Origin of the sequence: Campylobacter sp. W0014, from assembly GCF_020135975.1 — a bacterium.
GTDB lineage: Bacteria > Campylobacterota > Campylobacteria > Campylobacterales > Campylobacteraceae > Campylobacter_D.
Window position 1 is genome coordinate 57,672 of the sequence record NZ_JACHTR010000001.1, and the last position, 57,671, is coordinate 115,342.

The following is a 57,671-nucleotide window of genomic DNA, read 5'->3' on the forward strand; positions in this document are numbered from 1 at the left end:
CAGCAAAGATAAGGAAATTTGATGAAAACACTCACTTTGATATTTTTATGCTTTTTTAGCGCATTTGCTCTTGAATCTTACACACCAAATAAAGATTTTTCATCCTATTTTAATTCTTTTAATTGCTCTCAAGTTTTAAATAAATTTTTTTATATCAATTGCTATGATTATTCTTTAAAAGGCACTAAAGCAGTTGCTTACAAAGTTGAAGCTTCCGATTTAAAAATGAAACAAATTAAAAAACGACCGCGTTTTGAAGATGATACCAATATTCCTAAAAAATACCGCACCACTTGGAGTGATTACAAACACAGCGGATATACTCGCGGGCATACGGCATCAAACGCTTCATTTCGCTTTAGTAAAGCCGCTCAAAATTCCGTTTTTTTAATGAGCAATATGACTCCACAAAATGAGCAAATCAATGCTAAAGTTTGGAACGAAATCGAGCAAAGAGAAAGAAAATTATCCTTAAAATTTCAAAGCGTGGAAGTTTTAAATCTTGTTCTTTATGATAAAAATCCAAAACGCATAAAAAACAATATTGCAATACCTAGTTTTTATGTTAAAATCATCCAAACTCCAAAATTTAAAGAATGCTATCAAGTGCCAAATCATGAAGTCGATGATGAAAAAATCAATCATTATAAAATCCCTTGTGAGCAATTTTAAAGGATAAAAATGGATCTGAATGAATTAACCATAACCGTGCTTTATATTGTAGGAATTTCGGCAGAAGGAATGACTGGAGCCCTAGCAGCAGGAAGACATAAAATGGATCTTTTTGGGGTTATGTTTATAGCCTTAGTTACTGCTATAGGTGGTGGGAGCATACGTGATGTTCTTTTAGGGCATTACCCACTCACTTGGGTAAAACATCCAGAATATATACTCTTAGTTTGCTTTTTTGCCCTTGCTGCAACTAAGATTCCTAGCATAGTAACGAGATTGGAAGCTTTATTTTTAACACTCGATGCCATAGGACTTGTTGTTTTTAGTATTCTTGGAGCACAAATTGCTATGAAATTAAATTATGGCTTTATTATTGCTATTGTAGCGGCTACAATTACAGGTGTTTTTGGTGGAATTTTAAGAGATATTTTTTGCATGAGAATTCCACTTGTGTTTCAAAAAGAAATTTATGCTGGCATCGCTATTATAACAGGCGCACTTTATTATCTTTTGACAATGTGGCTACAAATTCACACTCTTCTTTGCACTTTAGTTACTCTTTTTATAGGAGTTGTTTTAAGACTTTTAGCCATTAAATATCGATGGGCTTTGCCTGTATTTTCTTATAATGAAAAATAAAACCGGTTTTTAAAAATAGTTAAAATTTTACTACTATAATTATCAAAAGGATAATATATGAATTTTTTTACTCAAATGCTGTTTTTATTAGCTACAGGTATGATATTTATTGCTTGTGAGCAAACAAAAAGTGTGGAATATTACAAAACTCACCCACAAGAAGCCAAAGAAAGAAGTGATGAATGCAGACTTAAATCCATCATCAGTCAAGATTGTGTTAATGCTTTTAGCGTGGCTATCCCAAAAGAAGATTGGGATGATAATGAAAGCTTAAAAAATTAAATTTTATTTAAAAGCTATAAAGCTTTCAAAATTTGCCCATTTAAAAATACTTTCTATTTTTTTAAATCCGGCATTTTCAAGCATAGAAATATTTTCTTTTTCACTATAAGGGATTAAAACATTCTCTAAAGCCTCTCTTTTGGCAGCTATCTCAAATTTAGAATATCCTTGACTTTGCTTATAATCAGCATAAATTTCAATCACATTTTTAGACAAAAATGCATCCTCAAAAAGTATTTTTTCACTCATGATAAAAATACCATTTTCATTTAGGTTTTTATAAATTTGATTTACAAGCTCTTGTCTCTTTGGAGGTCTTATAAATTGTAAAGTATAATTTGCAATAAAAACATCGCTATTAAAAAAATCAAATTCGCACAAATTACCTTCGATCAATTCTATATTTAAGCCATATGCACTGGCTTTTGATTTTGCTATTTCAAGCATAGGTAAAGAATTATCTACTCCAAAAAAGCTAAAATCCTTTCTTAAACTAGCCAAAAAAATCAAAAAATTAGCACTAGAGCAACCCAAATCGCAAATTTTAGCACCATCATTTGCAATCTTAGCGATCAATTTAGCACAAAGTTCTAAATTTTCTTTATAAAAAGGCACAGAACGATTAATCATATCATCAAAAACACTGGCTACATTTTTATCAAATTCAAACTGTTTTTTTGGGCTTTCTTTAAAAATTTCATCTTTCATTTCAAATCCTTTAAACGATCTTTGGCTAATTGTATATCTTGAAAAATTTGCTGTTTCAATTGTGTCAAATCTTCAAATTTGTGATTTTCTCTTAAAAAAGATATAAATTGAATTTCTATCATATCTTTACAATTTATATCTTGATCAAATTTTTCTAAAATATGACTTTCTATGGCAAATTGTCCATCACTAGAACGCAATCCTAAAAAACTCACACTTTTATAAATTTCATCTTTTATTTGAGTTAAAGTGACATAAACACCCTCTTTGGGTAAAACATAATCATCGCATTGTAAATTTAAAGTTGCATAAAGCTCTTTTGATCCAAGCCCCTGCCCTTTAACATGTTTGCCTTTTATAGAATAATTTCTTCCTAAAAGAAGATTTGCTTTTTCAATTTTACCTTTGGCTAAAAATTCTTTAATCAAACTTGTATGCACACTCATTCCATTGATGCAAAACTCGTCCACTATGATCGTTTTTATACCACTTAGATTTTCTATATCTTTGGCTTTATAAGCTTTATTTTTACCAAAACAAAAATCATAACCAACAATAATACATTCTAAAGAAACAAATTCTTTTTTTAAAAAATCTAAAAATTCTTTTCCGTCTAAATTTTTAATACTTTTAAAATCAAGTTCTATGATTTGTTTATTTGATAAAATTTGCTTTTCTTTATGGGTGCAAAGCTTTCTACCTTGAAATTTATCCACGATTAAAATCGCACCAAAACTATCCAATAAATCAATAAGCTTTTGATGTCCTAAGTGCAAGCCATCAAAAGAACCAATAGCTAAAGAATTAATTTTATTTTTTGCTATAGTGGTAAAAATATTCAACATTGCCCTCTTTTCCTTTTATCTTAGACTCTTCGCAAATTTTTAAAATCCACTCCAAACGAATACAAGCTTTTTCAAATTCTTTTCTTGCTTTTTGAATTTCTTTTTCATCTTTAACAACACCTTTTTTATTTCTTTTTGCATTTTTTCCAACCTCAAATTGAGGCTTAAAAAGCAAGATTATATCTTTTAAGGCTAGCTGATCAATATAAAATATCAAGTGATGCAAAGAAATAAAACTCACATCGCAAGTGATAATTTCAAATTTTTCTTCACTTTTAAATACTCTTAGATCCGTATTTTCAACGATTTTTATTTTAGCATTATCTCGCAAACTTGGATGAAGTTGATTATCTCCCACATCCAAAGCAACGATTTTTAAAGCTTGTTTTTCTAATAAAATTTGCACAAATCCACCCGTGCTAGAACCTACATCTAAACAAATTTTATTTGATATATTTATATCTTTATCCTCTAAAAAACTCTTTAATTTAAAAGCAGCCCTTGAAACATAAGTTTTATTTAAAAGTTCCAAATTTAATTCTTTAGAAAATAAAATTTCTTCTTGAGATAATTCTTGATTGAGCAAATTTTTAACATCAAAAGAGGGTTTAAATTTTTTAAAATTGAGCAAAATTTCTTCATTTTCTATAAGCTCTAAAGCTTTATTTCTACTGATATTCAATCGCTTTGCTACAAAAAGATCGTATCTCATTTTAAGCTTTCATTGAAAGATTTTTGCAAATCTTCTTTTTCTTTAGAAAACCACCATATACCAATTTCAAAAGCATTTTTATTTAAAATTTCCCTGATTTGTTTTAAATTTTTATCCCATTTGATTTTATCTTCTTTTAAAGTACTTAAATTTTGTTCCTTTAATAAAGAAAAATTATCCATCATTGTTAAAATTTCTTTATGATAAGGTTTTATGTTTTGGTTTTTACTTTCTTTGGAAAGAAATAAAGCAATTAAAATTATAAAAGAACTGGCAAAAATATAAATTTTATTTCTTTTAAAAGCAAAATTATAAAGATAAGCAACAAAAAAAGAAAATACAAAAAAATTAAAAAAATCAAAAACAAAGTTAAAAATTCTAAACCAAAAAATTCCAAAATAGGATAAAAAGTATTCTTTCAAAGCATTTATAATTGCTAAAAATTGAGAAATTAAGTCAAAAAATAAAAAACTTGAATTTTTATAATAAACTATATTTTGATGAAAATCATATAAATTAAATATAGTTTTGTCACTAAAAAAAAGATCAAAAATGCTATAAAAAAGTGCCGTAAAAAAACTCGATATAAGGATGATAATAAAATCAGTATAAGCATTATTGACTAGTTGAAAATAAAGTTTTTTTTTGAAAAAAACCAACAATAAAGGTAAGATTATAAATAAAAAAATATAATCTTGCCTTTGAGAGGCTAATAAATTTAAAGATAAAGAAAAAATAGCAAATAAAGCTACAAAAAAACTCGCAATATAAATGTATAAATTTTTAGAAGTGATTTTATAGACTAAACTATTTTTAACCAATACTGCCTCTTTTATGATGCTTTTTCTAAAATTTAAAAAACCAAAAAATTCCTTTAAAAAGGCATAAAAAATAAAAATTAAAAAAATAAAAGCATAATCAAAAAACTGCCATGTTAAAATAAAAGCAAATAAAGCCAATAAAGCGATCATTTTATCAACTCTTGAAAATCACTTTCATTAATACATTTAACACCAAGTTCCTCTGCTTTGCTTAGTTTAGAGCCTGCTTCTTCCCCAAAGAGCACAAAATCTGTTTTTTTAGAAACTGAGCCACTAACTTTTCCGCCTAATTTTTCTATTAAGGCTTTAAAATGATCTCTTGGCTTAGAAAGTGTTCCAGTAATTACAAAAGTTTTTCCTAAAATAGAGCTGTCATCTTTAATCTCTAAGCGCTCCACTTTTAATTTTAAAATATGATAAAACTCACAAATTCGGCTTTCATTAACACGAGTAAATTCGCATAAACTAGCTGCCATTTGCTCACCAAAACCCTCTAAATTCGCATAAGATTCAAAATTTTGCTTATACCAATCTAGACCAAAACTCAAACTTAGCTTTTTAGCTGCTACTTCTCCAATATGCTCAATTCCTAAAGCTGTTATAAAGCGAAATAATTCACACTCTCTTGCATTTTCTATAGCATTTAAAATATTATTGATTTTCTTTTCCTTGAAGCCTTCTAAACCTTCAAAATCTTCATATTTTAAAGAAAAAATACTCTCAATTGTATTAATTTTTTTATTTTTATATAAAACCTCAACTATATTTTCACCAAGCCCATCTATATTTAAACACTTTTTGGAAACAAAATGTATGATCGAATTTAAAAGCCTATCGGTGCAATCTATATTTTGACATTTTATAAGCGTTCCTTCATCTAAAAGCTCACCTTGACAAGTAGGACAAAACTTAGGACGCAAAATATCAAATTCTAAGCCATCACGTCTTTCCTTAAACACTTTAGTGATTTTAGGTATCACATCCCCACTTCTTATAACGCTAATAAAATCATTGATTTTTACATCCAATCTTTCAATTTCATCAAAATTATGCAAAGTAGCAGATTTTACCACAACCCCATCTAAATTTACAGGTTCTAAAACAGCAACAGGAGTGATCACTCCACTTCTTCCTACTTGTAAATTCACCCCAATTAAACGTGTCGTTTTCTCAAGCGCTGGAAATTTAAAAGCCGCCATGAATTTTGGAAATTTAACCGTATAACCAAGCTCTTTACAAAGCGTTAGATCATCAACTCTAACTACCATACCATCCATCATCATAGGTTTTTGATCTCTTAAAGATAAAAGCTCCTTATACGATAATAAAACCTCATCTAAATCTTTACAAAGTTTTACAAAATTATCTTTTAAAAAACCAAGTTCTCTGATAAAATTCATTACCTCACTATGTTTTTTAAAATTTAAAGAATTTTCTCCAACTCCCCAAGGATAAAATTTTAAATTTCTTTCTTTAGTAATTCTTGTGTCAAGTTGTCTTAGGCTTCCGCTGGCCGCATTTCTTGGATTAGCAAATAAACTTTGATTTAACTGTGCTCTTTTTTCATTGATTTTTTCAAAATCATCTTTTAAAATCACAACTTCGCCACGGATCTCAATTTTTTCTTTATAAGAAATGGTTTTTGGAATATTATCGATCTCAAAAACATTTAATGTAATATCCTCACCTACCTCGCCATCACCTCTTGTGGCGCCACTGATTAATTTACCATTTTCATAAAGCAAATTTAAACTTGCTCCATCAAATTTTGGCTCTATAAAAAAATCATTTTCACATCTTGCACGTTTTGCCCAAGCTCTTAATTCCTCCTCATCAAAAACATCTTCCATAGACCACATGTGACTTAGGTGAGTGATTTTTTTAAACTCACTCTGTATAGTAGGAGCTATTTTTTGCGTTGGCGAATGGGGTGAAATGTCATTTTCATTTTGACTTTCAAAAGCTCTTAATTCTCTAATCAAAGCATCATATTCCTCATCACTTGCCAAAGGCTCATCTTTTTCATAATAAGCTCTCATCCACTCATTGGCCAAGGCTACTTTGCTTAAATATTCTTCTTTAGTCATCTTAAACCCCTATATTTTTCATAGCATTTGCCAAGGCAAAAAGTTGTTGATGCTCATACAGATCATGCATTCTTATAATACTTGCCCCATTTTCAAAAGCTTTTAAATGTAAATACAAAGTTCCAGCTAAACGATCCTTAATCTCACTTGGAAAATAAGCATTTATCACACTTTTTCGACTTGCTCCTATAAGCAAAGGCTTTTTAAATTGCAAAAAATGCTCCAAATGCTTGATCAAAATCATATTATGCTCTGCACTTTTTCCAAAACCAATACCCACATCTAAAATACTTTCTTTTACTCCGTATTTATCCAAAATTTCAAGCTTTTTCTCAAAAAACAAACTAATTTCATCAAGCACATCTTCATAATAAGGATTATCCTGCATAGTACTTGGATCTTTTTGTATATGCATCAAACAATATTTTGCCTTATATTCACTTGCAAGTTTGGCTAAATTTTCATTTTTTAAGCCTGTGATATCATTGATCAATTTAAAACCTCTATCTAAAGCATATTTTAAACAATATTCATCAAAACTATCCAAACTAAAAATACTTTTTTCATAATATTTTTTTGCATAAATTAAATCAAGAATATTTTTAAGCCTTTTAAATTCTTCCTCTTTACCACAATAATAACTTCCTGGTCTTGAACTTACTGCACCAATATCTATATAATCAGGATTTAAAGCTAAAATTTCATTGAGTTTTTTTTCAAATTCATCTTCGCCAACACGACTATTAGTGTGAAAACTATCTTTATTGATATTCATAACTGCCATGAGTTCTACTTTTTTAGGCTTTAAAAAGTCTTTTTCTAAAAAAAGAGCTAATTTTTTAAGTCCGAAATCTTGCAGTTTTTCTTTTGATATTAATTTTTGAATTTGTTCTTTTGTAGCCATTAAAAGGGCATTAGAATGAGTTATATTGGCTGTAATAACCTCTTTATGAGTTATTAACTCAGCTCCTACTCTTAAGGCGTCTTGTTTTAAAATATTTGCAGCCGTTGTGCTTAAATTTTTAATCAAAACAAAATGAATTTGTGTCTTTTGGCTCATGATTTTTTGTCCAAATTGATGAGGATTAATAAAAGAGCAAATTATCTTAAAATCTGTATCGGGATTGATTTTATAAAATTTCATTTTATTTCTTTGTATAAAAATTAAGCAAAAGAGTGGTTAAAATCAAAGAACTTTTAGCATTAAGCTTTGCTAGCTCATAAGCTTCATAAAAAAATTCAAGCTCTTGTGCATTAAAATCTTTTATTTTAACCATTTGTTCTGTTAAAAGAATGATCTTTTCCATAAGTTCATTTTTATCTAAATTTTCATTTTCTTGCAAAAATTCAAACATTATTTTCAAATCCATTTTATCCAAATCTAAATTTAAATGATTTTTTGTTTTTTTTACATCACGCTTTTCGCATATAAGACGCGATTTTATCGTAGGTAAAAGTAAATTTTTAGAAGGGATAACTATAAGAAATTTAATATTTTTAGGAGGCTCCTCAAGGAGCTTTAATAAAAAATTTTGCGCTTCTATTCTAAAATTATACGCCATTAAAACAATAATTTTTTCATCAATTTCTGCTATATAACTTTCTTTTTCAACCAATCTTGCATCATCAAGCAAAAAATCGTTTGCAGGAGCTTTGGGAATAAATCTTAAACGATTGTATCCGTATTTTTCAATCATTTCTTCTTTGATACGCTCAAAATCTTCACTGATTAAAATCTTACTTATAAACACAAAAAATTATCCTAAAATAACCTTAGAAAACAAAATCGCATCTAAACTTAAATCTAAAAGCTTATAAAGACTGATAAGCTTAACATCAAGATCTTTATCTTTAGAATTAAGAAAAAAGCTATTTTGTAATTGTTCATCAAAAAGCCATAATAAACTATCATTTTTGGATTTAGCAATCAAAGCTTTTTCATCCATAGTAGAACCTATATAAAAATACACATAACCATTAGGAAAAGTGATATCAAGCAAATCATTAAGTAAAGCAATTTCTTCTACTTTTTGTATCCTTTTTTTGCATAAAGAATTTAAAGAAACAAAAGGCAGCATAGGACGATTTGCTTTTGCATTGATATTTTTTAAAAAATATTCCTCATACCAAGATCTTTGCTCATCACACATCAATACAAAAGTACGCCCTTCAAGCAAATATTTAAGCTTAACTTGCATCAGAGGCGCCCACTCTAAACGACGAGACTCCATCCACGCCATAAAGGTTCCACCATTGCGTATATTTTCAAGCGTGAAACTTAAAAAATCACTCATTTATCAAGCTCATAACATTCATGAAGTGCCCTTACGGCAAGTTCTCCATATTTTTCATGCACTATCATAGAAATTTTTATTTCACTAGTAGAAATCATACCTATATTGATATTTTCATCCGCTAAAGCCTTAAAAGCTCGACTTGCTACACCAGAGTGAGACTTCATCCCAACACCCACTATAGACACTTTCACCACAGCACTATCACTTTCTACTATAGTATCTGCATGTAAAATTTTCTTCATAGCATTTTTGGCTAATTCTAATTCATTTTGAGGCACAGTAAAGCCTAAATTAGTCGCTCCATCCACTCCCACATTTTGAATAATCATATCCACATTGATATTTTCATCCGCTAAAACAGAAAAAATTTCAGCCGCAATTCCTGGCTTATCTTCTACATTTCTTAAAGTTACTCTTGCTTGATTTTTATCCAAAGCAATACCACTAACTAAAGCTTTTTCCATTTCATCCTCTTTTGTTATATTTGTTCCTTGATTATTATTAAAACTACTTCTTGTGACTAAATTTACATTTAATTTTTTAGCAAGCTCAACTGAACGATTTTGCAACACTTTAGCTCCTAAACTTGCAAGCTCTAGCATTTCTTCATAAGAAATTTTATCAAGCTTTTTAGCCTTAGGTTCTATACGTGGATCGGTTGTATATACTCCATCAACATCGGTATAAATTTCACACAAATCCGCATTCAAAGCTCCCGCCACAGCAACAGCACTCAAATCACTTCCACCACGTCCTAAAGTCGTGACATTGCCTTCTTCATCCACGCCTTGAAATCCAGCAATAACAACAATTTTTCCTTCATTTAAGGCTTCTTTTATAGCCCTAGAATCAATATAAGAAATCCTAGCCTTATTAAAAACACTATCTGTGATAATACCTGCTTTTCTTCCTGAAAAAGAAATAGCGCTAAATCCTTTTTCATTTAAAGCGATAGAAAGCAAAGCACTCGTAACACGCTCTCCGCTACTTAAAAGCATATCCATATCTTTACCATTGGGATTTGGACTAAAATATTGTGCTTGCTCTATGAGAGTATTAGTAACTCCGCTCATGGCAGAAACCACAACGACTAATTGATGTCCTTGTTTTACACTCTCTATAACACGATTTGCAACCGCTTCAATACGTTCTAAGCTACCAACACTCGTTCCGCCATATTTTTGAACTATAAGCATCAGATATAACCTTTCTCTTCAAAATACTTTAACACTTTAACATAAATATTTTTTTTAAAATGATGAATCATTTCAAAAACTTGTTTCACCTCAACAAATTGATAAGCGCTAAATTCGGGATGTTTTGTTTGTATATTGATCTTAGAATTATCCTTTAAGCGCACTAAAAAATATTTTTGAATTTGTCCATCATAAGGATACATTTTTTGGGCAACTCTTTCAGGAAAATCATAGCTTAACCATTCTGGATATTCAGCAATGATTTCAACCTCATCAGTGCCAATTTCCTCTTTAAGCTCTCTTAATAAAGCATTTTTTACTTCTTCGCCCTCATCAATACCACCCTGTGGAAATTGCCAAACATTATCCATATCGCTTCTTTTAGCTATAAAAACTTTACATTCCAAAGGATAGGAGCTTGATAAAATAATAGCCGCAACATTTGGTCTATATTTTTTTTCTTTTTCCACTTTTCTTCCTTAACCATCTTAAGGAGTTATTTTAACTTAAATCAAATCAAAATTTGATTAAAATTAGCAAATTTGATTAAAAATTATTTGGGTTATTTATGCATTTTTATATTCATATTCCTTTTTGCGAGAGCAAATGTCATTATTGTGCCTTTACAAGCTTAAAAAAAGAAAATTACGAAAAATCTTATTTTAAAGCCCTAAGCGATGACATTAATTTTCATCTTAAAAAATTTAACATCCATCACAATCAAATAAAAACGCTTTTTATAGGTGGTGGAACGCCAAGTTGTATCGATGCAAAAAATTATGAATATATCTTTGAAATTTTACATCCTTATTTAACTAAAAATGCTGAAATTTCATGCGAAGCCAATCCAAATTCAGCGACTTTAAATTGGCTTAAAGCTATGAAAAATATAGGGATTAATCGCATTTCTTTTGGAGCACAAAGTTTTCATTCTGAAAAATTAAAATTTCTTGGAAGAATTCACGATCAAGATATGATTTTTAAAGCTTTAGAAAACTCCCATAAAGCAGGATTTGCTAATATTAATTTAGATTTAATCTATGATACTAAAATGGATAATAAAAAAATGCTTGAATTTGAACTTTTAAATTTAGAAAAAATCAAACCCTTAATCACTCATTTAAGCGCTTATAATCTAACCATAGAACCAAGAACTGCTTTTGCTAAAAAAGAAAATTTTAAAAAAAATGCTCCTAATCTAATGAAATTTTTTATCCAAGAAATAACAAAACTTGGCTTTTTTCAATACGAAATCAGCAATTTTTCCAAAAATAAAAACTCAATGTGCAAACATAATCTTGGGTATTGGAAAGGTAAAGATTATATAGGATGTGGCTTAAGTGCGGTAGGATTTCATAAAAAGCAACGTTTTTACACAGCTAAAAATTTAAAATCCTATATACAAAATCCTACTTTTAGAAATATAGAAAAACTAAGCTTAAAAGATTTAAATTTAGAACATCTATTTTTAGGACTTAGAAGCACAGTAGGTATCCAAGAAAAAAAATTAAATTTAAAACAAAGAGAAAAAGCTCATTTACTTACAAAAGAAAAAAAACTTGAATTTAAAAAAGGGGTTTATTACAATCCTAATTTTTTAATCAGCGACGAGCTTGCGTTATATCTCTCATCTTAAATTTAAGTTTTTTAAGTAAAATAATTTCTTGAAAAATATTTTAAGTGTAAAGTTTTAAATATGAGTTTTGGTGAAATTATAATTATTTTAGTGGTAGCAATTTTAGTTTTAGGACCTGATAAACTTCCTGAAGCTATTGTACAAATAGCTAAAATTTTAAAAGCTTTAAAGAAAAATATAGATGATGCAAAATCAAGCATAGAAAAAGAAATTCGTATTAATGACCTTAAAGAAGAGGCTAAAAAATATAAAGATGAATTTTCTTCAACCAATCAAAATATAAGAAAAAAACTTAGTTTTGAAGAATTTGATGATCTTAAAAAAGATATTTTAGAAAAAACCAAAGTGGATTTAACTTTTGATAGTAGAGAAAATAGCTCCTCAAATAATCTTAGTGGGCAAAATTTAACTCCAAATGAAAAACCCAAACTTACTTCATTGGATGAAAAAATGGAAAAACAAGATGTTTGAAGAATTAAGACCTCATTTAATCGAACTTAGAAAGCGCCTTTTTATCAGTGTTGTTGCTGTTATTGTATTATTTTTGATATGCTTTGGCTTTCGCAATTATATTTTAGAAATTTTAAAAGCTCCTCTTATAGAAGTTTTACCTGAATTTTCAAAACATATTAATGTTATTGAAATGCAAGAAGGACTATTTACCACTATTAAAGTAAGTTTTTTTGCTGCCTTTGTTTTTGGTATCCCTATTATTTTTTGGCAATTTTGGAAATTTGTCTCTCCAGGACTTTATGACAACGAGAAACGTCTTGTAATCCCTTTTGTAAGTTTTGCAAGCATTATGTTTGCTTTGGGAGCTTGTTTTTGTTATTTTATTGTCGTGCCTTTGGCTTTTAAATTTTTAATCAATTTTAGTGTTAATGAAGGCTTTAATCCAGTCATTACTTTAGGGACTTATGTTGATTTTTTCATCAAAGTTATTATAGCTTTTGGTTTGGCTTTTGAGATGCCTGTTGTTGCATTTTTCTTTGCAAAAATAGGTTTGATTGATGATTCTTTTTTAAAGCGTCATTTTCGCATCGCTGTTTTAGTTATTTTTATTTTTTCTGCTTTTATGACGCCACCTGATTTCTTATCTCAATTTTTAATGGCAGGGCCTCTTTGCGGACTTTATGGACTCTCTATTTTAATTGTTCAAAAAGTCAATCCAGCCTCTAAAGAAGATGCAGAGTGATCGAGCAAGATTTCTTTCTATTATCTTATGATTATCATTTACCACAAGAGCTTATAGCAAATTATCCAATAATCCCTAAAGAAAATGCTAAACTTTTGGTTTATGAAAGAAAAAATCAAAAAATTTTCCATACCACTTTTGCTAATCTAAAGGATATTTTACCCGATTGTGTGATATTTTTTAATGATACAAAGGTTATTAAAGCAAGAATTTATGGAAAAAAATCAAGCGGTGGCAAGATAGAACTTTTTTTACATCAACCTTTTTTAAATTCAAAAAAACCAAGTTTTATAGTTCAAATTAAAGGACGTGTAAAAATCAATGAAATTTTGCATTTTGAGAAAAACTTAACAGCAGAAGTTATTGAAATTTTAGAAGATGGAATGCGTAAAGTTTGTTTTTATCAAAATGATAAAATCTTAAACACAAATGAACTTTATGAACTTCTTGATAAAATAGGACATATTCCCTTGCCTCCTTATATCAAAAGGGCAGATAATACTGATGATATTAAGGATTATCAAAGCATATTTGCTAAAAATTTAGGTGCGGTGGCTGCGCCTACGGCAAGTTTACATTTTAGTGAAGAAATGATTAATGATCTAAATAAAAAGCATGAAATTTATCATCTGACTTTGCATGTAGGCGCAGGCACTTTTAAAAATGTCGAATGCGAAAACATACAAGAGCATAAAATGCATAGCGAATTTTTTAACATTCCAAAAAAGGCTTGTGAAATTATTGATTCAAAAAAACCTATTTTAGGTATTGGAACCACGGTAACAAGAAGTATAGAATACTACGCAAGAACGCATAAAGAAAATGGATTTTGTGATTTATTTTTGCACCCAAATAATCCACCTATAAGACAAAATTATCTTTTAACCAATTTTCACTTGCCTAAATCAACTCTTATTATGCTTGTTTCATCTTTTATAGGTAGAGAGCAATGTTTAAAACTCTATGCATTAGCCATAAAAGAAAAATATCGATTTTACTCTTATGGCGATGCCATGCTTATTTTATAATCATTCTTTAAATTTTATAGCAATTTTGGCTTGAAGCTTAAGCCAATCTTTTTGAAGCATGATAGGGAAACCTCCATAAACTTTACCTCCTTCAAGGTTTTTGCTTACTCCACCTCGTGCAGCTATTGTACTAAAATCTCCTATTTTTAAATGCCCACTTGTAGCACTTTGACCACCCATAACCACATTTCTTCCTAATTGACTTGAACCTGAAATACCTGTTTGTGCCACAATGATACAATTTTCTCCAATATCACAATTGTGTCCTATTTGAACAAGATTATCTACTTTAGTTCCTGCTTTAATAATTGTACTATCAAATACAGCTCTATCAATTGTTGTACAAGCCCCAATTTCTACAAAATCTTCCAAAATAACATTACCATTGTGATAAATTTTACAATGCTCTCCATTTTTATTGTGTGCATAACCAAAACCATCACTTCCTATAACGCAATTTGCCAAAAGATGGCACTTTTTACCAATCTTAGTGTCATTATAAATTACCACATTAGGATGAATAATACTCTCATCTCCTATACTAACATTATCGCCAATATAAGCACCAGCCATAATAACTACATTTTCTCCAATATCAACATTATTGCCTATATAAACATTAGGCATAATTTTAGCACTCTTGACAATATTTTGCTTTTTTTCTTTAACTTGTTCAAACAAAGGTTTTGCAAAAAGCTTACTTAAAAAAGCGAAACTTAAATGTGGATTTTGAGTAATTAATACTTTCGTATCTTTTGGAACCAAATTTTCATATTCTTTGGTTACTAATATCGCAGCGGCTCCAGTATTAGGAATATCTTTAGCATTTTTTTCTCCATCGCAATACGTTAGCTCTGTAAAATTTGCCCTTAATAGAGAATTTAAAGCAGTGATTTCAATATCTTCATCATAATATTCCAAGCTTAAAAATTCCGCTATTTCTTTTAATTTCATTTTATTCCTCTAAAAAAATATTTCTTGCAATCATAGCACGATAATCTTTCTAAATGCTAACTTTTTGCACAATCTTAAAAAATTAATTTAATATTTCTCTTAAAATTGTATTTAATCTTTTTCCATCAACTCTTGCTCCAAATTCTTCCTTAGCTTCTTTCATAACAAGCCCTTGCTCTTTTAAAGAACTTACTCCTAATTTTTCTATTATTTTTTTTAATGCTGATTTTAATTCCTCATCACTTAATTGTTTTGGTAGATAAATTTCAAGAATGGCAATTTCATCATTTTCTTTTTGAGCCAAATCTTCTCTTCCACCTTTAGTATAAAGTTCTACCGCATCCTTTCTCTTTTTTATTTCGCCAATTATGATCTTAAATATTTTTTCATCATCAAGAGTGATTCTTTGATCGATCTCAACCTGCTTTAAAGCCGCGTTTAAAATCCTTAAAACGTCGCGTTTGAAATCATTTTTTTGCTTCATCGCTTCTTTAATATCATCTAAAATTTGCTCTTTAAGTGTCATTTTTATCCTTTCTAGTTAAAATTACAGACTTTAAGATTTAATCCAAAACCCTCTAAGCCTATATAATCTTTATCGCAACTTTGAGATAAAAGCTTAATCTCTTCTATTTTAAAATATCTTAAAATTTGCGCCCCTATGCCATAATTTTTAAATTGAGTTGCACTTGATTTTTCTCCTTGCATGAAAACAATCACTCCACTATTTTCATGTAAAAATTTAATCTGTCCTAAAAGTTTTGAAAATTTATCCGACGTTAAAAGCTCAAAATCGCTTCCGCTGATATGAAATTTCACATTAGTACATTTTTGAATTTCCCCAAAAGAAAATACAATATGTTGCATATGATTATGATCAGTAAAAACAAATTTTTTAGCTTTAAAACCTGCTAAAAAACTATCACTTTTTTCTTTTAAGGTGATAAGACTTTCATGTTTTAATCTATATTCTATAATATCAGAAACTGCAATCATATTAAGATTATGTTTTTCGCAAAATTTTTCTAAATCTTCTCTGCGAGCCATATCTCCATCATCTTTAACAATTTCACAAATCACACAAGCTTCTTTTAATCCCGCTAAACGACAAAGATCCACAGTCCCTTCTGTATGCCCTGTCCTTTCTAGCACTCCTCCGCTTTTAGCGATTAAAGGATTAATATGGCCAGGTCGAACAAAATCTTCTGCTTTTGCCTCATCATCTGCAAAAATTTTTATAGTCATATCACGTTCATAAGCACTTACACCCGTTTTAGCCTCTTTAGCATCCACTGTAATTGTAAAAGCAGTTTCATGATTAGAAGTATTTTGTGGCACCATTAAAGGAAGGTTAAATTTTTTAGCAATTTTCTCTCCAAGTGCTACACAAACAACACCCCTAGCCTCTTTAATCATAAAATTTACCTTTTCTTTTGTGCTAAATTGGGCAGGAAAAATCAAATCTCCTTCGTTTTCTCTATCTTCTGCATCAACCATTACAAGCATTTTACCTTGTTTTAAATCCTCAATAGCTTGCTCAATGCGTACAAATTTCATTTATTATTCCTCATTTTTTTTAATTTTATAAAAATTATAGCTTTATTTGCTTGACAAATAAATTAAATTTTAATATAATTTCCTCTCTTAAAAATATTACAAAGCAATACTTATTTAAATTGGGGTATCGCCAAGCGGTAAGGCAACAGGTTTTGGTCCTGTCATTCAGGGGTTCGAATCCCTTTACCCCATCCAAAAATATCTTATCGCGAAGTAGAGCAGTGGTTAGCTCGTCGGGCTCATAACCCGAAGGTCGGGAGTTCAAATCTCCCCTTCGCAACCAATCATACCTAATTAAAACTTCTACTGAAAATTTGATTAAAAGCTAAAGAAAGAAAATAATGATTTATTTAAAATGGTGTCCACGGCGAGATTCGAACTCACGGCCTCAAAATTAGGAATTTTGCGCTCTATCCAGCTGAGCTACGAGGACAAAAAAAAGCGGAAGAAAAACTTCCGCTTTAATTTTTAACCATTTCTCTTTTTGATAATTTCTTCAGAAACATTTTTTGGAACTTCATCATAATGATCAAATTCCATAGAATAAGTTGCACGACCTTGAGTCTGACTTCTAAGATCTGTTGAGTAGCCAAACATTTCAGCTAAAGGACAAAATGCCGTGATGATTTTATTTCCGCCTCTTTCATCCATAGAATTTACTTGACCACGACGCTTATTTAAATCGCCTATTACATCACCCATATATTCTTCTGGGGTTTCAACTTCAACCTTCATCATAGGTTCTAAAATAACAGCTCCTGCTTTTCTAGCTCCTTCTTTAAAGCCCATAGAAGCAGCAAGCTTAAATGCCATTTCAGATGAATCCACTTCGTGATAACTTCCATCATAAACAGTCACTTTTACATCCTCAACAGGATATCCCGCTAAAACACCATTTTGTAAAGCTTCTTGGATACCTTTATCTACAGCTGGAATATATTCTTTAGGAATCACTCCACCTTTGATATCATTAACAAATTCATATCCACTTCCTGGCTCAAGTGGTTCAAGGCGTAAAAATACATGACCATATTGACCACGACCACCTGATTGTTTAGCGTATTTGTATTCTTGTTCAACTGTTTTTCTAATTGTCTCTCTATAAGCAACTTGAGGTTGGCCTACTTCAGCTTCAACTTTAAATTCACGAAGCATACGATCAACGATAATTTCTAAGTGAAGCTCACCCATACCTGAAATAATAGTTTGACCACTTTCTTCGTCAGTAGAAACTCTAAAGCTTGGATCTTCTTGTGCAAGTTTATTTAAAGCTATAGACATTTTTTCTTGATCTGCTTTGGTTTTTGGCTCAACGGCAACAGAAATAACAGGATCTGGAAAATCCATTCTCTCTAGAATAACTTTATCTTTTTCGCTAGCCAAAGTATCACCTGTTAAAGTGTCTTTAAGCCCTACAACAGCGCCAATCTCTCCTGCGTAAAGAACTTTAATTTCTTCTCTTTTATTTGAGTGCATCTTTAATAGACGACCGATTCTTTCTTTTTTATCTTTTGTAGAGTTATAAGCATAAGAACCACTTTCTAAGCTGCCACGATAAACACGCACGAAAGTAAGTTGTCCCACGAATGGATCGGTCATAATTTTAAAAGCAAGTCCCGCAAATTCACCATCATCAGTTGATTTTACAGAAACTTCTGTACCATCTTCATATTCACCTCTGATATTTGCTACCTCATCAGGAGCTGGTAAATAAGCTACAACAGCATCCAATAAAGGCTGAACACCTTTGTTTTTAAAAGCCGTTCCGCAAAGCATAGGAACGATGGCAAGACTTAAACATCCAGCTTTAATTCCTGACTTGATTTCTTCAAGAGTTAATTCTTCTCCACCGAGATATTTTTCCATCAATTCATCAGAAGTTTCAGAAACTGCCTCTATCATCTTAGTACGATATTCTTCAGCTTTTTCTTTCAATTCTGCTGGAATTTCTTTCTCAACATAATCTGTTGGTTTTGTGTCATCTTCCCAAACTAAAGCTTTCATTGTTACAAGGTCGATAACACCTTTAAAATTATCTTCAGCGCCAATTGGAATTTGAAGTGGAACTGGATTTGCTTTTAGACGGTTGCGAATTTGATCTTCTACATTATAAAAATTAGCACCAATTCTATCCATTTTATTAACAAAAACGATTCTTGGAACCCCATACTTATTTGCTTGTCTCCAAACAGTTTCTGATTGAGGTTGAACTCCACCAACTGAACAGAAAACAGCTACAGCGCCATCTAAAACACGCATTGATCTTTCAACTTCAATGGTAAAATCCACGTGGCCTGGAGTGTCAATAAGATTGATTTGATGATCTTTCCAAAAACAAGTTGTTGCAGCAGAAGTAATCGTAATACCTCTTTCTTTTTCTTGTTCCATCCAGTCCATAGTCGCAGCACCATCATGCACTTCGCCGATTTTATGACTCATTCCAGTGAAGAAAAGAATTCTTTCACTTGTTGTTGTTTTTCCAGCATCGATATGTGCTGCAATCCCTATATTTCTAACTTTTTTTAAAGGAGTAGTTCTTGACATCTTATCCCTCTCTTACCAACGATAGTGAGCAAATGCTTTATTTGCTTCAGCCATTTTATAAGTATCTTCTTTTTTCTTAAAGGAAGCGCCTTTGCTGTTAGCAGCATCTAAAAGCTCTCCTGCAAGTTTTTCTATCATTGTTCTTTCGCTTCTTTTTCTTGCAAAAGAAATAATCCAACGAATAGCCAAAGCTTGCTGTCTAGCAGGTCTTACTTCAACTGGAACTTGATAAGTAGCACCACCTACACGACGAGATTTAACTTCTAAAAGAGGTTTGATATTTTCAATAGCTTCATTAAAAATATCGATTCCTTTCTTTTCGCCACCTTTTTTATCAATAGCTTCTAAAGCACCATACATTATAGTTGTTGCAACACTCTTTTTTCCATCATACATTAAAGAATTAATAAATTTTGTGATTACTTTATTACCATAAATCGGATCAGGTAAAACTTCTCTTACCGGAGCTTTTCTTCTTCTCATTATTATTCCTTCAAATTTTTAATTTTACTCAAACAAAATCAAATCAAACGGATTTGTCTGTCTTTAATTTTACTTAGCAGCACCTGCCTTAGGACGCTTAGCACCATATTTAGAACGAGAAACTGTTCTTTTTGCAACACCTGCTGTATCAAGCGCACCACGCACAATGTGATATTTCACACCTGGCAAGTCTTTAACCCTACCACCACGTACTAAAACAATACTATGTTCTTGAAGATTATGACCTTCACCACCGATATAGCTAATTACTTCAAAGCCACTAGTAAGTCTTACTTTGGCAACTTTTCTTAACGCTGAGTTTGGCTTTTTAGGAGTTGTTGTATAAACCCTAGTGCAAACTCCCCTTCTTTGTGGACAATTTTTAAGCGCTGGAGATTTAGATTTTTCTAAAACTTTTTTACGCTCTTTTCTAACCAATTGATTTATGGTTGGCACAATAATTCCTTTCTTTAAATAATGTAATAAACCTTGAATAATATCTAAAATTTGCTTAGTTTTTATTAAAATTATCTTTTATTTATATTTGCTAAGGCATTTTCTCTATTTTAGTGTCAAATAAAATAAAATTGTAGCTATAAATCAAAATTTTTCAATTTCAAAAAAACCTTAATCTAAAAACATACGAATTAGATTAAGGTAAAAAAATAAATTATTGTTTTTCTGTATTATATTGTAAATAAACTACGTGAGTAGCTAAATACTCTTCAAGACCATGTTTGCCATCAGCTCCCCCTATTCCACTTTTTCTAAATCCTGCATGAAAACCCTGCATTGCTTCAAAATTTTCACGATTAATATAAGTTTCTCCAAATTTAATTTCTCTGCTTGCTCTCATTGCTATATCTAAATTTTGGGTATAAATAGAACTTGTAAGCCCATATTCACAATCATTTGCCATATCAATCGCTTCATCTAATGTATCAAATTTTGCAATAGGTATAATAGGAGCAAAAATTTCTTTTTGCATAATCTCATCCTCATGCTTAACATTTGTAAGTACAGTAGCTGGAAAATAATATCCACTTGTATCAGTTATTTTTCCACCACATTCTACAGTAGCACCTTTAGCTTTCGCACGTTCAAGCATTCCCAATGCATTATCCACACCTGCTTGATTGACAAGTGGACCCATATCAAAATTTCCTTTGAGTGTATTTCCTACGCTCACCTTGCTCATAGCTTTTACAAATTTATCTACAAATTCATCATATACATCTTTATGGATATAAGCTCTTTCAGCACAATTGCAAACTTGACCATTGTTACAAATTCTACTTGCTTTTATTGCCTCTACAGCCAAATCAATATCTGCATCCTTGCATACTATAGCAGGTGCTTTTCCTCCAAGCTCTAAAGAAACTTTTATGATATTTTTTGCCGCCGCTTCCATAACCCTAACTCCAGCCTCAACGCTTCCTGTAAGACTTACCATGCCTATATCTTTATTGCTTGATAATTCATGTCCTACTATACTGCCCTTTCCAGCCACCAAATTAAACACTCCTTTAGGCAAAGAACTTTGCGAAACAAGCTTTGCAAATTCAAAAGCATTATTTGGAGTTTCACTGCTTGGTTTTATAACAATAGTATTTCCCGTTAATAAGGCTGGAGCCATTTTTCTCGCTATTAGAAAAAATGGGAAATTCCAAGGCAAAATTCCACCAACAACTCCAATAGCGCTCTTGTACAGATATATATGTTCATTAGCCCTATCGCTTTGTATGATTTCACCTTCATATCTTCTAGCCCATTCAGCTGTATAATCTATATAATCTGCCGTAAAATGAATTTCTACGCTAGCCAAATCTTTAGTTTTTCCTTGTTCTTGCATCAAAACATGAGTTAAAAAATCAGCATTTTTTCGTATCAAATTTGCTAATTCTTTTAAATGATTTGCTCTTTGTATAGCTGGTTTTGCCTCCCAAGATTTTTGAGCTTTTTTAGCTACCTCAATAGCTCTTTGAGTATCTTCTAAACTTGCACTAGCAACTTTTGAAATTACTTCTTTAGTTGCTGGATTTAAAACTTCAAAAAATTCACCCTTATGAGGAATAAATTCCCCATTAATAAAATTATAATAAGTTGTCATTATCTCTCCTTCTTAATCTAAATGAAACACTTCTTCCATATTGAGCCATTTTTGTCCCGCATAACCTAAAGATATTTGACAAGGATCTGTTACTTTCCACCATTTTTGTGTATTTTTATCCCTCGTCATTTTAGCCATATCTGCTTCAAAATCAGCTCCTATATACTCAAAATATGCAAACAAATACTCTCCAAAAAGATAAATGGAATAATTTTGTATATTGCACTCCTTAATCATTTCACAAACTCCTTTGTAAGGATTTTTATGAAGATCTTTATATTCTTGAATTTTCTCTTTTTTGATTTTTATGATTTGACCATACCTTTGCATTTAACCTCCTTTATAAAGTTTTAAAGCATTTTGATAAAAAATTGCATCTAAATTTTCAAAAACTTCACTTTTTAAAATCAAATTTGCCCATTTATTTGGACTTAATTTTGATACTGGGTAATTGCTACCAAATAAAAATCTATCTTCGCTAAAATTTTCTTTCAAAAATGAGAAAAGCTCAAAAATAAATTCTTGAGAAGTTTGCATCGAAAAATGATCTGGCGATGAAAGTTTGATATAGAAATTTGAAAATTTTTTTAATCTTTGCAAATCTTTTTTATAATCACAAAAGCAATTAATATCAGGATTGCCCATATGATCTAAAACAACCTTTAAATTTGTATTTTCTCTTAAAAATTGCTCTAAAAATACTAATTCTTTATTTTTTAAACAAGCTTCAAAAACTATCTGTGCTTTTTCTAGAATTTTCATAAACTCTTTAAAATCAGCTTCAAACAATCTTTTAGCACCTTTAAAACTCGTGTGCATAACCTCTCTAAAAGCACAAATTTCTTCTTTATGTTTCAAATCTGCTAAGCAAAGTTTTAACCCATAAAGCTTTTTTAATTTTAAAGCAAATAAAGCTTCTTTATCCTTATCATCGCTATTTGTTTCAACATACATAGCACCGAGAAACTCAAAGTTTTTATATTCTTTTATTGCTTGATTAAAATCAAAATTTTGATTTAATTCTTTGTATGAATTAACCCAAGAAATAGAACATTCTTGCAAATTCCAAAGATGTAAATGAGTATCAAAAATCCTTTGCATTTTAAACCTCTATTTTTGAACCAAAAAATCCATACCAAGCAATATATAAAAATAAAGGCGCCATTACTAAATACCCCGTACTTGTATTATAATGATCATTAATCAAACCTACAATGCTAGGCATAATAGCTCCTCCAACCACACTCATTACTAGCAAAGATCCACCTAATTTTACTTGATTAAAAGGTAAATTTTTTGTCGCTATAGCAAAAATCGTTGGAAAAGAAATGGACATAAAGAAAAATACAGCTATGAGTACAACTATACTTAAAAAGCCATGAACAAAATAAAGTGCTATACATAAAATGGTATTTATAAAAGAATATATACCTAAGATATTTTCTCCTTTAATTTTTTTCATTAAAGGTGTCGAAACAATACGCCCTATCATAAATGCCACCAAAGCTATAGAAAAATAATAAGCACCTTGTTCATCCTTTAAATTTTCATTATGCTCAACTACATAATTGATAAAAAATGCCCCAGCAGCAACTTGATTTGCTATATATAAAAATTGTGCTAAAAGTCCTAAATTAAAATGTCTATGTTTAAAAACCTCTATAGATTTAAAATAATCTTTTTGTTTATAATCACTATTTACAGCTGAACCTTCAGGAATTTTATTTAAGGCAAAAGCAATTAAGATTAAAATCACAATAGCAGCAATTCCAACATACACAAGCTGAACATTTCCCATATTTTCTACCAATGCAGCTTCAATTTGTTCTTTACTGGCATTTTGTCCTTGTTTAGTGATAGATAAAAATAAAGCTCCACCTATAATAGGTCCTAAAAATTGCCCAAAACCATTAAAACTTTGAGCAGCATTGATTCTAAAACTTGCATTTTTTTCATCTCCAAGTTTTACCATATAGGGATTTGCGCTAGCTTCTAAAGATCCTATACCACAAGCTAAAATAAAAAATGCAAACAAAAACAAATGGAAAGAAGCTAAATTGGTTGCAGGTATAATCAGTAAAGATCCTATAGCATATAATGCTAAACCGAACATAATTCCTATTTTATAAGAATATTTATTGGCTATATAGCCTGCAGGCAAAGCAATAATAAAATAAGCCCCAAAATAAGCCAATTGCAAAAATCCGCTTTCATGCTGAGTGACATGAAGGTGATTTTGAAAATTTTTATTCATCACATCTATAAGTCCATAACTTACACCCCATAAAAAGAAAAGTGAAGTTACTAAAACGATTGCAATTTTGATATTTTTTGAATTAGTCATTTGATATCCTTATCTCTTAGTCTTCATCCCAATTTAAAGCTCTATCTAAATGAATATAACCTCCATCTGGAATTAAAATCTGTCCCGTAGTATGTGAAGCTAATGGACTTAGGGTAAAAACGGCCGTATTTGCAATTTCTTCTACGGTAGTGAAACGATGTCCTAAAGGAATGGCTTTTGCAATTTTTTTATATTGTTCTTCAGGGTTAGGGAAATTTTGTAACCATTTTTCATAAAGCGGAGTCATCACTTCAGCAGGAGCAATAGCATTTACTCTAACATTATCCTTGGCAAAGGCACAAGCCCATTCTCTAGTAAATCCAATTTGTGCAGCCTTAGCTGATGCATAAGCACTAGTTCTACCTTGACCTGTAATACCTGTTTTACTAACTATATTTAAAATACTTCCTTGCTCTTTTTTAATATAAGGCAAACACTCTTTAGTCATTGCATAATAGTGAAAAAGATTGTTTTCATAAGATTTTATTAAATCTTGAACACTTGTATTCTCAATATGTAAGTTATCATTTGCTCCTGCATTATTCACAAGAGCGTAAATATTATTATATTTATTTGCCACCTCATTAACCAATTGAGATATTTGCTCATAATCTTTTAAGTCAATTTCATAAAAAGTATAATTTGGACATAATTCTCTTAACTCACTATCATGTTCTTTTGGCATACTTCTTGAAAAAATCACAACAATTCCACCCTCTTTGGCCCATAATTTAGCAATTGCATAACCAATACCTTTAGCACCTCCTGTTATGATGCAAACTTTATTTTTAATTTTTAAATCCATATTTTTCTCCTTTTATTAATCAAAAATCATGCCAAAATAATATTTATTAGCAAGTTGTAGCAAGTCTCCAAACAGAAAAATCATTTTGTTCATTAATTTCTGCTTTTACCAATTCTCCATTAGAAATTCGTATGATTAAATTTATTAATTCGTCTCGCACTTCTTCTTTAGTTTTTTTACCGTCTATAATATCCCCTGCATTAACATCAATAGCATCATTCATATTGTTATAGCAAAAAGTATTTGAACTCATTTTAATTGTAGGAGTAATTGCAGATCCTGTAGGTGTTCCACGACCTGTAGTAAATACACAAATATTTGCCCCTCCAGCTACCATAGCACTTAATTGCTCAATATCATTCCCAGGGGTATTCATAAAAGTAAGTCCCTTAGAAACCACAGGTTTTGCATAATCAATCACATCCATTAAAGTTCGAGTTCCTGCTTTATAAACACAACCTAAAGATTTTTCTTCTATGGTGCTTAACCCACCTGCTATATTTCCCGGACTTGGATTTGCTCCACGAATATCAGTGTGAAAGGATTTAACTAAATTTTCATAACCCAAGATTTTCTCATATACTTTTTTTGCTACTTCATCATTTTTAGCTCTTTTTGCAAGTATAGCTTCACATCCTATAAGTTCAGTTGTCTCAGCCAAAATGACAGCACCACCTTGATCAATGATCAAATCGCTTAAACTACCCAAAGCAGGATTAGCACTAAGCCCGCTATAGCTATCGCTTCCTCCACATTCTGTTCCTAAAATTAAATCACTAAAATCACCTTCGCTTTTTTGTAAATTTGAAGCAGCTTTAAGCATATCATTAACTATTTTTACACCCTTATCTATTGTATTTTTACTGCCGCCACATTCTTGTATTACCAAATATTCAACTTTTTTATAAGGTGTTGTTTGTTTAATTTTTTCAGCCACCACTTTAGCTTGTATCACTTCACAACCAAGTCCAACAATTAAAACCCCAAAAACATTAGCATTTGTACCATGACCTATTAAAACATCTCTAGTTTGCAAAGCATCAAATTCAAGTTGAGAACAACCATGTTGATGATTAATATAAACTGATCCTTGACACTGTTTAGCTATATTTTCACACACTTTGTTAGCACAATGTACACTGGGTATAATAATAACTTTATTTCTTAATCCTAACTTACTATCTTCTCTTCTATAACCCATAATTTTCATTACTTTACTCCTTATCGCCACGTCCTCGAATACCAGATATATTATGAATATGTACCCATTCTCCAGCCTTAATATCACAATTTGCACTTGCAATAACCTCTGCATATTTAATAATTGCTTCGTTGGTTTTAATATCTTTAAGTGCAAATTTATGTCCACTAGTAATATCATTTTTAAGTTTTATATTTGCCACCTCTTCTCCTTTTTTAAAATTACGTAAAGCAGTAGCTACATTATCTTTTTCGCTCACTATAATAAAATCATTCATAAAATTTTTACCCCAGTTTCTTGTTCTATAGTCTTAATCAATTCTCTTGCTTTATTGAAACACATATCTAATTTTTCTTTAGTAATAGACGACAAAGGGTGTATAGTTGCATTTGCAAATTCAAACCCTCTAGCCTTTAACAATAAAGCAAATCCCATAGGAAAAGATATACTCATTCCAAATCTTATAACCTTTAAAAGACTCTTTTGTATTAATAGCGCTCTTTCATATTTTTTTTCACTCATTGTTTTATAAATTTCACTCATAAGTTCTGGAAAAATACCTCCGATACTTGTCATAGAACCTTTAGCACCTAAAAATAAAGCTTCTGCATAAATTTCTTCTCTTCCTACAAAAACATCAAAATTTTGGGGTACCATATCCAGAATGTGATTTAAAAGCAAAGCATCTCCACTACTATCTTTAAGACCTGCTATATTGTTAAGTTTTGAAATTTTTTCTATAAAACTTAAACTCAAAGCGGGTGCAAAAAGTGGAATATTATAAATATACAAAGGAAGCTTGACTTTTGAGACTAAATCTTTGATATATTCAAAAAGAGTCTCTTCATCAAATTTATAATAATAAGGCATAGCAAGCAAAAGTGCATCGAGTCCTAATTTATAAGCCTCATCTGCTAAAATAATTGTATCTTGATAAACATTTGAAGTGATACCTGTAATAATGGGCACCTTACCTTTGGCTGCTTCCTTGCTAAGTTTCATTAGTTTGATTTGATCCTTAACACTCAAAGCTTGAGAATCCCCTGCGCTACCATTACAAAATAATCCATCTAAACCTTTATCAATTCCAAATTCACAATAACGAATAAATTCTTTTTCATTAATCATGCCATCATTGGAATAAGGCGTAAGTAAAGCTGGTAATGTCCCTTTTAAAATTCCCATTTTATCTCCTTATATTTTTTTGTATATACAAAAATTTATTTATATACAAAAAAATATAACAAAATTATTTAAAAAAAATCAAGAGTCAAAAAAACATAATTATTTTATATTTGCCTCTTTAGATAGACTTTTGTCTTTAAAATGCAAATGATAAAATAAATCAAAAAAAATGTTTTATGTTACCAAAAGTAAAAAATGTGATAAAATTTATAAATAAAATGCAATCAATAAAAGGATAATTTTATGCATCAACCTACTCTTAGAGTTATAAAAATTTTAGAATTAATTGCCAATTCAAAAGAACAACTTACATTAAGTCTAATAGCTAAAAAATTAAATATTCCAACAGGAACACTTTCACCTATTTTACAAACTTTACAAAAACAAAAATATATAAAATGCAATTTAAGTTATAAAAGTTATTCTTTAGATTTTAAAATTTTAGAATTAAGCTGTAATATAAAATATAAAAATAGTATCTTTGAGCTTATTAAAAAACATATGAAAAACATTAGAGATCTAACAAATTTAACTTGCCAAATGGGTATTTTAAAAGAAAATAATGTTCTCTACTTAGAAAAGTTAGATGCTAATGATCAAATACAATTAAAATCTTTTATAGGAACTTCATATCCTGCTTATGCAACATCTTTGGGTAAGGCTTTATTATCAAACAAAACAAAAAATGAATTAAAAATACTTTATCCCGAAAATTTTAAAAAAATAACTCGAAACACCTTAAAAAATATAGATGAATTATACGAACAAATAAAAAAAATTAAGAAAGAAAAAATAGCCTTAGAAAGCGGAGAAATGAATCCTCAAATCGAATGTATGGCCATAAATATAGAACACAATAATAAAATAATTGCTGCAATAAGTATATCTTATCCTATTTTTTATTCAAATAAAGAATTTATAGAAAAAAATAAAAAAATATTAATTAAAGAAAAAAATAAAATAGAAAAAGCAATTAGTTTATTTTTTTCAGATTTAGAAGATATCTATTAAAATAGCCAAAAAGGCTATTTTAATTATTTTCTTTTAATTTGAACTTCTTTTCTCCATAAAGACCAGTTCCTACAGGAATCATTCTACCTAAAATAACATTTTCTTTTAAATCTTCTAGATAATCAAATTTTCCAGCTATACTAGCTTCAGTTAAAACTTTAGTTGTTTCTTGGAAAGATGCTGCAGAAATCACACTATCACTTCCAATTGCAGCTCTTGTAACACCCAAAAGAACAGGTTCAGCAATAGCTGGCTCCCCACCCATTCTCATAATTCTTTCATTTTCTTCTCTAAATTTACGTCTAGATATTAGATCGCCTTCTATAAATTTAGTATGTCCACTATCAATAACTTTTACTTGTCTTAACATTTGAGAAACAATAACTTCAATATGCTTATCTGAAATAACAACGCCTTGTCCTCTATAAACTTGTTGAATCTCAGAAATTAGATAATGATGTAAAGCTTTTTCTCCTAAAATTTTAAGTATATCATGGCTTGAAACTACACCATCGGTTAATTTTTCTCCAGCATGTATAAATTCACCATCTCTAACTTGTATATGCTTAGATTTATCGATCAAATACTCAACGCTTGTACCATCTTCTGCTTGGATGACTATCCTTTCTTTTGAACGTAACGGCTTATCAAAACGAACTACTCCATCAATTTCAGCAATCACAGCAGCATTTTTTGGTTTTCTTGCTTCAAATAGCTCAGAAACTCTTGGAAGACCTCCTGTGATATCTTTAGATTTTGCAGCAGCTTTTGGAATTTTTGCCAAAATATCAGCCTGTAAAACCTTATCACCATCATGTACAAAAATAACTGTTTTTGGCTCTAATTGATAACGCACTGCTTTATTGTCTTTTCCAGCGATCACTAAAGTTGGCCTAACACCACTTGGAAGATATTCATTAATTACCAAAGATCGCTTACCCGTTGCTTCATCAATTTGTTCATCAGCACTATAACCTGCTTCAATATCTTCAAAACTTATAGTTCCATCAATTTCAGCAATAATGGTATTATTATAAGCATCCCATTCTGCAACAACAATACTTTCTTTCTTTGGAGCACTTACTATAATAGCGTTAGGATCTTCAATCAAAGCACTATCATTGAATTCAATTTTTGATTCTCTTGGAATATAATGTCTTTTTGCTTCTCTCCCATTTTCATCAGCGATAACAACAAAAAAACCTTTTTCTTTGACTACATCACCTTTTTTGACATTTTTAACCCTATCAAGACCATCACCTTTAAGAACATAAAATTTCAAGGTTCCTTTTTCACCTGCCTTGATATTTTTAACAACTGGATCGCCATCTTTAACTAAAATTTCACTTGCAAATGGAATACGATTAGGAATATTCCATCCTTCTTTGATCACCTCAACAATACTTTCATTTTCATCAACTTCAGCACCATTTTGATAAGGAAGATACAATTTACCATCTATACTTCCGCTAACCCCTGCTAATTCATTTGCTTTTGCAAGATCGTATTTTCTAAGCGTGTATTTAATTTCTTGTTTTTTATCTTTAATAGAAACAATCACATCTTCATGGATATTCTCTATGCTGATTATTCCTTTAAATGGAGCTTTTATTTTTGGTTCTACCAATAAAATAGCTGCATTTCTACGATTTGCAACTATCATTTTTCCTTCTTTATTTTTATAAGTTTTTAAATTATAAAATCTTATAAAACCTTCTTTTTGAGCACTAACTTGTCTATCTTGTAAATCCGTACTTGCGGTTCCACCACTATGGAAAGTTCTTAATGTAAGCTGAGTACCAGGCTCCCCAATAGACTGTGCTGAAATAATACCAACAGCTTCACCTGGTTTAACAAGTTTTCCTTCGCCAAGATTTACACCGTAACATTTAGCACAAATTCCTTTTCTAGCTTTACAAGTAATTGGAGTTCGAATATTTACACTTTTAATACCATTTTCGCTAAACATCTTAGCTTTTTCTTCATCAATTAAAGTTCCTTCAGTAAAGAGAACAGAATTTGTAATAGGATCGATCACATCTTCTGCCAAAACTCTACCTAAAACTCTTTCTTCTAATGTCTCTATTATGGAACTATCAGCAGTAATTTCATTAATTTCAACTCCTTCGTGTGTACCACAATCTTCCATGGTAATTTTTACATTTTGTGCAACATCGATTAATTTTCTTGTCAAATAGCCTGCATTTGCGGTTTTAAGCGCCGTATCTGCAAGACCTTTTCTAGCACCATGAGTAGATATGAAATACTCAAGTACATTTAAACCTTCACGGAAATTTGAAATAATAGGAGTTTCAATAATAGAACCATCTGGCTTAGTCATAAGTCCTCTCATTGCAGCAAGCTGAGAAATTTGCGCTGCACTACCTCTAGCTCCAGAATCTGCCATCATATAAATGGAGTTAAAACCATCCTTATCTTTTTCAACTAATTTCATCATTTCTTTTGAAAGAAGGTTATTTGTACTTTTCCAAATATCAATAATTTTATTATATCTTTCCCCAGAAGTTATCAAACCAAGGTTATAAGAATTTTGAATTTCTCTAACTTGTTTTTTGGCTTCATCAATAGCTTTTTGCTTGTCATCAGGAACAATAATATCTGCTATAGAAATAGAAATACCTGCTTTTGTAGCGTATTCAAAACCTAAATTTTTAAGTCTATCCAAGAAGCTAGCAGTAATTTCTAAACCACCTTGTTTGTAAACATAATCAACAAGCGCAGCAATATCCTTTTTCTTTAAAACTTTATTCCAATTAGATTCAGGAACAAAATCAGGTAAAATAGATTTTACAATAAGTCTTCCTGCTGTTGTTGTAATCTTTCTACCATCAATAACAGTTTGTATGCTCGCATGAATATCTAAACACTTGCTTTCAAGTGCCATCATTACTTCATCAATACCTGTGCAAATTTTATGAGATCCTTTTGCTTCTGCTTTTTCCAAAGAAAGATAATAAATTCCTAAAACCATATCTTGCGAAGGAACGGTTACTGATTTACCGCTCGCTGGCAAAAGAATATTCATTGAAGAAAGCATAAGCACTTTACATTCTGCAATAGCTTCTTGAGAAAGCGGTACATGCACCGCCATTTGATCTCCGTCAAAGTCTGCGTTAAAAGCAGCACATACTAAAGGATGCAATTGTATTGCTTTACCCTCAACTAAAACCGGATGAAAAGCTTGGATAGAAAGCTTATGTAAAGTTGGAGCGCGGTTTAGCATAACAGGATGACCTTTTACAACCTCTTCTAAACATTCCCAAACTTCATTGGTTTTATTCTCTATCATTTTTTTTGCTTGTTTAACGGTTGTTGCATAACCTTTTTCTTCAAGCTTAGCTAATAAATGCGGTTTAAAAAGCTCTAAAGCCATTTTTTTAGGCAAACCACATTGATCCATTCTTAATTTTGGACCTACAACAATAACGCTACGTCCCGAAAAATCAACCCTTTTTCCAAGCAAGTTTTGTCTAAAACGCCCTTGCTTACCTTTGATAATTTCACTTAAAGATTTCAATGGACGCTTATTAGCTCCTTTAACCGCATTAGCACGACGACCGTTATCAAATAAAGCATCTACTGCTTCTTGAAGCATTCTTTTTTCATTTCTTATAATGATTTCTGGCGCATCAAGCTCCATAAGCTTTTTAAGACGAGTATTTCTATTGATAACACGACGATATAAATCATTTACATCAGAAACCGCAAATTTTCCGCCATCTAGAGCAACCAAAGGACGTAAATCTGGTGGTAATACTGGTAAATTAGTTATCATCATCCACTCTGGGCGATTAGGAACTGCATTTTCACTATCAACATCGGTATTAGAATTTGAATTTAAAAAATTCTCAACCACTTTTAAACGTTTAATGATAGTCTTTTTCTTTGCTTCTGAATTAGTTGCGGCCATTTCTTCTTTTAATTGATTTAAAAGAGCTACAAGATCTAAATTAGCCAATAGATCTCGAACAACTTCTCCACCCATTCTCGCTTTAAAACCACTACTTTCATAACGCTGCATTAAATTTTGATATTGCTCTTCATTTAGAACATCACAATATTCAACTTTTTTAGTATTTTCATTATCATAATATGCATCACCAGCATTTTCAACAATATAAGCTTCATAATAAAGTACACGCTCAAGATCTTTCATCTTTACACCTAAAAGTGTACCTATACGACTTGGTAAAGAATTCACATACCAAATATGCGCTACTGGAGTTACAAGTTCAATATGCCCCATTCTTGAACGACGAACTTTAGAATTAGCAACTTCAACGCCACATTTTTCACATTTAACTCCTTTAAAGCGCATTTTTTTATATTTACCGCAAAGACATTCATAATCACGGATAGGACCAAAAATTTTAGCACAAAAAAGACCGTCTCTTTCAGGTTTTAAAGTTCTATAATTGATCGTTTCTGGTTTTTTTACTTCCCCATAAGACCAAGATTTTATTTTTTCAGGACTAGCAAGCCTTAGTTGAAAAGCTTCAAAATCTCTAGGTCTAGCATCTTCTTTTACTTCTATGACTTTAAATTTACTCATTGTCCTCATCCTTATCAAAAATCTCAACATCTAACGCAAGTGATTTAAGTTCATTAGTTAAAACAAAAAATGTCTCAGGAATTCCTGTCGCTGGAACATTTTCTCCTTTGGTGATTGCTTTATAAGCATTAAATCTACCCTCTACATCATCTGATTTAATAGTTAGCATTTCTCTTAAAGTATGTGCCGCTCCATAAGCTTCAAGTGCCCACACTTCCATTTCTCCAAATCTTTGACCTCCAAAAAGTGCTTTACCTCCAACTGGTTGTTGGGTTACAAGGCTATAAGGTCCTGTACTTCTTGCATGAACTTTTTCATCAACTAAGTGGTGAAGTTTTAACATATACATACATCCCACATGAACACGTTCTGCTATCTTTTCACCGGTTCTTCCATCGTAAAGCTCTGTTTTTCCATCCATGTCAATTTTTGCTAATTCAAACAATTTTTTAAATTCCTCTATATTGACACCTTCAAAAACAGGGGTTGCAAATTTAACCCCCCTACTCCAATCTCTAGCATAATCTAAAAGTTCTTCATCGCTTAATTTTTTGATAAATTCTTTTTCATTTACAAGTCTTGGAATAGAGCAAATTTCAAGCATCTTCGCTCTTAATTCTTTAATGAAATCTTTTTGTTTTCTATCAAAGATCTCTTGAATTTGCTCTCCAAGTCTTAATCCAACAAGTCCCAAATGGCTTTCCAAAATTTGACCTATATTCATACGACTTGGAACCCCTAAAGGATTGAGTGCAATATCTACACTTTTTCCATTTGCAAGATAAGGCATATCAACTTCTGGGATTATAGTGGAAACAATGCCTTTATTTCCGTGACGTCCTGCCATTTTATCGCCCACTTTTAACTTTCGTTTTGTAGCGATATAAACTTTGACAAGTTTTACCACTCCACTTGGTAAAATATCATCTTTTTCTAAAATTTCAAGCTTTTCATCGTGTTCAGCTTTTAGTTTTTTCTTTTCATTTTGGAAATGATTTTTCAAATCTTCATATTGTTTTTGAACTTCTTTAGAATAAGCTTTAATAATAGTAGTAAGCGTAAAACGATTGATTTTTTCCAAATCGCTTAAATCAGCTTTTTCGCCTTTTTTATAAGTTTTATCACCGATTTTTTGACTACTGTTTAAAGTTGATTTGGACAATAAAGCACAAACTCTGAGCATTTCTTCTCTATCCATCATCAAAAGTCTATCGTGATGTTCTTTTTCTAAAGACATTTTTTCTTTATCATACGCTTTTAAAGCTCTTTCGTCTTTTTCATAACCTTTTTTAGTAAATATTTTTACATCTACAACTACACCTTCTAATGAAGCAGTAGCATATAAAGACTTATTTACAACATGGCCTGCTTTTTCGCCAAAAATAGCCCTTAAAAGTCTTTCTTCTGGCGTTGGTTTAACCTCACCTTTTGGTGAAACCTTTCCAACCAAAATCATACCCGGTTTGATATGAGTTCCTATTTTTGCAATTCCGCTTTCATCTAAATGCGCAATATCTTCTTCTTTTACATTTGGTATATCTTTAGTGATTTCTTCTATACCATCTTTTAATTCTCTAGCTTCAATTTCTTTTTCATAAATATGAACGCTTGTAAACGTATCTTCGCGAATGATTCTTTCGCTTACTACAATAGCATCCTCATAATTATAACCATTCCAAGGCATAAAAGCAATTAAAGCATTTTTTCCAATAGCCAATTCTCCTTGATCCATAGAAGGACCATCGGCAATAATTTGCCCTGCTTTAACCACTTCTCCCTTTTTAACAATAGGATGTTGAATATAATTTGTATTTTGATTGGTGCGTAAATTTTTCTCCATAATATAGTGATCAATAAAAGGACCTTTTTCATCTTCACCCAAGATAAAAATACTTTTATTATCTACTTTTTCTACTATACCGCCACGCTTAGCCTTAACAGCTTCCCAAGCATCGCGCGCAATAGTGCTCTCCATTCCAGTACCTACTATAGGAGCGCTTGAAGTTAAAAGAGGGACAGCTTGGCGTTGCATGTTAGAACCCATCAAAGCTCTGTTTGCATCATCATGCTCTAAGAAAGGGATTAAAGATGCTGCAACCCCAACAACCATACCTGAGCAAAGGTCGATAAGTTGAACTTCTTCTCTTTTAGCTAAAATAGTTTCTCCATCTTGTCTTGCTTCAACGAATTCTTCGACGATATTGCCTTTAGCATCTACCTTAGTTGATGCAGCTGCGATAAATAAACCTTCTTCTTGTGTAGCGGTTAAATAAACAATTTCATCGGTAACTTTTCCATTTTCAACTTTTTTATAAGGTGCTTCAACAAAACCAAGTTCATTCACTTTAGCATAAGTTGAAAGGGTATTAATCAAACCGATATTTTGCCCCTCTGGGGTTTCTACTGGACAAATTCTACCATAATGAGTAGCATGAACATCCCTAACTTCAAAACCTGCCCTTTCTTTAACAAGCCCCCCTTCACCAAGTGCAGATAAACGACGCTTATGAGTGATCTCACTTAGTGGATTTGTTTGATCCATAAATTGTGAAAGTTGTCCACCTGTGAAAAATTCAATGATGGTTGTAGTGATCATCTTAGGATTAATCAAATCATAAGGCATAACTTTATCAATATCAGAATTTAAAGAAGTAAATTTATCTCGGATAGCTTTTTGCATTTTTGCCAATCCTAAATGAAGTTCATTGGCCAAAAGTTCACCTATAGATCTGATACGACGGTTTCCTAAATGATCTCTATCATCAATATGACCTTTGCCATTCTTAACCTTAATCAAATACTTTGCAGTTTTAATAATATCTTCATTGGTTAAAACAGTTACATATTCAGGGACATCAAGACCTAATTTATGATTCATTTTCATACGACCAACTTTGGTTAAATCGTATCTTTCTGGATTGAAAAATAGATCATTAACAAAAGTTTTTGCCGCATCTTTAACTACTGGTTCACCAGGTCTCATAACTTTATAAATTCTTATTGCAGCTAGATCATTTTCATCTTCAATATTTTCAGTTTGTTTTAATAATTTTAAAGTTTCATTATCTTGTATAAATGAGTTGATAATAGCAGTATCTACACCATTAGCTAAATCATTTGCAATTTCAAAACTTTTTTGCTCTTTAATTTTTGCAAGTTTGCTTTCATCAATAAGCGTTAGAGAATCAAAAAGCATTTCGCCGCTATTTTTATCAAAAATAGGATTTGCTAAATAACGATTTAATAAAACTTCTATTGGATATTCTATCCATTTCAATCCATCTTTAATCAATTGCTCGGCTTTTTTCTTCGTCAATCTTTTTCCCGCTTGGTGGACAACCTTACCTTTCTCATCCTTGATATCATATTCTATTCTATCCATAAAATCGCTAGGATTAAATTCAGTCAAAAATTTATCCTTTTTAACATGGATTGTTTGAATAGGATAAAATAACTTTATAATATCCTGCTTTTTATATCCTAATGCCCTAAAAAGCATAGTTATGGGTACTTTTCTTCTTTTGTTAATTCTCACATAAAGCACATCTTTAGCATCATATTCAAAATACAACCAAGAACCACGATCAGGAATAATTTGTGCTGTATAAACAAGCTTATTAGCTACTGTTGAGCTTTCCTCCTCTTTAAAAATTACACCAGGACTTCTATGAAGCTGATTAACAACTACTCTTTCTACACCATTAATAATAAAAGATACACGATCTGTCATTAATGGAATTTCTCTGATATAAATTTCTTGTTCTTTGATATCTTTTATACCAACTTTCTCACCTGTCTTTTCATCTCTTTCATGTAAAGTAAGACGGATTTTCATTTTTAAATTTACAGAGTAAGTTAAACCTCTTTCCATACATTCGCGAATAGTATATTTTGGTTTGCCTATTTCACTATTTACATATTCTAGACTCAATCTATTTTGCGGATCATGTATTGGAAAAATTGATTTAAAAACTTTTTCTATACCACTTTCACCATTATTAAAATTTAAAAAATAATCAAAACTAGCTTTTTGTAATTGTAAAAGATTTGGAATTTCTATTTGTTTTGAAATATTGGAGAAATCTACTCTTAAACGATTTCTTAATTTATTATCTAACATTTGCATATACCTCATGGTAAATTTTGTAAATTTAAAAAAGAAGACCTAAAAACTAGGTAAAAACAAAAAAAGAAGACTTGTAAAAACAAATCTTCTTAAACTAAATCCAATTTAAAAAATTAAATTATTTAAGTTCTACTTTAGCACCAGCTTCTTCAAGTTGTTTTTTAGCTTCTTCTGCCTCAGCTTTAGCTACACCTTCTTTTAAAGTTGAAGGAGTTTGCTCTACAGCATCTTTAGCTTCTTTAAGTCCAAGACCAGTTAAAGCTCTAACAATTTTAATTACTTCGATTTTTTTAGCACCACCGTCAGTTAAAACAATATCGAATTCTGTTTTTTCCTCAGCAGCTGCTGCACCGCCACCTGCTGCTGCACCGCCAGCTACCATTACCGGAGCAGCTGATACACCAAATTTTTCTTCGAATTCTTTTACAAGCTCAGAAAGCTCAAGAACACTTAAATTTGAAATATATTCTAATACATCTTCTTTTGAAATTGCCATTTTAAATCCTTTTTATTCAGTTTCTTTTTTATTTTTTAGCGCATTTAAACCAATAGTAAAGTTGGCAATTGGCGCTTTCCAAACTTGCAAAAGCATAGCAAGCAACTCATTACGTGAAGGCATTTTAGCTAAGGCTTTAACCTTAGCAACGTCTGCAACTTCACCATCAACAAAAGCAGTTTTAATTTGAAATTTTTCATTGTTTTCTTCAAATTTAGCAGCTACTTTTGAAACACTAAGTTGATCTTCTCCCCAAAGATAAATATTAGTATCTTTAAGAACTAGACCTATTTTTCCGGAATTGTTAAGAGCAATGTTAGCCAAAGTATTTTTAATAATTTGAACTTTTACATTATTTTCTCTTGCATTATTTCTAAGTTCTTCTAATTTCTTAGTAGATAAGCCTTTATAATCACAAACTATAATAGCTTCACTAGCTTTGAAATTTTCTTCGAGCTTAACAATAACTTCAACTTTTTCGCTTCTAGTCACATTTTCTCCTTTCCGATTGAGATTTCAAGTAGAGAGGAAATTTTCCAATTAAGCTTACGCCTCGACTATCTTCAATCTAAAATAAACATTTCAAAAAATTAACATTTTCTCAAATGTTTATTTCAAGAAAAATAAAGAGTTTTTTACAACTCTTTATTTCATATCAAGTAATTCTTGAACTTCAAGTTTTACTGATGGACTCATAGTTAAAGATAAAGCAGCGCTTTTAATATATCTACCTTTTGCTGCAGCTGGTTTATGTTTGTTAATAGCTTTTATAAAAGTTGAGACATTATCCCATAATTGCTCTTTAGAAAAACTTACTTTTCCAAGTCCTGCATGAATATTTCCTTGTTTATCAACTCTAAAATTTACCTGTCCACTTTTAGCATTATTTACAGCTTGCGCAACGTCCATAGTTACTGTTCCGGTTTTTGGATTTGGCATTAAACCTTTAGGACCTAAAATTCTACCTACTTTACCTACCAAGCCCATTAAATTTGGAGTCGCAATCAATACGTCAAAATTCATATTTCCTTTTTGAATTTCCTCAACTAAATCATCGCTTCCAACAATATCTGCTCCAGCATTTTTGGCTTCATCTGCTTTAGCATCTTTTGCAATAACAGCTACACGAACTTTTTTACCTGTTCCAGCAGGAAGTACAACAGATCCTCTTACCATTTGATCAGCGTGTCTTGGATCAACATTTAATTTTAAAGCGATTTCAACAGTTTCATCAAATTTTGCTGATTTTAACTCTTTAACTGTTTCTATTGCCTCATTAACACTGTAAATTTTATTTGTATCCACTTTCTCTAATATTTTTTTTAATCTTTTTACCATTTTAGCCATTTTTATACTCTCCGCATTTTTAAAGTGCTACCGCTTTTTACTTTAAGCGGTCAAAAGGATTAATCAACGATCTCAACACCCATAGAACGAGCTGAACCAGCAATAATTTTTGCTGCTTGATCTCTATCTTTAGTGTTTAAATCTGCAATTTTTTTATCAACAATTTCTAAAACTTGAGCACGAGTTAATTTACCCACTTTATTTTTCAAAGGATTATCTGTGCCTTTAGAAATACCAGCTGCTTTTTTGATTAAATCGGTAGCTGGCGGTTGTTTTGTAATAAAAGTAAAGCTCTTATCTGCATAAACTGTAATCACAACAGGAATATTAAAACCTGCCATATCCTTTGTTCTTTCATTAAAAGCTTTACAAAATTCCATAATATTAACACCTTGCTGACCTAAAGCAGGACCAACTGGTGGTGATGGGTTTGCTTTAGTGGCAGCAATTTGTAATTTAATTTCGCCTACAACTTTCTTAGCCATAACAATTCTCCTTAATAAATTTAAATTATTTTTTCAACTTGAGAATACAAAATCTCCACCGGAGTTGAACGTCCAAAAATAGAAACATTTAATTTTAATAAGCCTCTAACCATATCATATTCTTCTACAATAGCAGTAAAATTCGCAAATGGACCTTCAGTGATTCTTACATTTTCTCCTTCTTCAAAAGAAATTTTTGGTTTAGGAGCTGCGCGATTGTGAACTTTTTCTAAAATTAAATTGATATCTTTTTCTGTTAAAGGGGTTGGTTTTTTTGATTCCCCAATAAAACGTCCTACTTTTGGAAGAGATTGAATTCGATGCCAAAGTTCTGTATTTAAATCAAGATGTGCAAACACGTATCCTGAATACAAACTTCTTTCACTGATTTTTTCTTTTCCATTTTTAAATTCAATAACATCTTCTGTCGGAACGACTATTTCTTTTAGCCTGTCCTCAATACCATTATCTTTGACTAAATTTTCAATAGCTCTTTTTACAGCCATTTCGCTACCGGCATAAGTTTGAATTGCATACCATTTATAAGTATTCATCACTATCTCCTTATACAACCAAAGAAACAACGGACGACATAATCCAATCTACTAATGCCAAAAATACTGAAATAACCGCAACTACTATAAAAACAGTAATATAAGCATTTCGCACCTGTTCTTTTAAAGGAAAAATTACTTTCCTTAGTTCAGCCTTTGATAATTTAAAATAAGTTATTAATTTTTCCATTTATATAAACCTTAATATGGCAGGGCAAGAGGGATTCGAACCCCCAACCTGCGGATTTGGAATCCGATGCTCTACCGTTAGAGCTATTGCCCTAAGAGCTTAACTTTTTAATTTTACTTCTTTGTGAAGTGTATGCTTTTTTAATCTTGGACAATATTTTTTTAATTCTAACTTTTCAGTTGTATTTTTACTATTTTTATAAGTGCTATAATTGATATCACCACACTCTTCGCATTTTAAACCAATCTTAATTCTCATTTTTTTCCCTTAAAATAAAAGTCAAGTATAAAAACTTGACTTTCTTATAATATTTATTTAATTATTTTAGAAACAACACCAGAACCAACTGTTTTGCCACCTTCACGAATGGCAAAACGTGTTCCTTCTTCAAGAGCTACTGGAGCTATCAAGCTTACTGTAATTCTTACGTTTTCACCTGGCATAACCATTTCAACGCCATCTGCTAATTTAATAGAACCTGTAACGTCTGTTGTTCTTACATAGAATTGAGGTCTATAATTGTTAAAAAATGGAGTATGTCTACCACCTTCATCTTTATTTAAAATATAAACTTCAGCTTCAAAATCAGTATGAGGAGTAATTGATTTTGGTTTTGCAAGAACCATTCCACGAATAACTTCTTCTTTCTTAGTACCACGAAGAAGAACACCTACGTTATCTCCAGCTTCACCTTGATCCATTTCTTTTCTAAACATTTCAACACCAGTAACGGTAGTAGTTTGCGTATCTTTAATACCAACAATTTCAATAGTATCACCTACTTTAACCACACCTTTTTCAATTCTTCCAGTAACAACTGTACCACGTCCAGAAATTGAGAAAACATCTTCGATTGGCATTAAGAAATCTTTTTCAGTATCACGAGTTGGAGTTGGAATATAGCTATCAACCGCTGCCATTAGATCCAATACTTTTTTAGACCATTCACCATCTTGACCAGCTTTAGCTTCTTCAAGAGCTTTTAATGCAGAACCAGAAATAATTGGAGTATCATCCCCTGGGAAATCATAAGAACTTAACAATTCTCTAATTTCCATTTCAACCAACTCTAAAAGTTCAGCATCATCGACCATATCTGCTTTATTCATGAAAACAACTATATATGGAACACCAACTTGACGAGAAAGTAGAATATGTTCTCTAGTTTGTGGCATTGGACCATCTGCTGCAGAAACAACAAGAATCGCACCGTCCATTTGCGCAGCACCTGTAATCATGTTTTTAACATAGTCAGCGTGACCTGGACAGTCAACGTGTGCATAGTGACGATTTTCTGTTTCATATTCAATATGAGAAGTAGCAATGGTAATACCACGTTCTTTTTCTTCAGGAGCATTATCAATATTATCATAATCTTTAAGCTCTGCTAAGCCTCTTCTTGAAAGAACAGCAGAAATAGCAGCTGTCAAAGTAGTCTTACCGTGGTCAACGTGACCGATAGTACCTATATTTACGTGTGGCTTATTACGTGAAAATTTTTCTTTAGCCATTTTTTTCCTCCAATATAAAAAATAAATGTAAGCAAAACCAAGTCTATATTTATAATCTTTTCAATAAATAATGGAGCTCATAGCGGGAATTGAACCCGCGACCTCTCCCTTACCAAGGGAGTGCTCTACCTCTGAGCCATACGAGCGCTCAGAAAACCAATATAATACAGACAACTGAAAAAATTATGGGAATACACTGTAGTTATAATAAAAACACAGCTCCCAGTTAAACATTGGAGCGGGAAACGGGACTCGAACCCGCGACCCTCAGCTTGGAAGGCTGATGCTCTAGCCAACTGAGCTACTCCCGCAAAGCATGGTGGTGAGTCGTGGATTCGAACCACGGAAGGCGAAAGCCAGCAGATTTACAGTCTGCCCTCGTTGGCCACTTGAGTAACTCACCATTGTTACCATAAAAATATCTGGTCAAACACTGTTAAAAAATAAAATGGAGCTGGTTAAGGGACTTGAACCCCCGACCTGCTGCTTACAAGGCAGCTGCTCTACCAACTGAGCTAAACCAGCAAATCTTAAAATTCTAATTAAATATAGAACTAAAATTTTAAAAGACGAATTATATATTAAAAAAAACATTTTGTCAAGAAAATATTTATTAATTTAACCAGATATTCTCTAAAAAAGAATATTATCATAAAATTATTTATGATAATCAAACAAATTTAAAAATTTTTTCGCCCTTTCGCTTTTAGGATTTTCAAAAAAATCATGCGGATTATTCTCCTCGATCACTTCTCCATTATCCATAAAAACTATCTTATCGGCAACTGCTTTAGCAAAGCCCATTTCATGTGTAACAATTAACATAGTCATACCATCTTTAGCCAAATTTAACATCACTTCTAAAACTTCACGAACAATTTCAGGATCAAGCGCTGCTGTTACCTCATCAAAAAGCATGAGTTCTGGATTCATACAAAGGCTTCTTACTATGGCAATTCTTTGTTTTTGCCCTCCACTTAATTCTCTAGGAAAAGCGTCTAATTTATGAATTAGCCCTACTTTTTCAAGCCATATTTTAGCTTCTTTTAAAACCTCTTCTTTAGATCTTTTTTGTACTTTTAAAGGGCCTAAAAGTATATTGTCTTTAACACTTAAATGTTCAAATAGTTCATAAGATTGAAACACCATGCCTACTTTTTGACGAATCCTTGTCCAATCTTTAAAATTTTTATCGATTTTATCTTGGCCAATTTGTATAGTCCCATCTGCAATTTCTTCCAATCCATTAATACATCTTAAAAAAGTTGATTTTCCACAGCCGCTTGGACCTAAGATCACAACAACTTCTTTTTGTTTTACCTCTAAATTAATATTTTTTAAAACGTGATGAGTTCCATAATATTTTTGCAAATTTGTTACTTTTAAAATACTCATTTTAACTCCATTTTTTTTCTAATTTTCTAGAATATAACGTAATAGGATAACAAATTATAAAAAAAATAAAAAAAATAGAACCATAGATTATAAAAGGAGCCAAATCGTTTTTATTATTAAATTCAATAATTTGCTGCCCTACCTTTACAAGCTCCACGCTACCAATTAAATAAGCAAAAGTTGTGCTTTTTATCATACGAGTAAGCAAATTCATACTTACAGGAGTGAGACGACGAAAGGCTTGTGGAATAATAATATAAAAATACGCTTGAAATTTATTTAAACCTAAACTTTTAGCGCTTTCATATTGGTGTTTAGGAATACTTTGCAATGAAGATCTAACCAAATCCATCATTTCAAAACTTCCCCAAATGCTAAACACAATAATAGCTGAAGCTGTACTGCTTAAATTAACCCCAAGCCATCTTGAAAAACCAAAATATACTATAAAAAGCCAAACTAAAAGAGGCATAATTCTCACAAATTCTAAAATAAAACGGCATAAAATATAAATATAACGATTTTTAAAACTCATTAAAATACCCAAGAAAAGTCCAAAGAAAGATGTAATTATAATACTAATTATGGAAATTTCAAGCGTAACAAATAAACCTTGCCAAAGACGATTTAAAGTATCTAAATTTAATAAATTAAGCATTTGAAAGCCTTTTTTCCACAAAAAATAATATCAAAGAAATCGGTAAAATAATGCATAAATATCCTATAAACAAAAGAAATAGAAGCTCATCTGTTTTATAGGTTAGAGAATTTAGATCTTTCATAGCTGTAACCAAATCAGGCAGGGCTATAATACTCACCACTGAGGTTTCTTTGATAAGAAAAATAATATTTGCACTAATACTTGATATTGAAATGGCAAGTATTTGAGGTAAAATAACATAACGAAAATTTCCCAATTTTGTAAAGCCTAAAGAAAGCCCTGCTTCAAATTGCTGTTTTCTAATAGCCTCAAACCCGGATCTAAAACTCTCAGCCATATAAGATCCACCTAAAAAACTAAGACCGACAATCGCACAAGCAAAAGCTGGACGCAAAGTTTCACCAACACTCAAACAAATCAAATTTAAAGGAGGAATTTTTTCTAGATGAATGCCAAATTTAGGTAAGGCATAATAAAGAAAAAAAAGTTGTATCAATAAAGGAGTGTTTCGAGATAATTCTATATAAATTTTACAAATTTGTTCTATAAATTTAACTCTAAAATAGCTTATTAAAATACAAAATAATCCTATAATTACGGAAAAAACTATACCAAAAAAGCTTAATTTCAAGGTAAGCCAACCAGCTATTGCAAATACGTTTAAATGTTCAATTATAAAATTTAAATCCATATTTTTTTATCCTTAATTTTACCAAACTTCATCCAAGAGTGCTTTTTTATTTATAATTTCAATTTTACCTCTTTTTGTGTCAATTAGTTTAGCCAGCTTTAATTCTTTTAATATTCTAGATAAAGACTGCACTCTTACGTTTAAATCTATCGCTATTTGTTTTTGGAGAATTGTATCTAATTTTTTTTCATTTTCCAAAATATATTTTAGCAATTTTGTTTTTAAATCTAAAGAATTTTGCAATATCTTTTTTTCCAAAATTTTTATCTTATTTAATAAAGAACTAATCAGTATTAAGTTAAATTCATTATTATTACACAAATTTTCAAACTCAATAAAATTAATTTCTAATATTTTACTCTCTTCCTCACAAATAGCATTCGCTGGATAATTTAGTCTTTTAAAAGCTGGCATTTCTGCAATAAAATCAAAAGGTTTAAAATAATGCAAAGTAATTTCTTTTTCACCTTTAGCACATTTATAAACCCGTATTTTTCCCTGCAATAAAATAAAAAAATTTTTTGCCAATTCTCCTTCATAAAATAAAATATTATTTTTTTGCATTTTTCTTGTTTTTCCTATTTTATATAAATATTTTAATAAATTTTTATTCTTCATTTTTAACCTATGTTAAATAAAATTCTCCTATTTTTTGTTATATTAATCTTATAAAATTAATATCGGAGAAAATCAATCATGAAATCAAATACTATTACCCAAGAAAATATAAAAATACTTATGGAAATATTTTACGAAAAAATAAGAAAAGATGAAAAATTGGGATCTATTTTTAACAATGCCATAGGAACAAGTGACAAACAATGGGAAGAACATAAAATAAAAATAGGAAATTTTTGGTCAGGTATTCTTTTGGGCAAGGGTGATTACAATGGGCAACCTTTAAAAAAACATCTCGAATTACCTTCTTTTCCTGAAGAATTTTTTGAAATTTGGTTAAAACTTTTTGAAGAAAGCTTGGATAAAATTTATAATGAGGAAATGAAAAATGTGATTTTACAACGAGCGCAGATGATAGCCTCTCATTTTAAAAATATGCTTTATCGATATAAAGCGTCTCATTGATCAGTGTCATTAAAAAATTAAATTTTTATTTTCTTTAAATCTTCTTTTGCTTGTTTTAAAATCTCTTCATCTTTAGAAAAATCAAAAAATTTAAATTCATTTCCATGCTGAAAAAAACCATCAAGCAAATCTCCACTCAAGCGATTTTTAAGATCAAGTTCTGCGATTTTAAAACCATCTAAAGTGTTTGCAAATTCTTTTAAACGCATAGGAATTTCTTTAAGTTTTGTATAGAGATAACAACTACTTTTAAGTCCTACTCTTCCAACCCTTCCTCTAAGTTGATGCAAGGTGGCAAGTCCTAAACGCTCTGCTCCAACTATTACAATAGTGCTTAATCTTGGCAAAGAAATTCCAACTTCTACGACGGTGGTACTTAATAAAATATTTCCTTCATCGCGAAAACGCTTTAAAATTTCATCCTTTTGCTTATCTTTTCCGTGAGTTACAAAAACTTTTTCATAATGACTTTGCCAGTATTCACTAGCTTGCTCTAAAGAAAGATAAGGAATTTTATCGCTTGGATTAACCAAAGGATAAATAATAATAATTTGATGATTTTGCGCAATTTCTTCTTTTATCTTTTCATTTAATTTTGAAAAATCTTCATTTTGTATGCAAAAAGTAGAAATATCTTTTTTAAAAGGCATTTGTTTAACAAAGCTAAATTGTAAAAATTCTGATTGTATCATGCTTAAAGTTCTTGGAATAGGTGTTGCTGAAAATTGTATGAAATGTGGCGCAAAATCTTTTTTGTTTAAAGCGTAAATTTTTTGTCTTTGAGCAGAACCAAAACGATGTTGCTCATCAATCATCACTAAAACAGCCTCATGATTTTTTAAATGTATTAAAGCGTGAGTGCCTATAATCAGATTAGCACTCTGTAATTTTTGCGCTAAATCTTTTTCTTTTTTACCTCCTTTAATAAACAAAATATTTATAAAATCAGGTAAAAGTTTTTTTGCTTCCTCATAAAGCTGATTCGCAAGTATGCTAGTTGGCGCCATTAAAATAGCTTGTTTTGGATAAACCATTAAAGCAGCTCCTAATAAAATCAAGGTTTTTCCGCATCCAACATCACCCATAATAACCCGTCTTTTAGCCTCTCTTGAATTTAGATCTTGCTCTATATCCTTTAAAGCTTTAATTTGATCTTGAGTGGGTGAAAAAGGAAGACCATCAAGCCAATTGTCAATATTCAAAACATTAATTTTATAAGATTTATAACTAGTTTTTTTTGCCCTTAACCGTCTTAAAAAATTAAAAATTTCAATATATTTTAAATCATTTAGAAAAAATCCCAAATTTTGAAACATCGCAAAACTTTTTTCATCATAAGCATGCAAATTTAAAAGAAAATTGATGTATTTATCATCTATTTCGCTTTCTTTTAAATTTTCAAAAGTAAGATACTTTGCCATGAATTCTTGAATTTTCAAATCCCTTATGCCTGCAATTTGGTATTTTGGAATAAAACCTTGAAAAGAATTTAAAATTTTAGGATTATTGAATTGCCAAAAATTATTAAAAAGAGTGAGTTTGGCATTAAAAATGACTTCTTTTCCTGTTTTTAAAATTTTATGATGCCAAGGTCTTGGATGAAAAAAAACAAAAGAAATATTTTTATTCCACTCTTTGCAAAATCCTGTGCCAAAAAGTTGATTTTTATTGTAATTTACGTTTTTTAAAATAATTTTTTGAGTGCAAATTTCATTTTCTTTAGGGAATTTGCTTGAATTTAAATTTTCAATCTTTTTAGGTAAAATAAGCGCCAAATCAATAGCGCTTTTTATTTTTAACTTTTTAAAAAGTTCAAAATCGTTTTCTTTAATTTTCATTTTGAATACTAGCAAAACTCATATTTAATATCTCTTTATGCTGTTTGATATAAGCATCGATTTCTTCAAGTTTTACCTTTTGTATCAAATTTAATTCTTTTTTATAATATCCCTGCTCTAACCCTTGATAATACTCATTAAAAGCTATAGCTAAACGCTTAGAAAGACTTTCATAACGCAAAGGAGAAGAACTTATGATGAAATTTTTAGCTTGAAGAAGTTCGTTTTCATTGATACCATGTTGTAAAAAATCTTTAAAGAGTTCTTTGATAATTTTTTTTGCTTGTGCAGCACTTTCATTCTTGGTTTGCAAATATCCAAAAATTCTAGAAAAAGATAATTTAACATCTAACATAGCATAAGCTGAATAAGCCAAACCTCTTTTTACGCGAATTTCTTCCATAATTCTTGAGCCAAATCCACCTTGACCCAAAACAAATAAAGCAATTTTAGCTAGATGAATATCTTTATCATCGAGGTTTAAATACAATGGAGTGGCAAAATAAATATAAGCTTGCTCGCTTTCTTTTCGGATTAAAATTTTATCTTTATTTTTTTTACAAAGCTCATATTTTTTGTTTTTATTTATTTCTCCTTTATGAAGCTTTTCAAACAAATCATTTAAAAAATCTTTCGCCTCTTTTTCTTCAATATCTCCACCTATAACACATACTAAATTACTTAAATGAATATTCTTTTTGTGGTAGCGATGTAATGATTCTAAAGTGATTTTTTCTATACTTTTTTCATCTCCATCATTAGGGCTTTGAAATTCTGAATATTCAAAAACTTCAGCATTGAGTAAATTTTTTGCCAAATAATCAAAATCGCTTTTTTTACTTGCTAATTCTCCCAAAACATTAATTTTTATTTTTTTTAAAATTTTTTCTTCTATTCTAGGATTTAACAATAATCGTTCAATTTGATGCATTGCAAATTTAAAATGTTCTTTCAAGCAAGAAAGATTGATTTCTAAACTCTCAAAACCACTGTTTGCTTCTAGGCTAATAGCTCTAAATTCCAACTCTTTAAAAAATTGATCATCAACGCCTTCGTTTAAAATACGAGAAAACATTTTTGCAAGTCCGGCAATTTCATCATAACTTCGCCCACAATTTTGAAAAACAAGCTTTAAAACAACGATGGGTAAATCTTGATTTTTTTCAAAGATAAAAGGAATTTTTACCCCTTTGCTTTCTAAATATTGCATTAAAATTTCTCCAAAATTTCATAAGCTGTGTTACGTTTTGCAGGATTTTCACCTAAACTTCTAATTAATCTTATCATTTCATCTTGATTCATTCTATAACTTGCACCCGCAGCACTCACTACATTTTCTTCCATCATAGTCGAACCTAAATCATTAGCGCCAAACTTTAAAGCGAGTTGACCTATTAAAGAACCTTGAGTCACCCAAGAACTTTGTAAATTTTTAAAATTATCCAAATAAAGCCTTGAAAGCGCTAAGAGCCTAAGATATTTGTTAGAACTTTGTTTCATTATTTCAGGATGTTTTTGAATTAAAAGAGTATTTTCGCTTTGAAAACTCCACAAAATAAAAGCCCTAAATCCTCCAGTTTCATCTTGAAGTGCTCTTAAATGCTCTAAATGATCTATAATTTCTTCATCATTTTCAACCGTTCCAAACATCATAGTAGCGGTACTTTTCATCCCAATTTTATGAGCTTGACGATGCACATCCAACCAAGTTTTAGTATCGCATTTATTTGGCGCTATTATATCGCGCACTCGATCACTTAAAACCTCAGCCCCTGCACCAGGTATAGAAAATAAACCTTTTTGCTGCAATCTTTGCAACACTTCTGCTATGGAAATTTTAGACGCTTTGGCAATATAAGCAATTTCAACTGCAGAAAAACCATGTATAGTAATATTTGGATAATGCTCTTTAATCCAAGAAACAAGTTCTTCATACCATTCGATTTTAAGTTTTGGATGTACTCCACCTTGAAAAAGAATTTGAGTTCCACCTATGGCCTCTAATTCTTCTATTTTTTTACCAATTTCTTCAAAGCTTAAAATATAAGCGTCATCTTCTTTGTGATGACGATAAAACGCACAAAAAGAACAATCAATACAACAAACATTAGTATAATTTATATTTCTATCAACTACAAAGGTAGTAATTTTTTCAGGATGAAGTTCTATTTTTTTTTGATAAGCCATTTCTCCAAGCTCAACCAAACTCGCATTTTTCAATAAATCTAAAGCTTCTGTTTTATTTAATCTTTTCAAAATATTTGTCCTTAATGCATTAAAATTTTTAAAATATTATAGCATTTAAAATATAAATTGTGCTATAGTTTCATTTATGAATTACTTTGATTTACTGAAAAACAATAAGACAATTAGAATTCTGGCTTCGGTTCAATTTATAGTTTATTTTGGTGCTTGGTTTTCGCAAACAGGCGTTTTTACCTTGCTTGTTAACCTTAATGCTCCTACTTGGGCAACCTCAACAAGTGCTATGCTCGCCTTTCTACCTGGAGTTTTGCTTGCCCCTATTAATGGGGTTATAGTTGAGAGAAATAAACCTAAAAAGCTTTTATTGAGCATGATAAGTATTGAATTTATTTCTATTTTTTGTCTTACTTTTGTAACAAACCTTAGCATGCTCTGGCTTTTATTTATTCTAATCTTTATTAGATTGTGTGTTGCCTCTATTTATTTTCAAACCGAAATGAGTCTTCTTGCTAAAATTCTAAACACGCAAGAATTAAAACTTGCTAATGAAATGCATAGTGTTATTTGGGCAGTTTCTTATACAGCTGGGATGGCAAGTGCTGGAATTTTCATTTATTTCTTTGGAATAAAAACCGCCTTTTTATTTGACTGTTTTCTTATTATGAGTGGCTTTTTAATTTTAACAAGACTTGATATTCCCAAAATTAAGCAAAAAAATCAAGATAATTTCTCTTTGATGATTAAAGAGGGGTTTAATTACATTTTAAAAAATAAAATCATACTTCATCTTATATTGCTTCATGCTTTTATAGGACTAACGGCTTATGAAACTTTAGTAGCTTTGCTCGCTCAACATCAATACCAAGAATCTTTATCCACTATTAAAGATTTTTTTTTCGCCAATAAAGAAGTTTTATCCGCTGCTTTGGTGATTGGCTTTTTAAATGCCGTGCGCGCTTGTTCTTTGGCATTAGGGCCTGTAATTTTAAGCAAATTTATCAACAATAAAACCTTATTTTATCTATATTTAGGACAGGCATTTGGGATTATATTATGGGCTTTAACTCAATTTAATTTTTATATCTCTTTTTTAGGGCTAATTGCTGCAGGTTTTTTCACTTCTTCGCTTTGGGCTTATACCTATACCATGATACAAAAAAACTGCGATAAGGTTTATTATGGAAGGGTGATTGCCTATACTGATATGGTTTATCTTAGCTTTAGTGCTATTATTTCTCAACTGATGGGATTTTTATTTGAATTAAATTTAAGTTTAAGAATGATCACTTTTCTTCTTGGAACTTTATTTATTTTTGCGGCTTTTTATTGGAAGTGGTTTGAAAAAAAATATCTGTAAATTTTAAAAATTTACAGATAAGCTTTAAATTTTAAATAAATCTTGCAAATTTTTTAAGGCTTCTTCATTGCTTAAAGAATGACTAGACTGGCCATTTTTTAATTCACAAAGCTCAATTTCATAACCACTTAACATACTTGCAAGGCGTATATTAATGCCACTTTTTCCTATAGCTTTACTTTTTTGCTCACTATTTAAACTTACAATAGCTTTTTTGTCTTCAATTTTAACAGAATTAACTATAGCGGGCGCTAAGGTTCTTGCAATTAAAATTTCAGGCTCGTTGCTAAATTCAATACAGTCAATATTTTCATTGTACAATTCTTTACTCACAGCATTGATTCTAACCCCCTTAACTCCAACTGTAGCTCCAACTGCATCTATATTAATTCCATTGGATTTGAGTATAACTTTTGCCCTTTCTCCTGGGATTCTCGCACATCCAATAATATTAACATATCCATCTTTAATTTCTGGGACTTCAGCCTCTAATAAGCATTCCAAAAACTTGGGGCTCGTTCGGCTTAACTCCATCTTAATACCCTTGTCAGTATAAACACGCTTTATCACTGCTTTTACAACATCCCCTACCTTAAATTTTTCACCTTTAATACGATTTTTTCTTGGTAAAAAAGCTCTTAATTCATCTATTTCTATAAAAGTATTTTCATCATTATCAATACGAACAACATTACCAAATACTATTTTACCAATCTTATTTTTATACTTTTCGAAAATAGTTTGTTCTAACAGTTTTTGGATATGATATTCCAATTCTTTATGTAATATATTAACCGCTGTTCTTCCTAAATTTTCCAAAGAACACTCATAAGTAAGCTCATCTCCAATTTCAACATCAGGAGCTTCAGCTTTTGCCTTGCTAAGAGCAATAAAACTTTCTTGATTTTCCTCAGATCTTGGATCATTATCCGCCACAACAGTAATTTTTTGATAAAGATTTAATTTCTTTCCATCCACAAAAAAATCATATTCTTGACCATAAATTCTTTTAGCGGTATTTATTAAAGCTAAAATAACCCTTTCTTTAACACTTTCTAGCTCTAAATTTTTTTCATTCGCGATGCTTTCTATGATATCTGCGATTTTTTCCATTATTATTAATACCTTAATTTTGGGATTTTAAATTCAAAAAGTAGATTAAAAGTATACCTTTAATAAGTTTAATTAAAAGTAAAATTTGATAAAATCGTAAATTTAAAAGATGCTTTAAGGATATAACATGGATTTAAAATTAGCAAGAAATTTAATTGACGAAAAACCAAAAAATATAAGCCTTGGCAAGATTGAAGAGGCTATAGTAAAGGATGGACAAAAGTTTTTCTATTTTGACAAGGAAAATTCTCACAAAGATCTTATTGCTCTAGTAGAGTATTTTGAAAAAAAAGGCTTAAGTGTTTATCATAGAACTATTAAATATGGTTTAGATGATAATGATTTTATGTATGAGGTGCATATTCTTTGAGCGCCAAAAAACTTTTTATTCAAACTTTAGGTTGTGCGATGAATGTCAGAGATTCTGAACATATAATCGCAGAACTTACACAAAAAGAAAATTATTCTATTACTCAAGATATCAAAGAAGCAGACTTGATACTTATTAACACTTGCTCTGTTCGAGAAAAACCAGTTCATAAGCTTTTTTCTGAAGTGGGTGGATTTGAAAAAGTCAAAAAGAAAGACGCTAAAATAGGAGTGTGTGGTTGCACTGCTTCACATTTGGGTGGTGAAATTTTTCGTCGCGCTCCTTATGTTGATTTTGTTTTAGGTGCTAGAAATATTTCTAAAATTACTCAAGCTATCAATACTCCAAAATTTATTAGCGTTGATATCGATTATGATGAAAGCGAATTTGCTTTTGCTGATTTTAGAAACAGTATTTATAAATCTTATATTAATATCTCCATAGGATGCGATAAACATTGTACTTATTGTATAGTTCCTCATACTCGAGGCGATGAAATTTCTATACCTTTTGATATTATACACAATGAAGCAATCAAAGCTGTACAAAAAGGAGCAAAAGAAATTTTCCTACTTGGACAAAATGTTAATAATTATGGTAAAAGATTTAGAAACGATCATAAAAAAATGGATTTTTCAGATCTACTTGAAGAACTTAGCACTATAGAAGGTTTAGAGCGTATTCGTTTTACTAGCCCTCATCCTTTACATATGGATGATAAATTTTTAGAAGTTTTTGCAAAAAATCCTAAAATTTGTAAATCTATGCACATGCCTTTACAAAGTGGCTCAACTGAGATCTTAAAAGCAATGAAACGCGGCTATACAAAAGAATGGTATCTTGATAGAGCCTTAAAACTTAGAGAATTATGTCCAAATGTTAGCATTTCTACAGATATTATCGTCGCATTTCCTGGAGAAAGCGAAAAGGATTTTGAAGATACTATGGATGTTTTGGAAAAAATTCGATTTGAACAAATGTTTTCTTTTAAATACTCAAAACGTCCTTTAACCAAAGCAGCCACTATGCCAAATCAAATTGATCCTGAAGTAGCATCTCAAAGACTTTCTATTTTGCAAAATCGCCATAATGAAATTTTAGATGAAATTGTTGAAAAACAAAACAATAAAGAATTTGAAGTTTTATTTGAAGAATTAAGACCTAATCATTCAGTAGCAGGAAGAACGAATAACAATTTCTTAGTCCAAGTTGAACATAGTGAAGAGCTTTTGGGGCAAATCAAAAAAGTAAAAATCACAGATGCAAAGCGTATGGTTTTATATGGGGAACTCGTTTAAAACCGTATTAACAACTTATCTAATATTTATTTTACAATGGCTGATTTTCTTAAGTTGTAAAAAAATCTATAAAGGAAATAAAGTTGATAAAGCACCTTATGTTATACTTTTTTGGCATGGACGCTTGGCTTTAATGCCCTTTGTTTTTAGACATTTTAGGCAAAAAAATAAAAAAGCCTATGTTATGATTTCTCATCATAGAGATGGAGAAATGATCGCTAGAATTATCAAATTATTTCATCTAAATACTATTAGAGGAAGCACCTCAAGAGGTGCCAGTACAGCTTTAAGATCTGCTTTTAAAGTTTTAGATGAAAAAGACGATATTGTTATTACTCCAGATGGACCACGTGGTCCTTATCGTAGTATTGCAGATGGAGCTGTATTGCTTGCTCAGAAAAAAAATGTTAAAATAAGATTATTAAATTATGAAGCGAAGCATTTTTGGGAATTTAAAAGTTGGGATAAAATGATTCTCCCTAAGCCATTTACAACATTGGTTTATCGATTAAGTGAGCCTTTGGATATTTCAAATTTAGATAAAGAAGAAGCTAAAAAAAAAATATTAGCTTGTTTTAAAAATATTGAAGAATTAGACAGTTTTAAGGAATAGAATGTTATTTTTGCTTAAAAAAATCCTACCTCAAATTTTTATTGGCATCATTTTAGAAGATAAAAAAAATATCCTTAAAGCAGCAATATATAGAAATAAAAAATTAATAAGCAGCAGTGAAAAAAGCTTTGAAAAAAGCGAAGACTTGCTAGAATATGTTAAAACCTTGAGTAAGAAATTCTTATTTTTCCATACTGCACTTTTTTTAAATGCCAAAGAGCAAGGTCTTATACCTAGCACAAAAAATGAAGACTTGGAAAAATTTAATGTAGGCAAGATAAGTTTAAAATTTATAACTCTTAACAATGCTTTAACCTATACGGCAACCGAACATGTGGAATATTTTCATGAACTTTTTGAAGATTATAATGGATTAGATTTTTTATATTCTCCTTTTGCTTTGCTTTATTTTAATATTTCAAAACAAAATAAAAATGACGATAAAATAACTCTGTATGCTTATCAATGTAGACAAATGCTAACAATCATGGTTTGTAAAAATCATCAAATTTTATATGGAGAATTGATTTTTTTAGATCAAGAGTCTGAAAACAATGAAGCATTAAACGAAGAATTAGATGAAGATATTTTCAATAATGAATTAAATTTTGAAAACTTAGATGAAAATTTTGAAGATTTATCACAGGAAAAAAATGGTTCAGAAGAGGAAGGATTTTTAAATTTTGATAATCTAAGTCAATTTAATAATGATATAGAAATCGCACATTGTATTATTTCCAGTATTGAAAAATTCTATAATGACGAAAAATATTCTGGCAATTTTATCAACAATATACATGTATTAAGCGAACAAGAGCTAAGTATAGAAGCGACTGAATTTTTGGAAAATGAAACTTTTTTAGAAATCACTACTCAACAAATAAATACTTTTGATCTTATGTTTGAGCTTATGCGCAAGGAAATTCAATGACTTACAGTTTTATAAAGCCTAGAAAAAAACCTATTTTAACCTTATTTATTAAAATTTGGGCTGCTCTTTTTATTTTTGGAATTGTCTTTATTTTTTTTATGTATTTTTTATATCTAATAAAAATTGCATTTGTTTCTCATTCTATCAAAAAACAAAAAGAAGAAGTTGTTAAAATGCAAAAAGAAATCAAAGATAATGAAAATTTATACCAAATTCTTTTAAACAAGAGTAAAATTGCTAACAATATCAAAGATCAAAATGAAATCACAAAAAAAAGCTTAAAAAATCTTTTTGACATCGTTGTACAAACCAGATCCATAACACTTGAAAGTGTAGATCAAGAAAAAGACTCCTTGCAACTGATCGGAGTAACACCAACCATGGAAATGTTTAGCCTTCTTTTAGAAACTCCTTTAAAAAGTATTTTTGATCAAAGCGATACCACATATTATCGCTTAAGCAATGGATGGTATCGTTTTGTCAGTATAAGCAAAAAAAATACTGGAGGTTGCTGTGATGAAAGATAAAAGCCTCGAAGAACTCAATATAGTAAGAATTCTCATTCTTGCCTTAAGTTTTATTAGTGTATGCACGGCTTTAATTTTGTTTTTATTATTGCCAGTATTGAAAGATTATGAACAAATTAATTTAAGAGAAAATTCTCAAATTGGAACGGTTAATTCTTTTAAAATTGATTTAAAAGCTAGTGAAGATAAAATTACACAATTAAAACATAATAATAAAAAAAATTTAGATCAATTTCAACAAAAATTCGATGAAAAAAAACTCGATGAATTTCTAAAATATTATTTTAAAAATATCAAAATAACAAACATAAAGATACAAACTCCACAAGAATATTTACATAAAGAATTAAAAATTGAAGCCTTAATGAATAATCCTAAAAATTTTTACAATTTTATCAATGCTTTAAAAAATTATGATAATTTAATTAAAGTTAGTTATCCTATTCAACTAAAAGCAATACCAAAAGGCATTGCTATAAATTTTTCTGTGGAAATTTACTCAGATTAAATTAACATCTTGAGGTTTGATTTATTGTATTCATCGCGCACATTTTTCCACACATAGAGCAAGAATTTAAATCATCCGAACGACGTTCATTAAGCATCTTTTTAGCCTTTTCCTTATCAATAGCAAGTTTAAACATTTTTTTCTAATCCATATCTTATCTTGCTTTACCCATATCATCATCTCTTATTCTTTCTTTCAAAACGCCTAAATTAACATTTACTTTAGCGTGAAGTCTAAATCCTACACTATTAACGATCAAGACTTTTATGATTGATATTAGCAGATATAATAATTTTGTCACAAGCAATATTTTCGAATAAAAATCTTGAGTTACTTGCCCTTTTTAGGTGACAATTTACATTTTTTGATGAAAATACCTTCTTTGATATAAAACATTTGAGTTTCTATGTTTTATCCTTAAAAATTTTTTGGATAAATTAAATTGTAAAACATTTAATAATAAAATCTTCTCGACACTGGTATTATCAAGATCTAATTTAGCCTAAGCTTTTAGCTTACTCTCAGCTTGTTTCGCAAGCTCTTGTCATTTATCGTATTATATCGCAATTTTAGGTTGGGTGCGAGAAGTTTTAATAAATTTTATTAACTCTTCTGTAGTTTGAATATGGTAAGGGAGTCTTGATAGGCAATATTTAAAAATTTCAGCCGCTGCTAAAGCATCGTTTAAAGCTCTATGATGGACGCTTTCTATCCCTAATAATTCTTTCAAAACATCAAGTTTATATTTAGGACTTTGTATGCAACATTGCGCAAATTCTATAGTGCAAATATAGCGATTAAGTAAAATTCCCAGACCACATTCATGTAAAGCTTTGGAAATAAAACCATAATCAAAGCGAACATTATGTGCAACAAAAATACCGTCCTTTAAAAAAAGTTTAAAATCTCTTAAAACTTGTTTCAAATTCGGAGCATTTTCAACCATATCAAAACTAATCCCTGTTAATTCAGTAATATTTTCCGGTATTTGATCGACTCTTATTAGAGTATTAAAGCGATCTAACTCTTTGGAATTTTTAATTTTAACAGCTCCAATTTCTAAAATTTGCCCATGCTTAATACCACCGGTACTTTCTATATCTACTATGCAAAAAGTCTCTTCTTTGATTTTTGTAGTGCGCGTTTTTAAACTTAAAAAATTATCATGATTTAAATAAAAACCTAAACCCAAAAGTTCAAAAGTTTCTAAATCAAATTGATAATCTTGAAGTTCATCAACTTTGCAAAATTGTTTAATCACCCATTCATAAGGTTTGCTTTGTTTACTCAAAACAGAAATGATTTGCTCAACTTGTTGAGAACTCAAAATTCTAACTTTAATGATGAAATAGAAGTTTTATAATCATTAGAAGAAAAGATATAACTTCCAGCAACCAAAATATCTGCTCCTGCTTGCTCCAACTCGCTTGCATTTAAACCATTGATACCACCATCAACCTCAATAAAAACCTTAGCATTTTTACAAT

At 30.5% G+C, this 57,671-nt stretch carries 61 protein-coding genes, 8 tRNA genes and 1 pseudogene (2 of these 70 cut by a window edge); 19 read left to right on the forward strand and 51 right to left on the reverse strand.

Annotation, left to right across the window (positions count from 1 at the left end; translation table 11 throughout):
* The 4 genes from nth to H2277_RS00300 all read left to right on the forward strand — a co-directional run.
* Positions 1 to 22: the final stretch of an endonuclease III gene (gene nth / locus H2277_RS00285; protein ID WP_337200427.1), read on the forward strand. Its footprint begins 602 nt before the window's first position; the window shows 22 of its 624 coding nt (coding positions 603–624); the start codon falls outside the window, past its left edge; it ends in the stop codon at positions 20 to 22.
* Positions 22 to 672, forward strand: coding sequence for a DNA/RNA non-specific endonuclease (locus tag H2277_RS00290; RefSeq protein ID WP_337200428.1), 651 nt, complete (start codon positions 22 to 24; stop codon positions 670 to 672). The genes nth and H2277_RS00290 overlap by 1 nt, the downstream gene beginning before the upstream one ends.
* 9 nt (positions 673 to 681) lie before the next feature.
* Positions 682 to 1,311, forward strand: coding sequence for a trimeric intracellular cation channel family protein (locus H2277_RS00295; RefSeq protein WP_337200429.1), 630 nt, complete (start codon positions 682 to 684; stop codon positions 1,309 to 1,311).
* Between the two features lie 75 nt (positions 1,312 to 1,386).
* Complete coding sequence (locus H2277_RS00300; protein ID WP_337200495.1) at positions 1,387 to 1,593, forward strand: EexN family lipoprotein; 207 nt, start codon at positions 1,387 to 1,389, stop codon at positions 1,591 to 1,593.
* 3 nt (positions 1,594 to 1,596) lie between these two features.
* Here H2277_RS00300 and cmoA read toward each other — a convergent pair whose 3' ends face one another.
* Genes cmoA through H2277_RS00350 form a run of 10 tightly spaced genes read right to left on the reverse strand, consistent with a single transcriptional unit; the run spans position 1,597 to position 10,729 of the window.
* On the reverse strand, positions 1,597 to 2,301 hold the full coding sequence (gene cmoA / locus H2277_RS00305) for a carboxy-S-adenosyl-L-methionine synthase CmoA (RefSeq protein ID WP_337200430.1): 705 nt from the start codon (positions 2,299 to 2,301) through the stop codon (positions 1,597 to 1,599).
* The gene (locus H2277_RS00310; protein WP_337200431.1) at positions 2,298 to 3,146 is read right to left on the reverse strand and encodes a bifunctional riboflavin kinase/FAD synthetase; all 849 of its coding nucleotides are present in this window, start codon (positions 3,144 to 3,146) and stop codon (positions 2,298 to 2,300) included. Before H2277_RS00310 ends, cmoA begins: the two co-directional genes overlap by 4 nt.
* Entirely contained in the window at positions 3,112 to 3,858 is a 747-nt protein-coding gene (locus tag H2277_RS00315; RefSeq protein ID WP_337200432.1) for a TlyA family RNA methyltransferase, read from the reverse strand. The genes H2277_RS00310 and H2277_RS00315 overlap by 35 nt, the downstream gene beginning before the upstream one ends.
* On the reverse strand, positions 3,855 to 4,829 hold the full coding sequence (locus tag H2277_RS00320; protein WP_337200433.1) for a hypothetical protein: 975 nt from the start codon (positions 4,827 to 4,829) through the stop codon (positions 3,855 to 3,857). The genes H2277_RS00315 and H2277_RS00320 overlap by 4 nt, the downstream gene beginning before the upstream one ends.
* Positions 4,826 to 6,766, reverse strand: coding sequence for an NAD-dependent DNA ligase LigA (ligA, locus tag H2277_RS00325; RefSeq protein ID WP_337200434.1), 1,941 nt, complete (start codon positions 6,764 to 6,766; stop codon positions 4,826 to 4,828). Before ligA ends, H2277_RS00320 begins: the two co-directional genes overlap by 4 nt.
* A 1-nt stretch (position 6,767) precedes the next feature.
* Complete coding sequence (gene folP, locus H2277_RS00330; protein WP_337200435.1) at positions 6,768 to 7,910, reverse strand: dihydropteroate synthase; 1,143 nt, start codon at positions 7,908 to 7,910, stop codon at positions 6,768 to 6,770.
* Between the two features lies 1 nt (position 7,911).
* Positions 7,912 to 8,517, reverse strand: coding sequence for a DNA polymerase III subunit delta' (locus H2277_RS00335; protein WP_337200436.1), 606 nt, complete (start codon positions 8,515 to 8,517; stop codon positions 7,912 to 7,914).
* 6 nt (positions 8,518 to 8,523) lie between these two features.
* A complete protein-coding gene (locus tag H2277_RS00340; RefSeq protein ID WP_337200437.1) occupies positions 8,524 to 9,060 on the reverse strand; it encodes a HobA family DNA replication regulator in 537 nt (178 codons plus the stop codon).
* Positions 9,057 to 10,259 carry an aspartate kinase gene (locus H2277_RS00345; RefSeq protein WP_337200438.1) on the reverse strand — a complete coding sequence of 401 codons (1,203 nt, stop codon included), beginning with the start codon at positions 10,257 to 10,259 and terminating at the stop codon, positions 9,057 to 9,059. Before H2277_RS00345 ends, H2277_RS00340 begins: the two co-directional genes overlap by 4 nt.
* Positions 10,259 to 10,729, reverse strand: coding sequence for an RNA pyrophosphohydrolase (locus H2277_RS00350; protein WP_337200439.1), 471 nt, complete (start codon positions 10,727 to 10,729; stop codon positions 10,259 to 10,261). The genes H2277_RS00345 and H2277_RS00350 overlap by 1 nt, the downstream gene beginning before the upstream one ends.
* A 98-nt stretch (positions 10,730 to 10,827) precedes the next feature.
* Between H2277_RS00350 and hemW the strand changes: the two genes are divergently transcribed.
* From hemW to queA, 4 genes are read left to right on the forward strand one after another with little or no spacing between them, the layout of a single operon-like run.
* Positions 10,828 to 11,895 carry a radical SAM family heme chaperone HemW gene (gene hemW / locus H2277_RS00355; protein WP_337200440.1) on the forward strand — a complete coding sequence of 356 codons (1,068 nt, stop codon included), beginning with the start codon at positions 10,828 to 10,830 and terminating at the stop codon, positions 11,893 to 11,895.
* 60 nt (positions 11,896 to 11,955) lie between these two features.
* Positions 11,956 to 12,366, forward strand: coding sequence for a Sec-independent protein translocase protein TatB (gene tatB / locus H2277_RS00360; RefSeq protein WP_337200441.1), 411 nt, complete (start codon positions 11,956 to 11,958; stop codon positions 12,364 to 12,366).
* Complete coding sequence (tatC, locus tag H2277_RS00365; protein ID WP_337200442.1) at positions 12,359 to 13,090, forward strand: twin-arginine translocase subunit TatC; 732 nt, start codon at positions 12,359 to 12,361, stop codon at positions 13,088 to 13,090. Before tatB ends, tatC begins: the two co-directional genes overlap by 8 nt.
* Positions 13,090 to 14,118, forward strand: coding sequence for a tRNA preQ1(34) S-adenosylmethionine ribosyltransferase-isomerase QueA (queA, locus tag H2277_RS00370; RefSeq protein WP_337200496.1), 1,029 nt, complete (start codon positions 13,090 to 13,092; stop codon positions 14,116 to 14,118). The genes tatC and queA overlap by 1 nt, the downstream gene beginning before the upstream one ends.
* Here queA and lpxD read toward each other — a convergent pair whose 3' ends face one another.
* From lpxD to H2277_RS00385, 3 genes are all read right to left on the reverse strand, one after another.
* The gene (gene lpxD / locus H2277_RS00375; RefSeq protein WP_337200444.1) at positions 14,119 to 15,072 is read right to left on the reverse strand and encodes a UDP-3-O-(3-hydroxymyristoyl)glucosamine N-acyltransferase; all 954 of its coding nucleotides are present in this window, start codon (positions 15,070 to 15,072) and stop codon (positions 14,119 to 14,121) included.
* A gap of 82 nt (positions 15,073 to 15,154) precedes the next feature.
* The gene (locus H2277_RS00380) at positions 15,155 to 15,598 is read right to left on the reverse strand and encodes a GatB/YqeY domain-containing protein (RefSeq protein ID WP_337200445.1); all 444 of its coding nucleotides are present in this window, start codon (positions 15,596 to 15,598) and stop codon (positions 15,155 to 15,157) included.
* A gap of 11 nt (positions 15,599 to 15,609) precedes the next feature.
* Positions 15,610 to 16,629 (reverse strand): bifunctional 3,4-dihydroxy-2-butanone 4-phosphate synthase/GTP cyclohydrolase II, encoded by a 1,020-nt coding sequence (locus tag H2277_RS00385; RefSeq protein WP_337200446.1) that lies wholly within the window; start codon positions 16,627 to 16,629, stop codon positions 15,610 to 15,612.
* 120 nt (positions 16,630 to 16,749) lie between these two features.
* On the opposite strand from H2277_RS00385, the gene H2277_RS00390 reads away from it, so the two are divergent.
* Together H2277_RS00390 and H2277_RS00395 are read left to right on the forward strand one after the other, a co-directional pair.
* A tRNA-Gln gene (locus H2277_RS00390) sits at positions 16,750 to 16,824 on the forward strand.
* Positions 16,825 to 16,836: 12 nt separating this feature from the next.
* Positions 16,837 to 16,912 (forward strand) — tRNA-Met (locus H2277_RS00395).
* A 73-nt stretch (positions 16,913 to 16,985) separates the two neighbouring features.
* On the opposite strand, the gene H2277_RS00400 is transcribed toward H2277_RS00395, so the two are convergent.
* From H2277_RS00400 to H2277_RS00455, 12 genes are all read right to left on the reverse strand, one after another.
* Positions 16,986 to 17,062: transfer RNA gene (locus H2277_RS00400), tRNA-Arg, on the reverse strand.
* A gap of 35 nt (positions 17,063 to 17,097) precedes the next feature.
* On the reverse strand, positions 17,098 to 19,173 hold the full coding sequence (gene fusA, locus H2277_RS00405; protein ID WP_137623926.1) for an elongation factor G: 2,076 nt from the start codon (positions 19,171 to 19,173) through the stop codon (positions 17,098 to 17,100).
* A 12-nt stretch (positions 19,174 to 19,185) separates the two neighbouring features.
* On the reverse strand, positions 19,186 to 19,656 hold the full coding sequence (gene rpsG / locus H2277_RS00410; RefSeq protein ID WP_137623925.1) for a 30S ribosomal protein S7: 471 nt from the start codon (positions 19,654 to 19,656) through the stop codon (positions 19,186 to 19,188).
* Positions 19,657 to 19,725: 69 nt separating this feature from the next.
* Positions 19,726 to 20,112, reverse strand: coding sequence for a 30S ribosomal protein S12 (gene rpsL / locus H2277_RS00415; protein ID WP_002782934.1), 387 nt, complete (start codon positions 20,110 to 20,112; stop codon positions 19,726 to 19,728).
* Between the two features lie 214 nt (positions 20,113 to 20,326).
* Entirely contained in the window at positions 20,327 to 21,766 is a 1,440-nt protein-coding gene (gene aldA, locus H2277_RS00420; protein WP_337200447.1) for an aldehyde dehydrogenase, read from the reverse strand.
* Between the two features lie 12 nt (positions 21,767 to 21,778).
* A complete protein-coding gene (locus tag H2277_RS00425) occupies positions 21,779 to 22,096 on the reverse strand; it encodes an L-rhamnose mutarotase (protein WP_337200448.1) in 318 nt (105 codons plus the stop codon).
* Entirely contained in the window at positions 22,097 to 22,867 is a 771-nt protein-coding gene (locus H2277_RS00430) for an amidohydrolase family protein (protein WP_337200449.1), read from the reverse strand.
* 1 nt (position 22,868) lies between these two features.
* Entirely contained in the window at positions 22,869 to 24,110 is a 1,242-nt protein-coding gene (gene fucP, locus H2277_RS00435; protein ID WP_337200450.1) for an L-fucose:H+ symporter permease, read from the reverse strand.
* Between the two features lie 16 nt (positions 24,111 to 24,126).
* On the reverse strand, positions 24,127 to 24,915 hold the full coding sequence (locus H2277_RS00440; protein ID WP_337200451.1) for an SDR family oxidoreductase: 789 nt from the start codon (positions 24,913 to 24,915) through the stop codon (positions 24,127 to 24,129).
* A 46-nt stretch (positions 24,916 to 24,961) separates the two neighbouring features.
* The gene (locus H2277_RS00445) at positions 24,962 to 26,125 is read right to left on the reverse strand and encodes a UxaA family hydrolase (RefSeq protein ID WP_337200452.1); all 1,164 of its coding nucleotides are present in this window, start codon (positions 26,123 to 26,125) and stop codon (positions 24,962 to 24,964) included.
* Between the two features lie 4 nt (positions 26,126 to 26,129).
* Positions 26,130 to 26,393: a UxaA family hydrolase gene (locus H2277_RS00450; RefSeq protein WP_337200453.1), complete on the reverse strand. Its 264-nt coding sequence runs from the start codon at positions 26,391 to 26,393 to the stop codon at positions 26,130 to 26,132.
* On the reverse strand, positions 26,390 to 27,301 hold the full coding sequence (locus H2277_RS00455) for a dihydrodipicolinate synthase family protein (RefSeq protein ID WP_337200454.1): 912 nt from the start codon (positions 27,299 to 27,301) through the stop codon (positions 26,390 to 26,392). Before H2277_RS00455 ends, H2277_RS00450 begins: the two co-directional genes overlap by 4 nt.
* 243 nt (positions 27,302 to 27,544) lie before the next feature.
* Between H2277_RS00455 and H2277_RS00460 the strand changes: the two genes are divergently transcribed.
* The gene (locus H2277_RS00460) at positions 27,545 to 28,312 is read left to right on the forward strand and encodes an IclR family transcriptional regulator (RefSeq protein ID WP_337200455.1); all 768 of its coding nucleotides are present in this window, start codon (positions 27,545 to 27,547) and stop codon (positions 28,310 to 28,312) included.
* A gap of 19 nt (positions 28,313 to 28,331) precedes the next feature.
* Here the strand turns inward: H2277_RS00460 and rpoC are convergent, their stop codons facing one another.
* The 19 genes from rpoC to H2277_RS00555 form a co-directional block, all read right to left on the reverse strand.
* Positions 28,332 to 32,885, reverse strand: coding sequence for a DNA-directed RNA polymerase subunit beta' (gene rpoC / locus H2277_RS00465; protein WP_337200456.1), 4,554 nt, complete (start codon positions 32,883 to 32,885; stop codon positions 28,332 to 28,334).
* Positions 32,878 to 37,005: a DNA-directed RNA polymerase subunit beta gene (gene rpoB / locus H2277_RS00470; protein ID WP_337200457.1), complete on the reverse strand. Its 4,128-nt coding sequence runs from the start codon at positions 37,003 to 37,005 to the stop codon at positions 32,878 to 32,880. The genes rpoC and rpoB overlap by 8 nt, the downstream gene beginning before the upstream one ends.
* Positions 37,006 to 37,129: 124 nt before the next feature.
* Positions 37,130 to 37,507, reverse strand: coding sequence for a 50S ribosomal protein L7/L12 (gene rplL, locus H2277_RS00475; protein ID WP_137624319.1), 378 nt, complete (start codon positions 37,505 to 37,507; stop codon positions 37,130 to 37,132).
* A 12-nt stretch (positions 37,508 to 37,519) separates the two neighbouring features.
* A complete protein-coding gene (rplJ, locus tag H2277_RS00480; protein WP_337200458.1) occupies positions 37,520 to 37,999 on the reverse strand; it encodes a 50S ribosomal protein L10 in 480 nt (159 codons plus the stop codon).
* A gap of 153 nt (positions 38,000 to 38,152) precedes the next feature.
* Positions 38,153 to 38,854, reverse strand: a complete 702-nt coding sequence (gene rplA, locus H2277_RS00485) for a 50S ribosomal protein L1 (protein ID WP_337200459.1) — start codon at positions 38,852 to 38,854, stop codon at positions 38,153 to 38,155.
* 59 nt (positions 38,855 to 38,913) lie between these two features.
* A complete protein-coding gene (rplK, locus tag H2277_RS00490) occupies positions 38,914 to 39,339 on the reverse strand; it encodes a 50S ribosomal protein L11 (RefSeq protein WP_002779452.1) in 426 nt (141 codons plus the stop codon).
* Positions 39,340 to 39,359: 20 nt separating this feature from the next.
* On the reverse strand, positions 39,360 to 39,893 hold the full coding sequence (gene nusG / locus H2277_RS00495) for a transcription termination/antitermination protein NusG (protein WP_337200460.1): 534 nt from the start codon (positions 39,891 to 39,893) through the stop codon (positions 39,360 to 39,362).
* A gap of 10 nt (positions 39,894 to 39,903) precedes the next feature.
* Positions 39,904 to 40,083: a preprotein translocase subunit SecE gene (gene secE, locus H2277_RS00500; RefSeq protein WP_337200461.1), complete on the reverse strand. Its 180-nt coding sequence runs from the start codon at positions 40,081 to 40,083 to the stop codon at positions 39,904 to 39,906.
* Between the two features lie 17 nt (positions 40,084 to 40,100).
* Positions 40,101 to 40,176: transfer RNA gene (locus H2277_RS00505), tRNA-Trp, on the reverse strand.
* Positions 40,177 to 40,182: 6 nt separating this feature from the next.
* Positions 40,183 to 40,341, reverse strand: coding sequence for a 50S ribosomal protein L33 (gene rpmG / locus H2277_RS00510; RefSeq protein WP_137620925.1), 159 nt, complete (start codon positions 40,339 to 40,341; stop codon positions 40,183 to 40,185).
* Positions 40,342 to 40,394: 53 nt separating this feature from the next.
* Positions 40,395 to 41,594, reverse strand: a complete 1,200-nt coding sequence (gene tuf, locus H2277_RS00515; protein ID WP_137622495.1) for an elongation factor Tu — start codon at positions 41,592 to 41,594, stop codon at positions 40,395 to 40,397.
* A 71-nt stretch (positions 41,595 to 41,665) separates the two neighbouring features.
* A tRNA-Thr gene (locus tag H2277_RS00520) sits at positions 41,666 to 41,740 on the reverse strand.
* Between the two features lie 88 nt (positions 41,741 to 41,828).
* Positions 41,829 to 41,905, reverse strand: a tRNA-Gly gene (locus H2277_RS00525).
* A 6-nt stretch (positions 41,906 to 41,911) separates the two neighbouring features.
* Positions 41,912 to 41,997: transfer RNA gene (locus H2277_RS00530), tRNA-Tyr, on the reverse strand.
* Between the two features lie 46 nt (positions 41,998 to 42,043).
* Positions 42,044 to 42,119, reverse strand: a tRNA-Thr gene (locus tag H2277_RS00535).
* Positions 42,120 to 42,251: 132 nt separating this feature from the next.
* Positions 42,252 to 42,989 (reverse strand): amino acid ABC transporter ATP-binding protein, encoded by a 738-nt coding sequence (locus H2277_RS00540; protein ID WP_337200462.1) that lies wholly within the window; start codon positions 42,987 to 42,989, stop codon positions 42,252 to 42,254.
* Between the two features lies 1 nt (position 42,990).
* On the reverse strand, positions 42,991 to 43,647 hold the full coding sequence (locus tag H2277_RS00545; RefSeq protein ID WP_337200463.1) for an amino acid ABC transporter permease: 657 nt from the start codon (positions 43,645 to 43,647) through the stop codon (positions 42,991 to 42,993).
* On the reverse strand, positions 43,640 to 44,341 hold the full coding sequence (locus tag H2277_RS00550; RefSeq protein WP_337200464.1) for an amino acid ABC transporter permease: 702 nt from the start codon (positions 44,339 to 44,341) through the stop codon (positions 43,640 to 43,642). Before H2277_RS00550 ends, H2277_RS00545 begins: the two co-directional genes overlap by 8 nt.
* Before the next feature lie 18 nt (positions 44,342 to 44,359).
* Entirely contained in the window at positions 44,360 to 44,959 is a 600-nt protein-coding gene (locus H2277_RS00555; RefSeq protein ID WP_337200465.1) for a Crp/Fnr family transcriptional regulator, read from the reverse strand.
* Positions 44,960 to 45,037: 78 nt separating this feature from the next.
* Between H2277_RS00555 and H2277_RS00560 the strand changes: the two genes are divergently transcribed.
* On the forward strand, positions 45,038 to 45,424 hold the full coding sequence (locus tag H2277_RS00560; RefSeq protein ID WP_337200466.1) for a group III truncated hemoglobin: 387 nt from the start codon (positions 45,038 to 45,040) through the stop codon (positions 45,422 to 45,424).
* A gap of 17 nt (positions 45,425 to 45,441) precedes the next feature.
* On the opposite strand, the gene recG is transcribed toward H2277_RS00560, so the two are convergent.
* The 3 genes from recG to H2277_RS00575 are packed head-to-tail and all read right to left on the reverse strand — an operon-like array spanning position 45,442 to position 49,518.
* Positions 45,442 to 47,262: an ATP-dependent DNA helicase RecG gene (recG, locus tag H2277_RS00565; RefSeq protein ID WP_337200467.1), complete on the reverse strand. Its 1,821-nt coding sequence runs from the start codon at positions 47,260 to 47,262 to the stop codon at positions 45,442 to 45,444.
* Complete coding sequence (locus H2277_RS00570) at positions 47,252 to 48,472, reverse strand: pitrilysin family protein (RefSeq protein WP_337200468.1); 1,221 nt, start codon at positions 48,470 to 48,472, stop codon at positions 47,252 to 47,254. Before H2277_RS00570 ends, recG begins: the two co-directional genes overlap by 11 nt.
* Positions 48,472 to 49,518 (reverse strand): dehypoxanthine futalosine cyclase, encoded by a 1,047-nt coding sequence (locus H2277_RS00575; protein ID WP_337200469.1) that lies wholly within the window; start codon positions 49,516 to 49,518, stop codon positions 48,472 to 48,474. The genes H2277_RS00570 and H2277_RS00575 overlap by 1 nt, the downstream gene beginning before the upstream one ends.
* A 76-nt stretch (positions 49,519 to 49,594) precedes the next feature.
* Here H2277_RS00575 and H2277_RS00580 point away from each other — a divergent pair, with 76 nt between their 5' ends.
* Positions 49,595 to 50,824 carry an MFS transporter gene (locus H2277_RS00580; protein ID WP_337200470.1) on the forward strand — a complete coding sequence of 410 codons (1,230 nt, stop codon included), beginning with the start codon at positions 49,595 to 49,597 and terminating at the stop codon, positions 50,822 to 50,824.
* A gap of 24 nt (positions 50,825 to 50,848) precedes the next feature.
* Here H2277_RS00580 and nusA read toward each other — a convergent pair whose 3' ends face one another.
* Positions 50,849 to 51,937, reverse strand: a complete 1,089-nt coding sequence (gene nusA / locus H2277_RS00585; protein WP_337200471.1) for a transcription termination factor NusA — start codon at positions 51,935 to 51,937, stop codon at positions 50,849 to 50,851.
* Between the two features lie 127 nt (positions 51,938 to 52,064).
* On the opposite strand from nusA, the gene H2277_RS00590 reads away from it, so the two are divergent.
* From H2277_RS00590 to H2277_RS00615, 6 genes are read left to right on the forward strand one after another with little or no spacing between them, the layout of a single operon-like run.
* Complete coding sequence (locus H2277_RS00590) at positions 52,065 to 52,307, forward strand: HP0268 family nuclease (RefSeq protein ID WP_337200472.1); 243 nt, start codon at positions 52,065 to 52,067, stop codon at positions 52,305 to 52,307.
* Positions 52,304 to 53,605, forward strand: a complete 1,302-nt coding sequence (gene miaB / locus H2277_RS00595) for a tRNA (N6-isopentenyl adenosine(37)-C2)-methylthiotransferase MiaB (protein ID WP_337200473.1) — start codon at positions 52,304 to 52,306, stop codon at positions 53,603 to 53,605. Before H2277_RS00590 ends, miaB begins: the two co-directional genes overlap by 4 nt.
* Positions 53,589 to 54,218 (forward strand): lysophospholipid acyltransferase family protein, encoded by a 630-nt coding sequence (locus H2277_RS00600; protein ID WP_337200474.1) that lies wholly within the window; start codon positions 53,589 to 53,591, stop codon positions 54,216 to 54,218. The genes miaB and H2277_RS00600 overlap by 17 nt, the downstream gene beginning before the upstream one ends.
* 1 nt (position 54,219) lies before the next feature.
* Positions 54,220 to 55,149: a clan AA aspartic protease gene (locus H2277_RS00605; RefSeq protein WP_337200475.1), complete on the forward strand. Its 930-nt coding sequence runs from the start codon at positions 54,220 to 54,222 to the stop codon at positions 55,147 to 55,149.
* On the forward strand, positions 55,146 to 55,676 hold the full coding sequence (locus H2277_RS00610; protein WP_337200476.1) for a hypothetical protein: 531 nt from the start codon (positions 55,146 to 55,148) through the stop codon (positions 55,674 to 55,676). The genes H2277_RS00605 and H2277_RS00610 overlap by 4 nt, the downstream gene beginning before the upstream one ends.
* Positions 55,666 to 56,184 carry a hypothetical protein gene (locus tag H2277_RS00615; protein WP_337200477.1) on the forward strand — a complete coding sequence of 173 codons (519 nt, stop codon included), beginning with the start codon at positions 55,666 to 55,668 and terminating at the stop codon, positions 56,182 to 56,184. Before H2277_RS00610 ends, H2277_RS00615 begins: the two co-directional genes overlap by 11 nt.
* Before the next feature lies 1 nt (position 56,185).
* Here the strand turns inward: H2277_RS00615 and H2277_RS00620 are convergent.
* The 3 genes and pseudogenes from H2277_RS00620 to rpe all read right to left on the reverse strand — a co-directional run.
* Positions 56,186 to 56,380, reverse strand: a pseudogene (locus H2277_RS00620) (phosphomethylpyrimidine synthase ThiC); the annotation flags it as partial.
* Between the two features lie 360 nt (positions 56,381 to 56,740).
* Positions 56,741 to 57,511, reverse strand: a complete 771-nt coding sequence (locus H2277_RS00625; RefSeq protein WP_337200478.1) for a 3'-5' exonuclease — start codon at positions 57,509 to 57,511, stop codon at positions 56,741 to 56,743.
* On the reverse strand, positions 57,508 to 57,671 hold the final stretch of the coding sequence (gene rpe / locus H2277_RS00630; protein ID WP_337200479.1) for a ribulose-phosphate 3-epimerase. Its footprint extends 484 nt past the window's final position; only the last 164 of its 648 coding nucleotides appear in the window; the start codon falls outside the window, past its right edge — the gene reads right to left on this strand; its stop codon occupies positions 57,508 to 57,510. Before rpe ends, H2277_RS00625 begins: the two co-directional genes overlap by 4 nt.

Coding starts and splice junctions, on each gene's coding strand:
- H2277_RS00570 (WP_337200468.1), bottom strand. CDS start 48,472: ATGCAATATTTAGAAAGCAAAGGGGTAAAAATTCCTTTTATCTTTGAA.
- lpxD (WP_337200444.1), bottom strand. CDS start 15,072: ATGAAATTAAAAGAAATAGCGGAATTTTTAAGCTTGGAATATTATGAT.
- folP (WP_337200435.1), bottom strand. CDS start 7,910: ATGAAATTTTATAAAATCAATCCCGATACAGATTTTAAGATAATTTGC.
- H2277_RS00600 (WP_337200474.1), top strand. CDS start 53,589: ATGGGGAACTCGTTTAAAACCGTATTAACAACTTATCTAATATTTATT.
- rplK (WP_002779452.1), bottom strand. CDS start 39,339: ATGGCTAAGAAAGTTGTAGGCGAAATTAAATTACAAATTGCTGCCACT.
- H2277_RS00320 (WP_337200433.1), bottom strand. CDS start 4,829: ATGATCGCTTTATTGGCTTTATTTGCTTTTATTTTAACATGGCAGTTT.
- H2277_RS00560 (WP_337200466.1), top strand. CDS start 45,038: ATGAAATCAAATACTATTACCCAAGAAAATATAAAAATACTTATGGAA.
- H2277_RS00295 (WP_337200429.1), top strand. CDS start 682: ATGGATCTGAATGAATTAACCATAACCGTGCTTTATATTGTAGGAATT.
- H2277_RS00555 (WP_337200465.1), bottom strand. CDS start 44,959: ATGAAGAATAAAAATTTATTAAAATATTTATATAAAATAGGAAAAACA.
- H2277_RS00455 (WP_337200454.1), bottom strand. CDS start 27,301: ATGGGAATTTTAAAAGGGACATTACCAGCTTTACTTACGCCTTATTCC.
- fucP (WP_337200450.1), bottom strand. CDS start 24,110: ATGACTAATTCAAAAAATATCAAAATTGCAATCGTTTTAGTAACTTCA.
- recG (WP_337200467.1), bottom strand. CDS start 47,262: ATGAAAATTAAAGAAAACGATTTTGAACTTTTTAAAAAGTTAAAAATA.
- nusA (WP_337200471.1), bottom strand. CDS start 51,937: ATGGAAAAAATCGCAGATATCATAGAAAGCATCGCGAATGAAAAAAAT.
- nusG (WP_337200460.1), bottom strand. CDS start 39,893: ATGAATACTTATAAATGGTATGCAATTCAAACTTATGCCGGTAGCGAA.
- H2277_RS00605 (WP_337200475.1), top strand. CDS start 54,220: ATGTTATTTTTGCTTAAAAAAATCCTACCTCAAATTTTTATTGGCATC.
- H2277_RS00450 (WP_337200453.1), bottom strand. CDS start 26,393: ATGAATGATTTTATTATAGTGAGCGAAAAAGATAATGTAGCTACTGCT.
- tatC (WP_337200442.1), top strand. CDS start 12,359: ATGTTTGAAGAATTAAGACCTCATTTAATCGAACTTAGAAAGCGCCTT.
- rpoB (WP_337200457.1), bottom strand. CDS start 37,005: ATGTTAGATAATAAATTAAGAAATCGTTTAAGAGTAGATTTCTCCAAT.
- tuf (WP_137622495.1), bottom strand. CDS start 41,594: ATGGCTAAAGAAAAATTTTCACGTAATAAGCCACACGTAAATATAGGT.
- H2277_RS00300 (WP_337200495.1), top strand. CDS start 1,387: ATGCTGTTTTTATTAGCTACAGGTATGATATTTATTGCTTGTGAGCAA.
- H2277_RS00445 (WP_337200452.1), bottom strand. CDS start 26,125: ATGAAAATTATGGGTTATAGAAGAGAAGATAGTAAGTTAGGATTAAGA.
- H2277_RS00380 (WP_337200445.1), bottom strand. CDS start 15,598: ATGACACTTAAAGAGCAAATTTTAGATGATATTAAAGAAGCGATGAAG.
- rpmG (WP_137620925.1), bottom strand. CDS start 40,341: ATGAGAATTAAGATTGGTTTAAAATGCGAAGAGTGTGGTGATATCAAT.
- H2277_RS00310 (WP_337200431.1), bottom strand. CDS start 3,146: ATGTTGAATATTTTTACCACTATAGCAAAAAATAAAATTAATTCTTTA.
- H2277_RS00425 (WP_337200448.1), bottom strand. CDS start 22,096: ATGCAAAGGTATGGTCAAATCATAAAAATCAAAAAAGAGAAAATTCAA.
- H2277_RS00550 (WP_337200464.1), bottom strand. CDS start 44,341: ATGGATTTAAATTTTATAATTGAACATTTAAACGTATTTGCAATAGCT.
- cmoA (WP_337200430.1), bottom strand. CDS start 2,301: ATGAAAGATGAAATTTTTAAAGAAAGCCCAAAAAAACAGTTTGAATTT.
- H2277_RS00545 (WP_337200463.1), bottom strand. CDS start 43,647: ATGCTTAATTTATTAAATTTAGATACTTTAAATCGTCTTTGGCAAGGT.
- H2277_RS00290 (WP_337200428.1), top strand. CDS start 22: ATGAAAACACTCACTTTGATATTTTTATGCTTTTTTAGCGCATTTGCT.
- rplL (WP_137624319.1), bottom strand. CDS start 37,507: ATGGCAATTTCAAAAGAAGATGTATTAGAATATATTTCAAATTTAAGT.
- H2277_RS00615 (WP_337200477.1), top strand. CDS start 55,666: ATGAAAGATAAAAGCCTCGAAGAACTCAATATAGTAAGAATTCTCATT.
- aldA (WP_337200447.1), bottom strand. CDS start 21,766: ATGACAACTTATTATAATTTTATTAATGGGGAATTTATTCCTCATAAG.
- H2277_RS00460 (WP_337200455.1), top strand. CDS start 27,545: ATGCATCAACCTACTCTTAGAGTTATAAAAATTTTAGAATTAATTGCC.
- H2277_RS00315 (WP_337200432.1), bottom strand. CDS start 3,858: ATGAGATACGATCTTTTTGTAGCAAAGCGATTGAATATCAGTAGAAAT.
- rplA (WP_337200459.1), bottom strand. CDS start 38,854: ATGGCTAAAATGGTAAAAAGATTAAAAAAAATATTAGAGAAAGTGGAT.
- rpoC (WP_337200456.1), bottom strand. CDS start 32,885: ATGAGTAAATTTAAAGTCATAGAAGTAAAAGAAGATGCTAGACCTAGA.
- H2277_RS00345 (WP_337200438.1), bottom strand. CDS start 10,259: ATGCTTATAGTTCAAAAATATGGCGGAACGAGTGTTGGTAGCTTAGAA.
- rpsG (WP_137623925.1), bottom strand. CDS start 19,656: ATGAGAAGAAGAAAAGCTCCGGTAAGAGAAGTTTTACCTGATCCGATT.
- H2277_RS00540 (WP_337200462.1), bottom strand. CDS start 42,989: ATGAGTATTTTAAAAGTAACAAATTTGCAAAAATATTATGGAACTCAT.
- H2277_RS00610 (WP_337200476.1), top strand. CDS start 55,146: ATGACTTACAGTTTTATAAAGCCTAGAAAAAAACCTATTTTAACCTTA.
- H2277_RS00590 (WP_337200472.1), top strand. CDS start 52,065: ATGGATTTAAAATTAGCAAGAAATTTAATTGACGAAAAACCAAAAAAT.
- H2277_RS00385 (WP_337200446.1), bottom strand. CDS start 16,629: ATGAAATTTGTACGCATTGAGCAAGCTATTGAGGATTTAAAACAAGGT.
- H2277_RS00580 (WP_337200470.1), top strand. CDS start 49,595: ATGAATTACTTTGATTTACTGAAAAACAATAAGACAATTAGAATTCTG.
- tatB (WP_337200441.1), top strand. CDS start 11,956: ATGAGTTTTGGTGAAATTATAATTATTTTAGTGGTAGCAATTTTAGTT.
- ligA (WP_337200434.1), bottom strand. CDS start 6,766: ATGACTAAAGAAGAATATTTAAGCAAAGTAGCCTTGGCCAATGAGTGG.
- fusA (WP_137623926.1), bottom strand. CDS start 19,173: ATGTCAAGAACTACTCCTTTAAAAAAAGTTAGAAATATAGGGATTGCA.
- H2277_RS00340 (WP_337200437.1), bottom strand. CDS start 9,060: ATGAGTGATTTTTTAAGTTTCACGCTTGAAAATATACGCAATGGTGGA.
- H2277_RS00430 (WP_337200449.1), bottom strand. CDS start 22,867: ATGCAAAGGATTTTTGATACTCATTTACATCTTTGGAATTTGCAAGAA.
- H2277_RS00440 (WP_337200451.1), bottom strand. CDS start 24,915: ATGGATTTAAAAATTAAAAATAAAGTTTGCATCATAACAGGAGGTGCT.
- secE (WP_337200461.1), bottom strand. CDS start 40,083: ATGGAAAAATTAATAACTTATTTTAAATTATCAAAGGCTGAACTAAGG.
- hemW (WP_337200440.1), top strand. CDS start 10,828: ATGCATTTTTATATTCATATTCCTTTTTGCGAGAGCAAATGTCATTAT.